60 protein-coding genes and 2 tRNA genes (2 of these 62 only partly in view) are annotated in these 57,159 nt (G+C 37.0%); 35 read left to right on the top strand and 27 right to left on the bottom strand.

Annotated features, from left to right (window positions below; translation table 11 throughout):
- The 3 genes from lipA to ABMA72_RS15935 form a co-directional block, all read right to left on the bottom strand.
- Positions 1-653, bottom strand: partial view of a lipoyl synthase gene (lipA, locus tag ABMA72_RS15945; RefSeq protein ID WP_393057895.1) — the 5' portion only. 331 nt of this gene lie to the left of the window's left edge; only the first 653 of its 984 coding nucleotides appear in the window; the start codon lies at positions 651-653; the stop codon falls past the left edge of the window.
- An 83-nt stretch (positions 654-736) separates the two neighbouring features.
- Positions 737-3,040, bottom strand: a complete 2,304-nt coding sequence (locus ABMA72_RS15940) for an RND family transporter (protein ID WP_393057893.1) — start codon at positions 3,038-3,040, stop codon at positions 737-739.
- 186 nt (positions 3,041-3,226) lie between these two features.
- On the bottom strand, positions 3,227-3,784 hold the full coding sequence (locus ABMA72_RS15935) for a pentapeptide repeat-containing protein (protein ID WP_392859892.1): 558 nt from the start codon (positions 3,782-3,784) through the stop codon (positions 3,227-3,229).
- 100 nt (positions 3,785-3,884) lie between these two features.
- Here ABMA72_RS15935 and ABMA72_RS15930 point away from each other — a divergent pair, with 100 nt between their 5' ends.
- The 4 genes from ABMA72_RS15930 to ABMA72_RS15915 are packed head-to-tail and all read left to right on the top strand — an operon-like array spanning position 3,885 to position 7,849.
- Positions 3,885-4,778 (top strand): LysR family transcriptional regulator, encoded by an 894-nt coding sequence (locus ABMA72_RS15930; protein WP_392859894.1) that lies wholly within the window; start codon positions 3,885-3,887, stop codon positions 4,776-4,778.
- Positions 4,779-4,820: 42 nt separating this feature from the next.
- Positions 4,821-6,725, top strand: a complete 1,905-nt coding sequence (locus tag ABMA72_RS15925) for a hypothetical protein (RefSeq protein ID WP_393057891.1) — start codon at positions 4,821-4,823, stop codon at positions 6,723-6,725.
- Between the two features lie 3 nt (positions 6,726-6,728).
- Positions 6,729-7,331 carry a pyridoxamine 5'-phosphate oxidase gene (gene pdxH / locus ABMA72_RS15920; protein ID WP_392859897.1) on the top strand — a complete coding sequence of 201 codons (603 nt, stop codon included), beginning with the start codon at positions 6,729-6,731 and terminating at the stop codon, positions 7,329-7,331.
- Positions 7,304-7,849, top strand: a complete 546-nt coding sequence (locus ABMA72_RS15915) for a hypothetical protein (protein ID WP_392859898.1) — start codon at positions 7,304-7,306, stop codon at positions 7,847-7,849. Before pdxH ends, ABMA72_RS15915 begins: the two co-directional genes overlap by 28 nt.
- On the opposite strand, the gene ABMA72_RS15910 is transcribed toward ABMA72_RS15915, so the two are convergent.
- Entirely contained in the window at positions 7,839-8,231 is a 393-nt protein-coding gene (locus tag ABMA72_RS15910; RefSeq protein ID WP_392859899.1) for a hypothetical protein, read from the bottom strand. The genes ABMA72_RS15915 and ABMA72_RS15910 overlap by 11 nt on opposite strands.
- A 103-nt stretch (positions 8,232-8,334) precedes the next feature.
- Between ABMA72_RS15910 and ABMA72_RS15905 the strand changes: the two genes are divergently transcribed.
- Positions 8,335-8,592, top strand: coding sequence for a hypothetical protein (locus tag ABMA72_RS15905; RefSeq protein ID WP_392859900.1), 258 nt, complete (start codon positions 8,335-8,337; stop codon positions 8,590-8,592).
- Between the two features lie 16 nt (positions 8,593-8,608).
- On the opposite strand, the gene ABMA72_RS15900 is transcribed toward ABMA72_RS15905, so the two are convergent.
- Entirely contained in the window at positions 8,609-9,184 is a 576-nt protein-coding gene (locus tag ABMA72_RS15900; protein WP_021268518.1) for a superoxide dismutase, read from the bottom strand.
- Positions 9,185-9,352: 168 nt separating this feature from the next.
- Here ABMA72_RS15900 and ABMA72_RS15895 point away from each other — a divergent pair, with 168 nt between their 5' ends.
- The 6 genes from ABMA72_RS15895 (at position 9,353) to ABMA72_RS15870 (ending at position 13,981) form a co-directional block, all read left to right on the top strand.
- Positions 9,353-10,309: a hypothetical protein gene (locus ABMA72_RS15895; RefSeq protein ID WP_392859904.1), complete on the top strand. Its 957-nt coding sequence runs from the start codon at positions 9,353-9,355 to the stop codon at positions 10,307-10,309.
- A gap of 162 nt (positions 10,310-10,471) precedes the next feature.
- Entirely contained in the window at positions 10,472-10,954 is a 483-nt protein-coding gene (locus ABMA72_RS15890; protein WP_393057889.1) for an NADH-quinone oxidoreductase subunit B, read from the top strand.
- On the top strand, positions 10,947-11,582 hold the full coding sequence (locus tag ABMA72_RS15885) for an NADH-quinone oxidoreductase subunit C (RefSeq protein WP_393057887.1): 636 nt from the start codon (positions 10,947-10,949) through the stop codon (positions 11,580-11,582). The genes ABMA72_RS15890 and ABMA72_RS15885 overlap by 8 nt, the downstream gene beginning before the upstream one ends.
- Positions 11,583-11,603: 21 nt before the next feature.
- Positions 11,604-12,749, top strand: coding sequence for an NADH-quinone oxidoreductase subunit D (locus ABMA72_RS15880; protein WP_393057885.1), 1,146 nt, complete (start codon positions 11,604-11,606; stop codon positions 12,747-12,749).
- The gene (locus ABMA72_RS15875) at positions 12,746-13,264 is read left to right on the top strand and encodes a 4Fe-4S binding protein (RefSeq protein WP_392859908.1); all 519 of its coding nucleotides are present in this window, start codon (positions 12,746-12,748) and stop codon (positions 13,262-13,264) included. The genes ABMA72_RS15880 and ABMA72_RS15875 overlap by 4 nt, the downstream gene beginning before the upstream one ends.
- Before the next feature lie 195 nt (positions 13,265-13,459).
- Positions 13,460-13,981 (top strand): hypothetical protein, encoded by a 522-nt coding sequence (locus tag ABMA72_RS15870; RefSeq protein WP_393057884.1) that lies wholly within the window; start codon positions 13,460-13,462, stop codon positions 13,979-13,981.
- A gap of 12 nt (positions 13,982-13,993) precedes the next feature.
- On the opposite strand, the gene ABMA72_RS15865 is transcribed toward ABMA72_RS15870, so the two are convergent.
- From ABMA72_RS15865 to ABMA72_RS15850, 4 genes are all read right to left on the bottom strand, one after another.
- Positions 13,994-14,713 carry a lysophospholipid acyltransferase family protein gene (locus tag ABMA72_RS15865; protein ID WP_392859911.1) on the bottom strand — a complete coding sequence of 240 codons (720 nt, stop codon included), beginning with the start codon at positions 14,711-14,713 and terminating at the stop codon, positions 13,994-13,996.
- A 76-nt stretch (positions 14,714-14,789) separates the two neighbouring features.
- On the bottom strand, positions 14,790-15,236 hold the full coding sequence (locus ABMA72_RS15860; RefSeq protein ID WP_392859913.1) for a DMT family transporter: 447 nt from the start codon (positions 15,234-15,236) through the stop codon (positions 14,790-14,792).
- 13 nt (positions 15,237-15,249) lie between these two features.
- Positions 15,250-16,467: a class I SAM-dependent rRNA methyltransferase gene (locus ABMA72_RS15855; RefSeq protein ID WP_392859914.1), complete on the bottom strand. Its 1,218-nt coding sequence runs from the start codon at positions 16,465-16,467 to the stop codon at positions 15,250-15,252.
- Between the two features lie 2 nt (positions 16,468-16,469).
- On the bottom strand, positions 16,470-16,760 hold the full coding sequence (locus ABMA72_RS15850) for a hypothetical protein (RefSeq protein ID WP_392859916.1): 291 nt from the start codon (positions 16,758-16,760) through the stop codon (positions 16,470-16,472).
- A 52-nt stretch (positions 16,761-16,812) separates the two neighbouring features.
- On the opposite strand from ABMA72_RS15850, the gene ABMA72_RS15845 reads away from it, so the two are divergent.
- From ABMA72_RS15845 to ABMA72_RS15835, 3 genes are all read left to right on the top strand, one after another.
- Positions 16,813-17,673, top strand: coding sequence for a hypothetical protein (locus ABMA72_RS15845; RefSeq protein ID WP_392859918.1), 861 nt, complete (start codon positions 16,813-16,815; stop codon positions 17,671-17,673).
- An 81-nt stretch (positions 17,674-17,754) separates the two neighbouring features.
- Positions 17,755-19,440, top strand: coding sequence for an energy-dependent translational throttle protein EttA (gene ettA, locus ABMA72_RS15840; protein WP_393057882.1), 1,686 nt, complete (start codon positions 17,755-17,757; stop codon positions 19,438-19,440).
- Between the two features lie 4 nt (positions 19,441-19,444).
- Positions 19,445-20,485 (top strand): aspartate kinase, encoded by a 1,041-nt coding sequence (locus ABMA72_RS15835; protein ID WP_393057880.1) that lies wholly within the window; start codon positions 19,445-19,447, stop codon positions 20,483-20,485.
- Here the strand turns inward: ABMA72_RS15835 and ABMA72_RS15830 are convergent.
- The 6 genes from ABMA72_RS15830 to ABMA72_RS15805 form a co-directional block, all read right to left on the bottom strand.
- Positions 20,415-21,581 carry an ATPase, T2SS/T4P/T4SS family gene (locus ABMA72_RS15830; RefSeq protein WP_393057878.1) on the bottom strand — a complete coding sequence of 389 codons (1,167 nt, stop codon included), beginning with the start codon at positions 21,579-21,581 and terminating at the stop codon, positions 20,415-20,417. The two genes, ABMA72_RS15835 and ABMA72_RS15830, sit on opposite strands and share 71 nt — an antisense overlap.
- A 9-nt stretch (positions 21,582-21,590) precedes the next feature.
- The gene (locus ABMA72_RS15825; RefSeq protein ID WP_393057876.1) at positions 21,591-22,925 is read right to left on the bottom strand and encodes a hypothetical protein; all 1,335 of its coding nucleotides are present in this window, start codon (positions 22,923-22,925) and stop codon (positions 21,591-21,593) included.
- A gap of 175 nt (positions 22,926-23,100) precedes the next feature.
- Positions 23,101-23,391 (bottom strand): hypothetical protein, encoded by a 291-nt coding sequence (locus tag ABMA72_RS15820; RefSeq protein ID WP_392859926.1) that lies wholly within the window; start codon positions 23,389-23,391, stop codon positions 23,101-23,103.
- Positions 23,375-23,875: a hypothetical protein gene (locus tag ABMA72_RS15815; protein WP_393057874.1), complete on the bottom strand. Its 501-nt coding sequence runs from the start codon at positions 23,873-23,875 to the stop codon at positions 23,375-23,377. The genes ABMA72_RS15820 and ABMA72_RS15815 overlap by 17 nt, the downstream gene beginning before the upstream one ends.
- A 36-nt stretch (positions 23,876-23,911) precedes the next feature.
- The gene (locus ABMA72_RS15810) at positions 23,912-24,547 is read right to left on the bottom strand and encodes a hypothetical protein (RefSeq protein ID WP_392859930.1); all 636 of its coding nucleotides are present in this window, start codon (positions 24,545-24,547) and stop codon (positions 23,912-23,914) included.
- A 298-nt stretch (positions 24,548-24,845) separates the two neighbouring features.
- Entirely contained in the window at positions 24,846-25,016 is a 171-nt protein-coding gene (locus ABMA72_RS15805; protein ID WP_021268293.1) for a Flp family type IVb pilin, read from the bottom strand.
- Positions 25,017-25,194: 178 nt separating this feature from the next.
- Here ABMA72_RS15805 and ABMA72_RS15800 point away from each other — a divergent pair, with 178 nt between their 5' ends.
- The 4 genes from ABMA72_RS15800 to ABMA72_RS15785 all read left to right on the top strand — a co-directional run bounded on the left by ABMA72_RS15800 (position 25,195) and on the right by ABMA72_RS15785 (position 27,609).
- Positions 25,195-25,908 carry an SPOR domain-containing protein gene (locus ABMA72_RS15800; RefSeq protein ID WP_393057872.1) on the top strand — a complete coding sequence of 238 codons (714 nt, stop codon included), beginning with the start codon at positions 25,195-25,197 and terminating at the stop codon, positions 25,906-25,908.
- 67 nt (positions 25,909-25,975) lie between these two features.
- A complete protein-coding gene (locus tag ABMA72_RS15795) occupies positions 25,976-27,040 on the top strand; it encodes a mannose-1-phosphate guanylyltransferase (RefSeq protein WP_392859934.1) in 1,065 nt (354 codons plus the stop codon).
- Between the two features lie 8 nt (positions 27,041-27,048).
- A complete protein-coding gene (locus ABMA72_RS15790; protein ID WP_393057870.1) occupies positions 27,049-27,249 on the top strand; it encodes a hypothetical protein in 201 nt (66 codons plus the stop codon).
- A 75-nt stretch (positions 27,250-27,324) separates the two neighbouring features.
- Entirely contained in the window at positions 27,325-27,609 is a 285-nt protein-coding gene (locus ABMA72_RS15785) for a putative quinol monooxygenase (RefSeq protein ID WP_392859937.1), read from the top strand.
- A gap of 22 nt (positions 27,610-27,631) precedes the next feature.
- On the opposite strand, the gene queC is transcribed toward ABMA72_RS15785, so the two are convergent.
- Together queC and ABMA72_RS15775 are read right to left on the bottom strand one after the other, a co-directional pair.
- Entirely contained in the window at positions 27,632-28,345 is a 714-nt protein-coding gene (gene queC, locus ABMA72_RS15780; RefSeq protein ID WP_393057868.1) for a 7-cyano-7-deazaguanine synthase QueC, read from the bottom strand.
- A gap of 18 nt (positions 28,346-28,363) precedes the next feature.
- On the bottom strand, positions 28,364-30,130 hold the full coding sequence (locus ABMA72_RS15775) for a phospho-sugar mutase (protein WP_393057866.1): 1,767 nt from the start codon (positions 30,128-30,130) through the stop codon (positions 28,364-28,366).
- A 124-nt stretch (positions 30,131-30,254) separates the two neighbouring features.
- Between ABMA72_RS15775 and ABMA72_RS15770 the strand changes: the two genes are divergently transcribed.
- On the top strand, positions 30,255-30,503 hold the full coding sequence (locus ABMA72_RS15770) for a ferredoxin (protein WP_021267936.1): 249 nt from the start codon (positions 30,255-30,257) through the stop codon (positions 30,501-30,503).
- A 9-nt stretch (positions 30,504-30,512) separates the two neighbouring features.
- On the opposite strand, the gene ABMA72_RS15765 is transcribed toward ABMA72_RS15770, so the two are convergent.
- A complete protein-coding gene (locus ABMA72_RS15765) occupies positions 30,513-31,973 on the bottom strand; it encodes a hypothetical protein (protein ID WP_393057864.1) in 1,461 nt (486 codons plus the stop codon).
- Positions 31,974-32,109: 136 nt separating this feature from the next.
- Between ABMA72_RS15765 and ABMA72_RS15760 the strand changes: the two genes are divergently transcribed.
- Positions 32,110-33,429, top strand: a complete 1,320-nt coding sequence (locus ABMA72_RS15760; RefSeq protein ID WP_392859944.1) for a putative Na+/H+ antiporter — start codon at positions 32,110-32,112, stop codon at positions 33,427-33,429.
- A gap of 45 nt (positions 33,430-33,474) precedes the next feature.
- Here ABMA72_RS15760 and ABMA72_RS15755 read toward each other — a convergent pair whose 3' ends face one another.
- Complete coding sequence (locus ABMA72_RS15755) at positions 33,475-34,527, bottom strand: branched-chain amino acid aminotransferase (RefSeq protein ID WP_393057862.1); 1,053 nt, start codon at positions 34,525-34,527, stop codon at positions 33,475-33,477.
- 15 nt (positions 34,528-34,542) lie between these two features.
- On the bottom strand, positions 34,543-34,830 hold the full coding sequence (locus ABMA72_RS15750; protein ID WP_392909344.1) for a hypothetical protein: 288 nt from the start codon (positions 34,828-34,830) through the stop codon (positions 34,543-34,545).
- Between the two features lie 126 nt (positions 34,831-34,956).
- Between ABMA72_RS15750 and ABMA72_RS15745 the strand changes: the two genes are divergently transcribed.
- Positions 34,957-35,033: transfer RNA gene (locus tag ABMA72_RS15745), tRNA-Val, on the top strand.
- A 45-nt stretch (positions 35,034-35,078) separates the two neighbouring features.
- On the opposite strand, the gene ABMA72_RS15740 is transcribed toward ABMA72_RS15745, so the two are convergent.
- Positions 35,079-35,963, bottom strand: a complete 885-nt coding sequence (locus ABMA72_RS15740; protein ID WP_392859949.1) for a sensor histidine kinase — start codon at positions 35,961-35,963, stop codon at positions 35,079-35,081.
- Positions 35,964-36,164: 201 nt separating this feature from the next.
- Here ABMA72_RS15740 and ABMA72_RS15735 point away from each other — a divergent pair, with 201 nt between their 5' ends.
- The 6 genes from ABMA72_RS15735 to queG all read left to right on the top strand — a co-directional run bounded on the left by ABMA72_RS15735 (position 36,165) and on the right by queG (position 45,513).
- On the top strand, positions 36,165-37,820 hold the full coding sequence (locus ABMA72_RS15735) for an ABC transporter transmembrane domain-containing protein (RefSeq protein WP_392859950.1): 1,656 nt from the start codon (positions 36,165-36,167) through the stop codon (positions 37,818-37,820).
- Entirely contained in the window at positions 37,792-39,552 is a 1,761-nt protein-coding gene (locus ABMA72_RS15730) for an ATP-binding cassette domain-containing protein (RefSeq protein ID WP_393057860.1), read from the top strand. Before ABMA72_RS15735 ends, ABMA72_RS15730 begins: the two co-directional genes overlap by 29 nt.
- A gap of 79 nt (positions 39,553-39,631) precedes the next feature.
- Positions 39,632-40,678: a DsbA family protein gene (locus ABMA72_RS15725; protein WP_392859951.1), complete on the top strand. Its 1,047-nt coding sequence runs from the start codon at positions 39,632-39,634 to the stop codon at positions 40,676-40,678.
- Positions 40,679-40,821: 143 nt separating this feature from the next.
- Entirely contained in the window at positions 40,822-42,792 is a 1,971-nt protein-coding gene (locus tag ABMA72_RS15720; protein ID WP_393057859.1) for a hypothetical protein, read from the top strand.
- A 37-nt stretch (positions 42,793-42,829) separates the two neighbouring features.
- Positions 42,830-44,524: a pyruvate kinase gene (gene pyk, locus ABMA72_RS15715; RefSeq protein WP_392859955.1), complete on the top strand. Its 1,695-nt coding sequence runs from the start codon at positions 42,830-42,832 to the stop codon at positions 44,522-44,524.
- Positions 44,521-45,513: a tRNA epoxyqueuosine(34) reductase QueG gene (gene queG, locus ABMA72_RS15710; RefSeq protein ID WP_392859957.1), complete on the top strand. Its 993-nt coding sequence runs from the start codon at positions 44,521-44,523 to the stop codon at positions 45,511-45,513. Before pyk ends, queG begins: the two co-directional genes overlap by 4 nt.
- Here queG and ABMA72_RS15705 read toward each other — a convergent pair.
- A complete protein-coding gene (locus ABMA72_RS15705; protein WP_393057857.1) occupies positions 45,505-46,287 on the bottom strand; it encodes an alpha/beta hydrolase in 783 nt (260 codons plus the stop codon). The two genes, queG and ABMA72_RS15705, sit on opposite strands and share 9 nt — an antisense overlap.
- Before the next feature lie 108 nt (positions 46,288-46,395).
- Between ABMA72_RS15705 and ABMA72_RS15700 the strand changes: the two genes are divergently transcribed.
- Positions 46,396-46,471 (top strand) — tRNA-Phe (locus ABMA72_RS15700).
- Positions 46,472-46,537: 66 nt separating this feature from the next.
- On the opposite strand, the gene ABMA72_RS15695 is transcribed toward ABMA72_RS15700, so the two are convergent.
- Together ABMA72_RS15695 and ABMA72_RS15690 are read right to left on the bottom strand one after the other, a co-directional pair.
- On the bottom strand, positions 46,538-47,515 hold the full coding sequence (locus tag ABMA72_RS15695; RefSeq protein WP_392859961.1) for a hypothetical protein: 978 nt from the start codon (positions 47,513-47,515) through the stop codon (positions 46,538-46,540).
- Between the two features lie 6 nt (positions 47,516-47,521).
- A complete protein-coding gene (locus ABMA72_RS15690; RefSeq protein ID WP_393057855.1) occupies positions 47,522-49,669 on the bottom strand; it encodes an ankyrin repeat domain-containing protein in 2,148 nt (715 codons plus the stop codon).
- A 505-nt stretch (positions 49,670-50,174) separates the two neighbouring features.
- Here ABMA72_RS15690 and ABMA72_RS15685 point away from each other — a divergent pair.
- Both ABMA72_RS15685 and ABMA72_RS15680 read left to right on the top strand, forming a co-directional pair.
- Complete coding sequence (locus ABMA72_RS15685) at positions 50,175-50,591, top strand: hypothetical protein (protein WP_392859967.1); 417 nt, start codon at positions 50,175-50,177, stop codon at positions 50,589-50,591.
- Between the two features lies 1 nt (position 50,592).
- The gene (locus ABMA72_RS15680) at positions 50,593-51,078 is read left to right on the top strand and encodes a GrpB family protein (protein WP_392859969.1); all 486 of its coding nucleotides are present in this window, start codon (positions 50,593-50,595) and stop codon (positions 51,076-51,078) included.
- 89 nt (positions 51,079-51,167) lie between these two features.
- On the opposite strand, the gene ABMA72_RS15675 is transcribed toward ABMA72_RS15680, so the two are convergent.
- Positions 51,168-53,159, bottom strand: coding sequence for a DEAD/DEAH box helicase (locus ABMA72_RS15675; RefSeq protein WP_393057853.1), 1,992 nt, complete (start codon positions 53,157-53,159; stop codon positions 51,168-51,170).
- 121 nt (positions 53,160-53,280) lie between these two features.
- Between ABMA72_RS15675 and ABMA72_RS15670 the strand changes: the two genes are divergently transcribed.
- The 5 genes from ABMA72_RS15670 to ABMA72_RS15650 are packed head-to-tail and all read left to right on the top strand — an operon-like array spanning position 53,281 to position 56,615.
- The gene (locus ABMA72_RS15670) at positions 53,281-54,000 is read left to right on the top strand and encodes a hypothetical protein (protein WP_393057851.1); all 720 of its coding nucleotides are present in this window, start codon (positions 53,281-53,283) and stop codon (positions 53,998-54,000) included.
- Positions 54,001-54,033: 33 nt separating this feature from the next.
- Entirely contained in the window at positions 54,034-54,471 is a 438-nt protein-coding gene (locus ABMA72_RS15665; RefSeq protein WP_393057849.1) for a GNAT family N-acetyltransferase, read from the top strand.
- A gap of 11 nt (positions 54,472-54,482) precedes the next feature.
- Positions 54,483-55,508 (top strand): lipoate--protein ligase, encoded by a 1,026-nt coding sequence (locus tag ABMA72_RS15660; RefSeq protein ID WP_393057847.1) that lies wholly within the window; start codon positions 54,483-54,485, stop codon positions 55,506-55,508.
- 21 nt (positions 55,509-55,529) lie between these two features.
- Entirely contained in the window at positions 55,530-56,369 is an 840-nt protein-coding gene (locus ABMA72_RS15655; RefSeq protein WP_393057846.1) for an alpha/beta fold hydrolase, read from the top strand.
- A gap of 3 nt (positions 56,370-56,372) precedes the next feature.
- Complete coding sequence (locus ABMA72_RS15650) at positions 56,373-56,615, top strand: hypothetical protein (RefSeq protein WP_393057844.1); 243 nt, start codon at positions 56,373-56,375, stop codon at positions 56,613-56,615.
- Between the two features lie 28 nt (positions 56,616-56,643).
- Here ABMA72_RS15650 and ABMA72_RS15645 read toward each other — a convergent pair whose 3' ends face one another.
- A complete protein-coding gene (locus ABMA72_RS15645; RefSeq protein ID WP_392859981.1) occupies positions 56,644-57,012 on the bottom strand; it encodes a hypothetical protein in 369 nt (122 codons plus the stop codon).
- 121 nt (positions 57,013-57,133) lie between these two features.
- Positions 57,134-57,159: the end of a LysR family transcriptional regulator gene (locus tag ABMA72_RS15640; protein ID WP_393057842.1), read on the bottom strand. Its footprint extends 838 nt past the window's final position; the window shows 26 of its 864 coding nt (coding positions 839-864); its start codon lies beyond the right edge, outside the window — the gene reads right to left on this strand; it ends in the stop codon at positions 57,134-57,136.

Raw genomic sequence — 57,159 nt, 5'->3', positions numbered from 1 at the left:
TTTAAAGTCTTTTCATAGCCTGCACGACGATCACGGACATCGTGAGTGAGCCTTCTAACTGTTTCAACATTTTGAGCAATAACAAATGGATTACTCTTTGCAAGAGTGTGCATATGTTCTTGGGCAGCATTGAAGTCTGGAATAAGAACTTCAACAAGTGTGTCAGGATAGTCCTTATTAATTCTTTTTACGACGTTGGCAAAGTGGCCAGCGCCAAAGTCCGGGAGGTCGTCACGGTCAACACTTGTTACAACAAGATACTTAAGAGACATTGTCTCAACCATCTTGGCAGCATTCTCGATCTCATTGAAATCGACAATTCCCTTTGGGTTTCCAGTATCAACGTGACAGAATTTACAAGCACGGGTGCAAGTACCACCTAGAATCATCATTGTTGCTGTCTTTGCAGACCAACACTCTGACATATTTGGACAACTTGCTTCTTCGCAAACTGTAAAAAGTTGCTTTTCTCTTAATTCTTTTCTGACTTCTTTGAAGTTATCACCAGTTGGGATTTTATTTCTCAACCACTCTGGCTTTCTTTCTAGGTTGCGTGCCTCTTGTTTCTTTCCAACATTAAGGCGTGCTTTCTTTTCTTGAATTTTCTTACGAGATTCTTCGTAATCCATTTGATTTACTTGGTTATCAGTCATTTATTTAATCCTCAAAATATGTCCATGCTTATAGCAATTTTAAGCTCGTAAGTTAAGACATATGATGAGGACCTACGTATTTTCTATACTTTAGCAGTATCAGTCTCAACTTTTGAACTCTTTAAACTCAGTAATGCAGCAGGTAAAATCACTAAGTCTGCAACTAGGGCAAGAGTTAGGATCACTGAACAGTAAACTCCAAATTTCTGGTTTGGCACAAAGTCACCGAGGTAAAAGAGTCCAAAGGCAATTGTTAGCATTGTTGTTGTTAATGCTAGGGCCTTTCCAGTTTGGTGCATTGTCGAAGCAAGTGCATCATGACCGCTCATTCCTTGGAGTACCTTGAGTTTGTAATTTGAGATAAAGTGGATCGTATCATCAACTGCAATACCTAAGCAGACAGCAAAGACGATAACGTTACCAATATTTAACTCATCTCCTGCAAAGTACATAATTCCCGCGGCAACTGAAAGCGGGAAAACATTCGGGATTAGAGAAAGCATCGCTAGCTTAAGGTCCTTAAAAACAAATAAGATAATGAGAAAGATAATAGGCAGTGAAATACTCATCGAAGTTAGAAGAGTATTTACAACTAGGTCATTAACTCGGTTATAGATCGGTGATTGCCCGGCCTCATAGATCTTAATCCCAATTTCATCGGCCTTCTTTAAGATTTTATCTGTTTTAGCTATGGCCGCTGTTGAGTCATTTACATCCCACATAACGAGGACTCGGAAGCGACGATTATCAAGTGATAGCTGATTTTTTAGATCAAGACCTTGCGGTAGCCCAAGAGTGTAGAGGAAGAGTTGGTCTGCCACTGCACGGCGTGTCTCAGGGATTGCATAGAATTCCTCATTATCACTATGAAGGGTTTTATTCATTTGCTTCACAATGTCTAAGATTGAACTTACACGAATAATCTTTTCATCTTTAAGCATCCACTGAACTAGCTCTTCCGACTTCTTTAAGAATGCTGGGTCTTTTACACCTTCAGGCTTTTCTGAGTCAAAAACAAGTTCGATCATTCTCGATCCACCAAATTCCTTTCTAACCATATTGAAGGCCTTCTTAACTGGAGTTCCTTCGTCAAAGTACTCAATAGGGTCAGCATTAATATAATTTTGCATCCCAAAGTAAATTGAAGCAATTGTGATTATTGGAGTTATGATATTAATGATAACTTTGTACTTTTCTGCAAACATGAAGATACCATCGAATGCGTGGAATTTATCGTCACGATCTCCAACTTTAAAATGAACCTTTGTAAGAAGTGCTCCTAGGAAGAAGTAAGTGTAGAACCATGCTATACAAGTTCCGATTCCCGAAAGAATCCCTAGGTTATAAATTGGCTTAATATCAGTAGAAGTAAGAGAGAAGAATCCAATCGCTGTTGTTAGTGTTGTCAGTAGCGTTGGAATAAAGTTCTTCTTTAGAGCTGCAATAGCTGCATCGTGCTCATTCATGCGATCAAAAATATAGAAGTGCCTATAGGTGATTAAGATGTGAATTGAGTCAGCAAGACCAATGGCGATTAAGATCGCTGGGAGTGCTGCAATGATACTTGAAAGCTCAATTCCTAAATGCCCTTCAATTCCAAATGTCGTAATAATGGCAAGACCTACGAGGGAGAATGGTAGAACAATCCCTAAAATATTTCTAAAGAATAAGAAGAGGATAAGAGAAAGAACCCCAACAACGATTGGGAAGACAACCATCATGTCTCGATCTGATGCTCTTTGTAGTGATTCGTTGATAAAAGAAATCCCACCAAGGTAGAACTTCACTCCTTCAGTTTTATTGTACTTTTCAAGTAGTGCTTCAGTATCAACTACAACCTGGTCATAAGGAGGTGTTCCCTCAAAGGTATCAAGAAAGGCCCTAATATATGTAAAGCGCCCTGATTTAGAAATGATTGAGTTTACAAGCATGCGATCGTTTGTTGCGTGCTCTTTTTTAAATTTTAAATTCTCTGGTGTTAACTCAACTTCCTCATCTAAGAAAGGTGTAATGAAAATATCATCATCTTCTGATTCAATTGAGTTGTGATTCGTTAAACTTTCAACGCGAACAATATGTTTGATTTGCCACAAATCTTGAGTGATATCTTGAATTGTTTTAATGGTGTTTTCATCAAAGAGGCCATCTTCTTTATAGACCATGATGTCGATGGTATCTGAACTACCAAAAATTCCCTCGTGCTCCTTAAGGTCTAGTAAGCGTTGATCATGATCCATTAGCCAACCCTTAACAGAGTAGTTTGCATGGATTTTCGGTAGACCTGAGCTTATAGCGATAAAGAAGATAAATGAAATTAGAAGACAAGTTTTAGTGTGGTCGACGATATACTTCGCGACTCTTTCTGCAAGTGAGTGAACACGTTTCATATAATTCATTTCCTTTGAAGTTTTCACTAACACTATATTAAGTTTTGTAAAGAAAGGCTAAGAATTTTGGGGAGAGATGATAAGAAATACTTGGTTGATGTAGACGCTCTAGCAAAATAGTGTCGATACTCTCAACGTGTTCGAGAGTGAACATTGTAAGCTAGAGCGTTTGTCTAAAGTTAGGCCTTATTGGATTCCAACGAAATCCATTCCTAACTTAGAAATGGCATTCTCTTTTAAGAATGGCATTTTTGTATTGATATTAAATTTAGCACCTTTAAGGTTACAGTTGATAAAGATTGTTCCCGTTAAATCAACATTAGAGAAGTCACATCCGTTAAGGTTACAACTTTTAAAAGTAACACCTCTTAGGTTTGCCCATCTTAAACTTGTCGCCGCAAGATCACACTCATCAAATGTGCTATCTTCTAAGTTTGTACACTCTAAGCTCACGTCTTTCAGATTGATTCTCTTAAAACGATTCTTTGCAAGGTTTGACCAAGTGAAGTCAACACCCTCGTAATTTGAGTTGTTGTGCTTTGCATATTTGATATTACATTTTCTAAGGTCACTCTCATTTAAGTCTGAGTGGCGAATATTGATTTTATCTAGCATTGAGTTATCAAAAGAACTTTTCTCAAGCTTAGAGGCACTGATTAATCGTAAGTTATCAACATTCCTAAGATTGATACGATTCTCATTTTGTTTTTTGATTGCTGTAAACATCGTGTTTTGCGTCGTCATTTTCATCCTCTTTGTAAAACTAGTAAGATAGTAGCGATTTTATTTAGCTATATTAAGTCAATTGTTTGTAAATTCGGAATTTCCGAACTATTGTGTTCTCATGAATTGGAATCATCTCTATTGTTTTTATGAAGCTGCAAAGCACAAATCTGTTAAGAAGGCCGCTGAAAAAATGGGCCTTGCTTCATCAACTGTAAGTGAGCAGATCAAAAAGCTTGAACAAAATTACGGTGTGCAACTTTTCGAAAGAAAGGTTAGGGAGATCGTTTTAACAAAAAAAGGTGAGGAGGTTTATTCACATGCTAAGGGTGTTTTCTCAAATGGGATGCGCCTTGTTGATAATTTAACACCTCATGATGACGGTGGTTATGATGTGACTTTCTCAATTGAGTCACATCTCGAGTCTCCAAATATTGCAGCGGTATTAGCGGATTATTACTCTGCCTATAGTGACTTCGGCCATACCATCACAAAGCGCTCAAAAAACTTCTCTCAAACAATGTACTATCTTGAAAATGATACAGTCGATGTCGCCATTAGCGATAAGAAGCTCTCTAACGAATTATATGAGAATTACCTTGTTGCCCAAAACCAGCTTCGCTTCTACGTAAACACAGCTGTTGCTGCTAAATATCGCGATTTACCATTTGAGAAACTAGTAAAAAAGCTACCTATTGGCTTTCTTTCATCTGATGAGAAAATGATTGTTAATGCGAAGCAAGTTCTCAAAGAACAGAAGGTTTACCTAAAGGAAGCATTCTTCAGTGAGCACCTTTATTACTTGTCGACTTTGGCACAGAGAGGGGAGATCGTTCTTGCTGCAATTGGTAATGATTCAATCTTTCAGGAGTTATATTGCCTTGGGCCTCAACATGATATTAGCGTTCCAACATACGCAATTCTTAAAAAGCAAAATGAGAACCTACTCTTTGCTAGGAAATTAAAAGATTTATTGATGGTTGATATCGACGCTAATCAACTAAATCTGCATTAAATTCTATTTGCCGACCTGTTTAAAACTAGTTAGCATTTATCGATGAAAAAATATTCCCTTATCAAATCCATTGCAATGACAATACTTGTCTCTATGTCTCTTCATATGCCTCTTGAGACTAGAGCAGAAGATATTGGTTTTCTTAAAGATGGAAAGATTAAAGATATTATCGTTAGAGAGATTGCTAACCTTAACTTGTCGACAACAGTAAAATTACTAGACTGGGACAAGATCAAAGGTGTTGGTGTCGGATTAAAATACGGCTATGAGATGACTCCTTCATATTTGAAGGGGAAGTTTGCTCGTGTTGATGAGTGGAGTTTCAATCGTCACGTAAACCCAGGCTCGTATATTGATGCCGTGACGCCAATTAATTTAACATTCTCTAAAAATGACCGCGTAACTTTTATTCGCCACTTCGATGATCAAAAGAAGGCTATTCTTGCGATTCCATATTCAATAAATAAGCTTCCTTATAATGCTGAAAGTACACTCAAGAGATTGGCCATTGGAGACTTCGTTAGTATTCCTGCTCAGATGACTCTAAATTTTGGAATTAGTGCAGCGTACGGTTACGGGGATATTATTGATGCCGGCGCTTTTGCCAATGTTATTACAAGTGGTAATTACAATATTAATATTTATCGTATGGACGAAAGTAAGGTTCGCCTAAAGATTGTGACAAGAACATCGACGGAGGCCAAAACTGGCGCCAAGGTAAAGAGTGATTTCTTTGTTGCTCTTGTCGAAAAAGTAAATGCACCAGATTTTGTCTCTAAAAACTTTCAACTAAAGTTACTAGAATATAACCTAGGTCGAGGAATCGGTGAGCAGTATGTTCTGGATTATATCTTTGATCTAAGCCTTCCTCACGCAAGAGAGGCCTTTGATCGAATCATTAAGCCTAAGTACAAATTAGATACTGATAAGATGATCGGCCAATATACAGGTCGTAAGTATATTGAAGAGAAACTTATTTCTGACTTTAGTCTAGCAAATGAAATCGCTACATTTGGAACTGGTGTAAAACTGCTCTTTCAAGGTTTCAATGAATATAAATTCAAGCGCAGAGGTTTTAAGTTAGGAGTCTTCATCAGTGACGTTGATTATGATTGGACATATTACAAGAACCATATCTCGATCTTAAACGGCCCTGATGTTGGAGAGTACTTCTTTCCAAATAAGGTTTATAAGTACAGTGAAGAGTTCAATATCCTAATTCACAAAAGAAGAGATAAGATTGAAGAGTCGTACTTTTCTTTTATTCCAAAAGATAGAGTAACTGAAACTTCTGTTGATTTTGGAACAAATTATATTAGAAAGGATCGATACTTTACACGTGGTGAGTGGAAATCGACAAAGAAGAAGATTAAGGCATTGGTTCCCCAATTCATCTTCTCAAAGATCGACTTTCAAGAGCTTGATACAGTAAAGACGAATATCACGACTGAGGTTAAGTACCGTCTTGTCTTAAGAAAAGAGATCTTTGAATATATTAAGGATGTTCCTCTAGATCGTATTATTGATGAAGTGAATAAGATTAAAAAGGATCGTGGTTACCGTGTTGTTTCGCAAAATGGAAAGGGAAGGCACTTTATTAGTAAGATCTTTTTCTGGCAAAGGGCCCATACGCGCCATGTTGCTAAGAGAATTCAGAGAATTCTTAATTCTGAAGTCGATAATATCTATACAAAACTCGAAAAGGTGATCGATAACATCGACAAGAATAACTTTCGTAAGTATTTTTATCGTGTTGTGCAAAGTCTTGTTCCAATTGATGATCTACCAAACTTAATGTTTTTTAAGTTGGATATTTTAGGAAACCGTACTCAGCCTGTTCATTTTAATTATGGTGAGCATGAGTTCCCTAAGATTTATTATGAAATCCTCGATATTAACCGCGACTTTCACGACTCAAAGAGAGACTTTCAAATTATTACGGAGTAGGGTGTGAGTGATTACAAAGAATTTTTAGGTGACTATAAAGAATCTCCTGTTGAGATTTTTGAGACATGGTTTAAAGAAGCAGTGGCCAAGGAAGAAAATGGGCCTGCATTTATTCTTTCTACAGTCGATGAGTCAGGACAACCAAATGCTAGAACACTTCTCTTAAAGGAAGTTGTCGATAATAGGCCACTATTTTTTACGAATTATAATTCAGTAAAGGCCCAGGAAATTACTGCAAATCCTAATGTGGCCATGACCTTCTATTGGCATCGCCTTGGAAGACAGGTCAGAATTAGGGGCTCAATTTCAAAATGCGATGTTGAAGTATCAAAGAATTATTTTCAATCTCGTGCTCATGAGAGTCAGGTTGCTAGCTCTATTTCTAATCAGTCTTCACCAATTGAAGATCGTCAGAAGTTAGTACAAGAGTACAATGAAGGGCTTGAGCGCTATAAAGAAGAAGTCCCGTATCCAGAGAATTGGGGTGGTTACTTAGTCGATATTAAAGAAATAACATTCTTCATTTACGGAGAGTTCCGCTTAAATGATCGCTTTCAATTTGTTAAAAAAGGTAATGAGTGGCAATCTCTAAGACTTTATCCATAATTATATTTTCAATTTTACTCTTTACCTCTAAGGCAAATGCCTCTGAGTTATATGCAGGTGGTGGTGCCTCATTAAGTGGTGTTATCTCAGAAACTGATTATTACAATGGAGCAACGGCGATCTTTCCTTCTGCAAATTTTGGAATGAAGTTTGGTGCCCTTGCTCTTGAAGGCTTCTTTAGAACAGGAACTCTTTCTAATGATCATGAAGGCTTTAAGATTGATCTAGAAACAAATCAATTCGGCGTTATGCTTCGTCTCTCTCCTGAAGAGTGGCTTGATATGAATCTTGGTGGACATTGGACAATGGTTGAGGGGAGCTCTTCTGTTTATAACGGACAAGTGCTCACAGGCCTTGTGAATCGAACATATAGTTCTGTTATTTTTGGTATGGGTTTCAATATTCCATTTTCAAATCAATTAAGAGTTCGCACAGATATGAATTACTACGCAGGAAAAGAGATCTTTTCGATTTTTCAATTTGATATTTCTATCGTTTATAGCTTTCTTACTTTTTAGAATCCTTACTTGCTGGAAGTCTTCCACTTTCTCTCGTGATGTACTTGGCAAGCTCAGGTGTAACGAGACCATTCTTATCGAGTGCTTTTGCTAGTTTGTCGTTACCTGTTTTAAGAGTGTAGATATGTTGCTTGGCCTGCTGGTTTGCAGAGACAAGGCTTTGCATATTATTGAGTGCCGCTTGGTACTCATCTTTTATACCTTTAATTTTTTCTTTCTGATACGCAACTTGTTGTCTTAAGTTAGCGATCTCCACTGCCTGACTAATTTGAGCATTTAGATTCTTTTCATATTGAATTGCATCTTGGTCCTTATATTCACGTCCAGCTTTAATTGTGAAAGCGATTAGAACAAGTAAGTTAGCGACAATAATTCTTTTCATAAATATCTCCATTATTCTATGTACCTATCGACATAATAAAAAAAATCATTAATATTTTTCGAAAACATCCGAAATAATAAGTACTTATACTTTGGGGAAGAGAATGTTTTTGATTGATGTAAATTTATTTGAAGATGAGTTCTACCTTTTACCTGTTGAGCAGAGGAAAGGGGACCAATATAAAATCCAGTGCCATTCAATTGAATCGGCAAAATTATTGCAGGAAACGCTAGGGCAGATCAAGCATCTGCATCCTACTAAAGATAAGTCTCGTTTCAAACTCTTGAGAAGAGAGAAGCAATTTGGTTTTGAAGTGAAAGTTTTAGGTTATATCGAAGAAGAAGAAAAAAAGGCCTCATAAGAGGCCTTTCGTTTTATTAAAGATTTGAGTTAACGAAATCCCAGTTAACTAGCTTCCAGAAAGCTTCGATATATGAAGGACGAGCATTTCTGTAATCAACGTAGTAAGCGTGTTCCCATACGTCAATTGTCATTAGAGCAGTGTGACCATCTGTCATTGGAGTTTGAGCATCGTCAGTGTTAACGATCTCTAGCTCTCCACCTTTAGTCTTAACTAGCCAAGTCCAACCTGAAGCAAAGTTAGTTGCTGCTGAGTTTGAGAATTCTTCTTTGAACTTATCAAATGATCCCCATTTTGCGTTGATAGCGTCAGCTACTGCACCAGTTGCTTCACCACCTGCGTTTGGAGCAAGACAGTTCCAGTAAAAAGTGTGGTTCCATACTTGAGCAGCATTGTTAAATAGGCCACCAGTTGACTTCATGATGATTTCTTCAAGAGTCATATTTTCGAATTCAGTACCTGGAATCGCAGCGTTTAGCTTTGTTACGTATGCATTGTGGTGCTTTCCGTAGTGGTACTCAATTGTTTCAGCTGAGATATGAGGTGCTAGAGCATCCTTTGCCCATGGTAGTTCTGGAAGTTTATGTTCCATTCTTTTCTCCTTAATTCTAGATTCTTATAATGTTTTTTGAACAGCTCCATTCTAATGCGTTTGTTCTTTAAGTGCAAAACGCATTAAGTTATAGAAATTATTTTTGCCTTTTTGAAATTCTCCTCAAATTTTACTCAAGAATTTGGCCCAGATGTCGATTTTAAGTTAATGCATTTTCGACGTCATCTACCTACATTTACTCTGTCAATTTTAACTGTTTACCTAGTGGCATTTAGTGCAAATGCGAGCAGCTGGGGACAACGTGGTGGAGTAATTCACTCGGCCACTGACAAGTATAGTGGAAATTGGCGCAAGCTTAGTTCGACCCAAGAGGGTAGCATTGAGCAATTAATTGAAATCGTCTCAACCTCAAAGCTTGGGATTCAGTTAATTGATAAGGCACGTTTAAGGGCCGCTAAGGATCGTAAGCGCCTCGAAGAAGTTATTGATAGTGGTGATGCTTCTGTGACGGATACGACCCTCGTAAGAAAGTTCAATCCAAGCTCACCTGAAAGCGTGCGCTTTGAGACAAGATCCAAGGTTTATATTGATAAGTCTCATTCAACAAAGAATGCCGTCTTAGACCTTATTCACGAGTTAACTCACTATATCTATAAGAAGCCATTTAATCCTTATTTAAGTGATTTCTCTGTTTCCACTTTCTTAAGTGATACGATTCAGGGAAAGGGTGGAGAGGTTGATGCCTTTTTGGTTGAGTGTCGAATCGGGCGCGAAATTTATGGGCTTAAAGCGATCTCACCACAATGCCTAAATATTTTAGATGGAGAGGAGTTCTCAAGAGAGCTTGCTGTAAAGGAATTTTATAAACTGGGGGCACATTATGACCAGTTTAAGCATGCAGTAAACAAATTAGGTATCTCTCATGAAGTGGTTGAGCATAGCTCGAGCGAAGACTCTAGCCTCATCTCATCGGCCTGGTCTAAGCCATATCCAGTAGCTGTTATTGAGGAGTTTGAGACTATCATGACCAAGGTCTGTCAAAATGACCTTAAGCGTATGACCTATCTAAAAGAGAGCCAGGGCCGCTCAATAGCGAGCGCCAATAAGAACGTCGGTCAGGCAGAATCTAAGTTTAATGCTAGATGTCGTTCATATTTAGACTAAATTTTATTGACGACTGAACTCAATAATGTCTCTATGCACCAACGTTTCCATACAAAAAACTCTCTTTTTTCCTCGGCTTTAATTGACTACAAAGCTAAGCATTGGTAATTTATAACCTAAGAATTTCATAATTTTATACATCTATAAAAAGGATTGCTGGCAATGCAAGATAGTGTTGTTTTATTAAAACTTGATGACTTCCTTAACTGGGGAAGAAAGAACTCTCTATGGCCAATGACGTTTGGTCTTGCTTGTTGTGCTATTGAAATGATGGCAACTGGTGGATCTAAGTATGACTTAGAAAGATTTGGTTGTGGTGCTTTCATGGCGACACCAAGACGTGCGGACTTAATGATTGTTGCAGGTACTGTAACTCTTAAAATGGCCCCAAGAATTAAGCTTCTTTATGAACAAATGGCCGAGCCGAAATATGTTATTTCGATGGGGTCATGTGCTAACAAAGGTGGGCCTTACTGGCAACACGGTTACCACGTTCTAAAAGGTGTTGATGAGATCGTACCTGTTGACGTTTACGTACCAGGTTGTCCTCCAAGACCAGAGGCCCTAATCGAAGGTTTAATGACACTTCAAAAGAAAGTTGCCAACGAAAGACTTCTTAAAGATAAGTGGGTGAAGCATGCTTAATGAATTAGTAACTTTTATTAATGATAAAGTTAGTGGTGCAAATGCTTCTTTAATTGAAAATGAAGCAGGTGATAAGCCAATCTTAGTTGATGCTTCAAAAATTAAAGACGTTTGTTATGCACTAAGAGATAGCTCTGAATACCAATTCAACGTACTTCAAGTTGTATCAGGCGTTGATTACGAAAATGAAATCGAAGTTAACTATATGCTGGCTTCATTCATTACAAACTCTGATGATGTAATAATCAAAGTTAAACTTCCAAAAGCAAATAAAGATGATGTTCCTAAGATTGATTCTGTTTGCGACGTTTGGAAGGCCGCTAACTTCTTAGAGAGAGAAGTTTACGATATGAACGGTGTTGAATTTGTTGGACACCCTGATCATAGAAGAATTCTTTGCCCTGAAGACTGGGAAGGTTTCCCACTTCGTAAAGATTACGAAGTTCAAAAAGCTTGGCATGGTTTCGAAATTAATCCAGAACACAAAATGAATATTGCAGATCACGAGTTCTTCGCTAAGGCGAGAATTGATGCTGCTGAACCAAAGAAAATCTCTGGTTCATGGGATGGAAAGATTTCGACTGATTTAGAGGCCGCTCTAAATAAGAAGATGGAAGAAGCTAAATAATTAATTTTAAGGATATTTTTAATGGAAGATAATACATTAAAACAAGAACAAGAAGCCTTACATACTGATCTATTGACAGTAAATATGGGGCCTCAACACCCTGCCACTCACGGGGTTTTACGTGTTGAGATTAAAACAGATTCTGAAATCGTTGTTGAAGCAACTCCATACCTAGGTTACCTACACCGTTGTATGGAAAAGCACAGCGAAAACTTAGACTATCGTGGAATCATTCCTTTCACTGACCGTATGGACTACCTTGGTGCCATGGGGATGGAATGGGGTTATGTTCACGGTATTGAGAAAATGCTTGGAACAGAAGTTCCTGAAAGAGCAGAGTACATCAGAATTATCGTTGCGGAACTTCAAAGAATCGCATCTCACTTAATGTACTTTGGTACTTATGCAATTGACCTTGGGGCCTTCACTCCATTCTTATATGCTTTCCAAGATAGAGAGCAAGTTCTAAGAATCTTCGAAGAGCTTTCAGGTGCCAGACTACTATACAATTACATTTGGATTGGTGGTGTTTGGAACGATATTAATGATGATCAACTTCGTCGTATCGACCAATTTTGTACTATGATGGAAGAAAATATGAAGAAGTACCACGACCTAGTTGGTATGAACGCTATCTTCCGTAACAGAACTGCTAATGTTGGTATCGTTACTCCTGAGATGGCCTACGAGTATGGTGCAACAGGTGCTGTTCTTCGTGGTTCAGGTGTTGAATGGGATCTTCGTAAGAAGAAGCCATATGGTTACTACGATAAATTCGATTTTGATGTTGTTACTGGTAAAGGTGAAATGGGAACTGTTGGTGACTGTTGGGATCGTTACTATGTACGTGTATTCGAAATCTTTGAATCAATTAAAATCCTTCGTCAAGCTCTTGATGGAATTGAAGCTGGACCTGTTATGGGGAAAGTTCCAAAGATCATTAAGCTGCCAAAAGGTGAGATTTATACAAAAACTGAGTGTCCACGTGGAGAGCTTGGTTACCACATCGTTTCAGATGGTGGAAAAACTCCTTACAGAGTTAAAGTTAAGTCTTCATGTTTTACACACACTTCAATGCTACCTGAGCTTGGAAAAGGTCAGATGATCGCAGACTTCGTTGCTACGATCGGAAGTATTGATATTGTACTAGGAGAGGTTGACCGATGAGCACTCAAGCAACTTACCAAGCAGGTGAGCAACTAACATTAGGAAAATGGTTTAAGAATATCTGGACTGGAATTAGAACAGTTACTAAAGGTCTAGGGATTACTTTTAAATATGTGTACGGTGTAAAGCCTGTAACAATTGAATATCCAGAAGTAAGAGAAGAGCTTCCAAAGAACTCTCGTTCACGTCTATTTAACGACGTTGAAAACTGTATTTCTTGTTACCAGTGTGCAACTGCTTGTCCAGTTGACTGTATCTACATTACAGCTGTTAGAAGAGAAAAAGATGCTCCAGCACTTAAGACAAGTGGTGGAACGCCAATCAAGTTAGATCTTCTTCAATACACTATCGACACAGCTCTATGCTGTTACTGTGGTCTTTGTACTACTGTTTGTCCAACTGAGTGTCTAACTCACACGACAGACTACGAATTCTCTCAATATACTCTTGATGAGATGAAGTACGATTACCTTGCACCAGATATCAAAAAATGGCGTGAAAGAATAGTAAAGTAGAAATAATAAAAGGCTCCTAACGGAGCCTTTTTTTATGTCTGCGAAGGCAGGGGCCGAGAGCAGGCTCATATCCAGAAAGGACGCTATGTCGTCACTTCAATAGACACTGTTTAAGATATTTACAACCTAACTGCTTAATATCTCGTAAGATTCTTGGCACATAAAGTGCATCTATATATGTATCTGGAGGGAATGATGAAAACAGTTCTTAAAGTTACAATTGCACTATTTATTGCTCTTAATGCTTTTTCATATCAGCAAATTTTTGCAACTTCAGGTGATTTAAAAATTAGAAGCCAGTATCACGGCGATCAAGATATTAGATCAATTAGAGTTTTTGGTGATACAGTAAGTGCTTACTCAAAGGATACAAACGGTAGAGATTACAATGATGTTCTTTTTAAGGTCACAAAGGAATATGCACAGTACAAGGAATTCCTATTTGATATTCTAGAAAAAGGTGACTTCGTTATCCTTCCAAATCAAACAGGAAAGATTGAAGATTTAAAAATAATTTATAAAGGTAAGCAGTACAGCTTTATTGAAGCAGCACTTTTCTTAAATAGAAAAGATCTTTGTGGCCTGGGGATGGAATGTCCGACAAGTAATGCCGCTATAAATGATGGAAGAAGAACAACTGCACCAGGTACACAAGGCCCATTAAGAAGAGCAGATGCTAGAAAAGTTGATTACATGACAAGAGTAAATATCTTCTAATAAGAGGAAAGATTAAGATAATTCTTCAGCTAATTTATTAATATGGGCAAGCATTCTTTCACGAGTCTTGTCCATAAGGTCTCCAATATCATCCATCGTCATTCCCTCCGTCGAAATTGGCTCAAGAGCTTCAATGATAACTTTTCCAGGCCTAAGCTTTCTAAGATCAAAAGATTTCTCATATTCAGAAAAAACGACAGGGTAAATTGGGAGTTGTCCCTGGATGGCAACAACAAATGGACCTTTCTTAAATGGTAGAAGTCCACGTCCTTTAGAGCGAGTTCCTTCCGGCATAATCCATACATTGCAATTATCTTCTTTAATTGTTCGTGCAACTTCGGCCATTGCTCGCCAGGCCTTTTTGCGATTTGTACGATTAATTAAAATATTACCTGCTAGATAATACATTTGCCCAAAGATAGGAATCCAAACGAGAGATTGTTTTCCTAGTGATACTGTTCGTCTCGGTAGTGCCGGCCCAACAAAGAAGATATCGAGGTTGGATTGGTGGTTAGAGATAATGACTGAATTTCTAACGTCTTTGTGGTCTTTCTTCACTCTTGCATCAATTTTAATATGTAAGAATAGACGAGTTAGCCACGAGTAATAGTTTGCAATAAGGTATGTATTTCCTCGATTCGCTGGGCGAAACATACAGATTGGAATCCAGATTAGTGTTCCAATAACTAAAAATAGTCCAGCGATGAATAGACGAAAATACATTAAAAGCATTTTTACTTTATAGCATAGGATTTATCTGTGTCAGACTACAAAATGAAAGTGTGTTAACGCTATTTATAAGTAACTGTTAAAACAGTGTAATTAATAGCACTGAGCCAATTGCCATCAAGATTCCTAGTCCTTTTGGCACAGTTAGAGAGATGTTTTCAACGAACACATCCCATAGAACACTTGTCACCATTTGTGCTGCAATAAGCCCAACTGTTGTTTTAACAGCGCCAACTTCATAGATTCCAATTGGAAGACCAACAACAAAGAGAAAACCAAAGAAGCCAGGAATGACATACCACCACTTAAACTGGAACTCTTTCAAGCGAACGAATTCTGGAAAAAACTCTGGATTATGTTTAACGAAAAAGAAGAAACAAATACAAACAACTAGAGTAACAAAATTTCCTAGGAGGGCCATCCATGTAAGGCCAATATCATTTGTCATTAATCGGTTGAGGGCACCTTGAAGAATTCCAATGCAACCAATAAATAGGGGAACGATTATTGCTAGGTTATTTGTCATCTACTCTTATCCTTTATTTCTTTAGAAGTGTTAATCCCTTAAGGTAGTCGCCTTCAATAAAGCCCTTGAGAGATGGACAATCACCAGTAAGCTTAAGTGATCCAGTGATACTAATCTTACGGTTGCCAATATATTCTTTGATTTTATTTTCAAATTTCTTGCGTGTAATAGAATGTGTATTTAAAAAGATATGTGCCTTTCCACCCTTATTTAAAATCATATCAAATAGAGGAATCATATCCTTGTATGCATCAATAGCTTTTGAAACTTTCTTTCCATCACTTGATGCACTTGGAGGGTCACAAATGATTAAATCAAACTTACGACCTTCGGCCTTAAACTTTTCAAGGGCCTTAATTGTTGGCATACAAAGTGACTCATGATTTTCACTCATTTCGTTAAGCACTAAATTTTCTTGAAGCCAATCAAGGTACTTTTGCGAGAGGTCTACACTTGTTACATCTGTTGCGCCTTGCTTAAGAGCAAAGAGAGAGTAGGCACCTGTATAGCTATAAAGGTTAAGAACACTCTTTCCATCAAAGTCATCTTTCACACGATCTCTAATGGCCGCCATATCTGTATAGATACCAATATCATAGAATTGGTTAAGCTTAATTTGGTACTTAACACCAAACTCTTCTATAAGAAAGTTATCTTCTTTAAGTTGTTTATTAGTCGCACAGTAGAATTCTTTCTTGCGCTTAAGGTTTCTCTTTTGAACCCAAACCGTATCTTTAGGGTAGAAGTCTTTTACAATTTTTAGAACATCATTTTCAAAGTGGTTCCAAAAGTTTGCATAGAATTGAATTAAGATTCTATCCTTTAAACGTATAATGAATAGTCCTGGGAGGTAATCTGACTCACCAAAAGCTAGGTAGTAATTTTCTCGGTTGTCGATATTACCACGTGCCTCAAAACTTGCTTGCATACGCTCACGTAATTCAAAGTAGAATTCCTTTGGGCCTAGGTGAGAAGAGCCTTCTCCAATCCTCCAAATTCTAGCGAGAACACTGTCATGAGTAGGATCATTAAGCATAACAACAAATTTCGCATCGTCATTCTTAACTTCATCAAGCTTTGCTGTAATAAAAGGAGATCCCTTTGGAAACTTCAGAGAATATTTATCTTTTGTAATCCAAGGATGACCTTTGAAGATATATTTAACACTGGCAGGGTGTAGTTCTACCCTAGGTGTGCGAATGCGTGGACGACCTGCGGTTTTCTTGTTCATTGTTACTTTTCTTTTTCTAACTTTATACGGTATTGAAGGTTATTCTCTAATAAGAGAAGAAGTTTATTCGTAATCTCAAAGGGATTTGAGAGTTCAAGAACACCAAATTCTTGTAAACGAAATTTTGTTTCAAGATCCATATCACGGTACGGATCAAAATTTTGGCAAAAGAGTTGTAGCTCTTCTAATAGCTCATCATTGAGATAGAAATCAGGATGATCAATATCTTCTGATTGCTGTTCAAAAGCATGCTTTTCATTTCGAATGTGAAATAACTCTTCTTTATTTTCCATGGGATATTGTTATTTCAGATACATAGCGTTACGTCAAGATAGGAGGTCTATTTTGGCAATTTTATCTTTTCTATCTATTTCACTTATCGCTCTTTTCATCCCCGCAGAAAGTCTAATCGAAAGGTTTAACTTATTGAAATTTCGAATGCGCTCAGAGTATCAAAGAGGTAAGGACTTATTAATTGAAGTGTCGCAACTTAATCTGATGGGAGATCTAACGCAACTATCAAATTATAAGTTCTACGACTCACTAGTATGTGAAATAGCTCAGATTGCAAAAGAATTTGGCGCTGCAACAAGTCGTACTCTCGCAAAAATGCGCCACGCCCTTTCTAATGACCTGCAAATTGAGAAAAAGGTCTCAGGTACAATCAACGAAACCCTCTTTCAATTTCTTATGGCCATGGGCCTTACATTTGCTCTCAATATCTTCGCAACCAATATACTTGGGTTAAAGACTGATTACTTTTTTCTGGCCTTGGCCTTCCTCTATAATATGATGGGTGTCGTTAGCTTCATTTTATTGATTAAAAAATTAAAGCATAAATTCCTCGCACCAATAAGCAAGATTTTAAATTCCTATCTTATCTTTAAACTAATGTACGACGTAGGGACTCCCATAAATCAACTTGTCCATCGTTCAGCAATCAACTCAATTGTTGAGATGAAGCAAGACTTGGCAAAGGACTTATTTCGAAGGCTGTCGGCCCTTATTGAAATGAAAAAGCACCAAGGAGCAGATATTTGCGAAGACCTTGAATCAATTGAAATTAATCTGTGGGATGACTATCGAAGTGAAAATGAAGTTTTTTTACAACGATTAAAGATATTCAAGTTTGCATGGCTTGTGGTCTTCTTCTTTGTGCCTTATGTCGCAAACTTTTTCCGCCTAATAAGTCATTTAAATCTTTAAGCTTGTGAGCAGTTATAATTGATATTCTATCGTTTTGTAGGTACTTTATTTAGGTAATAAAAAAACAAATGGAGTCAGCTAATGGCCTATCAAAATGATAAGCAAATTATTTATTCAATGAATCGTGTTGGGAAAGTTTATAAACAAAAGCACGTTCTAAAAAATATCTCACTTTCTTATTTCTATGGAGCTAAGATCGGTGTTCTAGGTCTTAACGGTGCTGGTAAATCAACACTTCTTAAGATCATGGCAGGGCTTGATCAAGACCACTTAGGTGAAACTCACTTAGCAAAGAATTATTCAGTTGGATACCTTGAGCAGGAGCCAAAGTTAGATCCAGAGTTAACTGTTAGAGAAGTTGTACAACAGGGTTGCCAGGAGACAGTTGATCTTCTCGCAAAGTTTGATGAGATTTCTGCAAAGTTTGCAGAACCTATGTCAGATGACGAAATGAATGACTTATTAGATAAGCAGGCCAAGCTTCAGGATAAACTTGATGCAGCTGATGCTTGGACACTTGATAACCAACTTGACCTTGCAATGGAAGCACTAAATTGTCCTCCATCAGAAGCTAAGTGTGGAAACCTTTCAGGTGGAGAAAAGAGAAGGGTAGCACTATGTCGCTTACTTCTTCAAAAACCAGATATTCTATTACTAGATGAGCCGACAAACCACCTTGATGCAGAAACTGTTTGGTGGTTAGAAAGACACCTTCAACAATATAAAGGAACTGTAATTGCCGTAACACACGACCGTTACTTCCTAGATAATGTTGCTGGATGGATTCTAGAACTTGACCGTGGACAAGGGATTCCTTTTGAAGGGAATTACACTGGTTGGCTAGAAACAAAAGCAAAACGTCTTGCTCAAGAAGAAAAGACTGAGTCTAAGAGACAAAAGGCCATGAAGGAAGAGCTTGAGTGGATTCGCTCTAACCCTAAGGCACGTCAGGCGAAGTCAAAAGCTCGTATCAAAAATTATGAGGAAAGAGCAAAGATTTCAAGTGAGAAGAGAAATGAAACAAATGATCTCTTCATTCCTGCAGGACCTCGTCTTGGTAATAAGGTAATTGAAGCACATGGTGTTTCAAAAGCATTTGATGATAAATTACTTTATGAAAACTTAGAGTTCTCTCTTCCTCCTGGTGGGATCGTTGGTATTATCGGTCCAAACGGTGCTGGTAAGACAACATTATTTAAAATGATTGCTGGTCAAGAACAACCAACTTCAGGAACTTTTGATGTTGGTGATACTGTTAAGCTTGCTTACGTTGATCAAGGGCGTGATCTGGATCCAGAGAAAACAATCTATGATGTTGTTGCTGATGGAACTGAATTCATCAATGTTGGTGGCCAAGAAGTAAACTCTCGTGCCTATATCGCTAAATTCAACTTCTCTGGTGAAGACCAGAAGAAGAAAGTTTCTGAACTTTCAGGTGGTGAGAGAAACCGTGTTCACCTTGCAAAAGTTCTTAAAGAAGGTGGAAATGTTCTCCTTCTAGATGAGCCAACAAACGACCTTGATGTAAATACACTACAGGCCCTAGAAAAGGCCCTGGTTGATTATGCTGGTTGTGCGGTTATCATTTCCCACGACCGTTTCTTCCTAGACCGTCTTGCTACACATATCCTTGCCTTTGAAGGTGATGGTAAAGTTGTGTGGTTTGAAGGTAACTTTGATGAGTACGAAGAAGATAAGAGAAAGCGTCTTGGCGATGCTGCTCTTAATCCTAAACGTTATACATATAAGAAGTTAACAAGAGACTAAAAACTTGAGAAGTGTATATAAATTTGGTGGCAGCTCTATTAAAAGTGCTGCTGCCATTAAGCAGATTGCAGACTTAATCCTAGCATGTCCAAATGATGCACTAGTTGTACTATCTGCAACCTATAATTCAACTAACGAACTTGAATCAATTTATTTTAAGGAAGACTCCGCTTCATTAATTGAAGCTTTTTTCCAAAAACATAAAGTGATCGTTGATGAACTAGAGCTTTCCGTTGATCTCTCTAATTTTAAAAAAGAATTACTAGGTTATCTTACACTTCCTAAATCGAGTGCCACTCTTGACTCTATCTACAGTATTGGAGAACGAATTTCGACTTCGATTCTTGCAAGCTATCTTGAGCAACAGGGCAGAGAGGTCTTTCATGCTGATGCTCGTGATTATATTGTCACAAATCAAAATTTTAATGAGGCCAAGGTACTCTTTAAGAATACGAAGGCAAATTGCAATGAATTAAATAAGTACCCGCTAGTTATCACTCAGGGCTTTATTGCTCGAACAACTGATGGCCAGACGTCAACTCTAGGCCGTGAAGGCTCTGACTATTCTGCTGCAATCTTTGCTTGGGCACTTGATGATGTACAAGAACTTGTGATTTGGAAGGATGTAAAAGGTGTCTATGGACATGACCCTAAAGTTCTGACTAATGCTCCACTCATTCACAATCTCAGTTATCGCCAAACAAAACTTCTAACAAATAAAGGAGCTAAGATTCTTTTTCACAGAACGATGAATCCTTTGATTGAAGCTAATCTTCCTCTTATCGTTAAAAGTGTATTTTACCCAAACGAGGCCGGAAGCTGTATTAGCGATGCCAAAGAAGATCACTTCTGTGCAATCTCAACGGAAAAAGACGAAGCCTCTCGAAACTTTATCACTGTTTTTGGGCTTGCTCTTGAAGAGGCCAAGCTACTTAATAAGTCTTTCCAGCTAGACGAGAATAATGACGATTACTTTACGCTAGAAGTTGATGGCCAAGATCTTCGTGAGTGGATAGACCTTTTTGGTGATCAGCTATTTTCTTAGTTTTTGAATAAAGCGTTGAATAAATTGGACGATCTGCTTCACTACCGTGAACTTCGATAATTTCTTTTACTTCTTTATTTTCAATAAAAACGACATGATCAACGCTTTGACAAATAAGCCTTAGGATTTGATCAAAGTCGATCCCATTTTTACTCTCTGAAAAAATCGAAAATAATGTAGTTAATCTTAGGAGAGTATCTTTTGCATTATTGGCGTGAATGGTACTCATCATTCCTTTGTGTCCAGTATTCATGGCCAATAGGAATGGAATAACTTCACTCGATCTAATCTCTCCCAGAATGATCCTCTTGGGTGACATCCTAAGAGCATAGCTACAATAGTCCTTTAGACTTTTTCCTTCACTTGGGTGTGAAAGTAGGTGAGTTGAGTGTGAGATATCACCATCTATTTCAGCGACATCTTCAATGATGACGTGATGTTCACCTTCTTGGCATAATGATTTACAGGCCCTTAAAAAACTAGTTTTCCCACTGGCCGTGGAGCCAGCAATAACAATATTTTTGTAATTGGAAATAAGCTCTGTCATGAGATTCTGTGCATCCTTATCTTCTGTGAAATTTGAAACTTTAAAATTCTTTTGTGAGTGAACTCGTAGAAATGCCTTTGCTTGTGACTTAGGTGAAAGGCATGGGTGGGTAAGACTGACACGAAGATCAATTTCATTGCCACTTATTACTCGCGTATCTTTAAATGAGGCAAATGGTGTATTGAAGCTCCAGTCAATACTAAGTTTCTGAGTAAGAAAGACGAGACTTAGAACAAAGTCCTCATTACTTAGAAATTCCACTTTTAGATTTAGGTTATCTTGCTTGTGAACTTCGATATCACTAGGAGAGTGAATGATAAACTCATTTGCATCATAAAGGTTTAAAAGGTCATCAATATAGCTTTGATGGTAAACCTTATTAAACCAATCCTTGATGTCTTCTAGGTTTGAGATGTCTTTTTCTTGCAGATTATTTCTTTCTAAGGTCTCTAAAATAATTTCTTCAAAGTTTAAGTGAATCGTCTTTTTCGACTTTTCTGTGAGAAGCATTTTGAATTCACTGAAGAAGTATTGGTTAATTTGTGACATGTATTTTTCCTATTTTAATTTTGCGATAGCAATAATTCTTTTATACGTTTTAAATTTTGCGGATGAAGAAAAAAGTTTCCCAAGAATGGGAATTTGACCAAGAATGGGAAGTCTTCGTCCGGCGTTGTCATCAGTTGTTAAATCGATTTCAAACATCTGAATCGGAATTCCTTTTTCGATTAGAAAACTCGACTCTTGGGCACTCCCGTTTATATAAGTATCACCATTTGTTTGCCCCATTGGCCTCGTTAGCTTTGTGCTATATTTAACTTTGTATCTGTTGTTTATCTTTTCAAGTAGCATCTCAATTTTAAGTCCAGCAAATCGCCATTGAGTATTATTGCCATTGTTATTTGTTGTCGTGGTAAAAGGGATATCAGAACCCATTTGAACGGTAGACTTGTTATTTGTACGTAAAAGAATTTTTTGAGTGGCCAATGTCGACACATTATAATCAGTATCTCTAAAGACAATGCTCTGACTTTTGGCCAATGCTGATGCTCCCTCATCGAGTAAGTCGGAAAGGCCGACGTCGACTTGGTCGAGTCCAAAATTGATCTCTTTTCCATCCATTCTTTCAATTTGTATGATTCTCATTTCGAGCTTATGGTTGACGAGATTATCAAATCTTTGAGATAGGAAGAACTTAACCATTAGCTTTTTTTGGAGTGGCCCTAGGAACTTCTTATCTTTTAAGATCTCTTCGTTTGTAAAGCAGTGGATATCAATCTTGGATTTTTCACAGCGAATATCATCGTAATAGTTTTGAAAAAACTTGTGATGAATTTCGCCAATGATTTTCTTAGCGACTTTATCCTTAAGTTCACCCTTGAAGATAATACTCTTATTCTTATTGAGAAGTGGCCTAAGAACTAGGTACTGATCAAGTGTCGTAATATCTTGGGAAATGATTAACTTATCGCCTTTAATATCGCCATTAATACCAAAGTGACGGAGGTTGTTTAAGACCTCAAGTACCTTAAATTGACCTGATTTTGAGAGGACATAAACTTCATGTATCTTCTTCTTGCCTGAGTTAGTCCAAAGTGTAACAATCGATTGGCCCTGCATTTTTCCTTTAATAAAGAGCTTATTTTGGGCCTGAATTGCCTTGCTCGATAAAACTTCTTTATTGGAGATACTGAAGTTTGTTATCCCTGATAATGAAATTTCAGTGACTTGGCCTATGGCCAGGGTAATTTGATTTGAGCCAGTTGCGTAAATATTGAAATTTACGATACATATTAAGCTAATGACTTTGACAAAAGGCAGGAAACTTAGTAAAAAGCTATACTCGAAAACTGTTTTTAATTTAGATTTAAATATATTGAGGAGATTTATCATGGTATCAAGAACTCGTATTACAAGAAACAAGCGTAATGCTAAAAAAACAAAAATGGGTGCTAAAAGAAAAGCGCATAACAGAAACAAGGGAACTACTCCTAAGTTTAAAATTCATCTAGATTAATATTTAATTATTTTTCAGATATAGAAAGAGGGCCAAGACGTTGGCCCTTTTTTATTGCCCAAATGTATTTTGAAGCACTCGCTTATCTTGTCTAACAACTAAAGGTTCAGCTTCTTCACCCTTAAAGCAAATGTGAAGTAGGGCATTTTTATAGATATCTTCACATGGGTTCTTCTTCTTTATAAATCGAAAATCTTCTTTCTTAATTCCATTCTTTGCCATTAATTCGCTAAGTACTTCAAACATGTGGTTTTTGTCAGAATCGTATGTATAAACAATCACTTCACGTGCTTGAATGCTTGTACATAATAGGATTGTAATAAGGCTAAATTTCAATTTCATAAGCTCCTCCTTTGGATTTTGGTAGATCTGTAACTGGATAGGAATCTAGCTCTAAAGCCTTATAAGGAGCAATTCTATTCAAATCTGAAATAGAAATTTTTACGAGATAAATAGGGACTTCTTCATCGTTTAGTTTTTTCACGATCTTGGCCTTATTTGTGATGTGTGTAGGGCCTGCATATAAAGATACATACTCTTCACTTCCCACTAGATTGGTCATTTCATTTATTTTAAGCTTAAGAAGTCTTTCATCTTTTGCCACTGTAATATGCTCCTCAGGTAGGCTTTGTGGGGAAGGGACTGAAAGGATATAAGTGAAGATATTAGTCAGTACGAGGGCCACCCAAAATCTAAGATAGAGGGCCTTCTTCATCTTTTCTTCCTTCTCCTTATTAAAGAGAAGTGGTGATGAAGGGGTGTCGCTATTTGATTGAGTTCCAGGTTTTGATGAAGTTTTTGATTTCTCGTTGTTTAGAATTTTCAATTTTAACCTCCAGGTTAATCATAAGAATTAATGTACTTACAAAAATTGAAGTCCATAGTAGTCCTTCAATTGTTGAATACCCTTGGGTGCCATGTGTTTTGAGGTGAGAGCGAAATCGTCTAAAATTCTTCCCTCTTTGAGTTTGAATTTTAAGGTAATAACGAATGAGTGATTTTCTGATAGGTTACTCCCTGGGTAGTGAAAGGGCATAAAGGCCTTCCATTTCTTTTCAAAGACAGCTGAAGTATCGAGTCTTCTTTTGATTTTCCAAATTCTTCTTCCTAATGGGTCAGATTTTAAAAGACCTAGAATATTTGCCGTATCACACTCCGCTATGGTTAAGAGCTTGTAGCGTAGGAAGTAGCGAAGCGCACTTTGTAGGTACATAAGTCCTTTGGCCCCATACTTCATAAATGGCTTTAGCCACGCTGCTAGGGGAAAGAATTGAGCGTAAAACAGGCTTTTTAGGCCGACATTGATATAAGAAATTCTTTTGTAGAAGGACTTGTACTCAACAATTGCCTTCTTTGAACAGATATATGATTTATTGTAATACTTTATAATTTGGAGTTCTTCATAGGAGCGGGCCATATTTGAAAAGATGATGGCGATGAAGGCCATAAAAAATAAGACCGCTACTAGGGAAGTACTACCTCTTTCATCTAAGGCCATTTGAAAATCCTAAATGATGCTTCTCTTTTCGATACTTCAGGTATTTTCCATTTTTATTTTTTACAAACTTAATCCGTGTTTTTGAATCAAACCACCTCTCAAATGAGAGGAGGCTTTTACAAGAGAATGTTTTTGATGATTTTTTATTATTATGTGATTTTGACAATGAGTGCACATAAGCTTGAAAGACAATACTATTTTTACATCGATACTTTTCGCTAACAGCTGAGCTTGCGAGGAAGACAAAGACAATTAGAGTAATAGATAGAGCGTAAGAAAGTATTTTCATAATTGTGTATTAATTTACTTTGATACTCTTAGTGATCTTGTCAGATGCGTCTTCTAGTCTTTTTTGGACTCTTGTTCCAAGTGTTTTTACGGCCGTAATACAAATGATACCGACAAGGCTTGTGATGATCATATATTCCATAACACCTTGTCCTTTATTATTCTTTAAAATCTTTTTCATTTTCTTTCTCCCGGTTTGGCAAAGTTCATAAGACTTCACGGGTTATAAAATAGAAAGATGGGAGAGTCTTTATTCTGAGTCAGAATGTCGGGATATATTTCAAATATGAAATAAAGGATTATTTTTCCTAGTATTTTCAGCAAGTTGCTAATAATTGTGGAGAGATTAAAATATCCTTATGAACGATAAAAGTAACTTCTACGTATTTGAGAAAAAAGAAATCTTATTGGTTGTCATCTTTGTCATCCTGGTTGCCATTACATCATTCTTCTTTGGCCTAAAGATTGGATCTAATTATGCTTTTGAAAAAGCTGGGCTTAGTAATAAAGAGGAAAAAGCGATTGTTGAGCCAATGGATGAGAAGCAAAAGATTGAGCTAACATCTCCAGAAGAGGAGAAGGTTAAAGAAATAGTTCAAGATAAAGAGACAAAGAAAGTTTCAAAAGAAGAATTAAATAAGAGAATTGAAGAATCATTAAAGCAGAAGATGGTTAATGAGTTTTCAAATGAAAATAAAGACTTCAATGATGTCGGCGTTCAGGATTCACCAGTAGATGAAGCTGTTGAGGAAAGGGCCGCAGAACCAGTTCAGCAACAAGTTGTCGAAAGTAATGCTGCTGAGGAATCTGTTTCAAAAACTGATGAGTACACTGGTAAGTACACAATCGTGGTTGGTTCATTTGAGTCGATTGATGATGCTAAGGAATTCGCTGAAGGTTTTAGAGTTCTAGGCTTTAGCCCAATCGTTAATGAGAAAGATGTACCTGGGAAGGGGAACCGTTTCCGCGTAAGTCTTGGGGCATTTGAGAGAAGTATTGAAGCAAAGCAATATGTTAAGAAGCACCCTTCTCTTTTTGCAGGGCGTGATTATTTCTTTACAAAATTCGACTAATTCACCATTTAGAACATTTACATTTTTTATGATACGATGCCCTTATACAATTTAAGGGCATTTTTTTATGAATATTTACACACTTATTATGGCCGGTGGGAAGGGAACACGCCTATGGCCAGAGTCGACAGAATCAAAACCAAAGCAGTACCTTTCTCTCGTTGGAAATGAAACTCTACTAGGTCAAACTCTTGATCGCTTTGAAGAAAGTGTCGACTTGAAGAATCGCTTTATCATTACAACTCGTGACCAATCTGAGTTAGCAATTTCTTGCTCAAAAGATCAAATTCTTGAAGAACATATTATTTATGAACCAGCTGGGCGAAATACAGCTCCTTGTATTCTCCTGTCTCTTGCTGCCATTGAGGCTGCGGGGGCCAAATCGGATGATATTATCGCTGTTATGCCTTCGGATCACGTCATCTTGAATAAGTCTGGCTTTAAGGCGAGCTTTGAGAAGGCCGTAAAGCTTTCAAGTGATACGCAAACGATTACAACGATAGGGATTCCTCCTCACTTCCCACACACTGGTTATGGTTATATCAAAACAAGTGAAGCAGTAGGTGATGGATTCAAGGTTGATGAATTTGTTGAAAAACCAAATTTTGAGAAGGCCAAGGAATACTTATCAACAGGTAAGTATGTTTGGAATGCCGGGATGTTTATGGCGCCACTTGGTGTTTTTAAAGAAGAGTTTGCGGCGCACTCACCGGAAATGTTTTCTTTCTATGAAGAATTGAAGGCAAGCCTTGACGACGAGGCGAAGCTTGAAGAAGTATATAATAAGATTCCAAAAGACTCGATTGACTACGCTATTATGGAGAAATCAAGTCGTATCAGCTTAGTTAAGGCCGAATTTGATTGGAATGACCTTGGATCGTGGGAGGCACTTGAACAAGTGGTTGACCGTGTGGAGGGAAACACTATAATTGATAGTAACGGAACTTTTTTAAAGGATGCGACAGGGAATATTATCTATGCTCCTGATAAGCATGTTTCTTTAATTAATGTCCAAGATCTTGTTGTTGTTTCAAATGATAAGGCCGTTATGATTGTGCCTAAAGATGATTCACAACGAGTAAAAGAAATTGTTCAACACTTAAAAGATAACAAACGCAAAGAATTATTATAGGAGAATTCATGGAAGTTGTTAAAAAAGTAGGCGAGTACACAATTGTTAAGAAAAGATCTGGTCGTTTTGCTGTTAAAGCTGCAAACGGAAAATTTGTAAACAAAGAAGAAAAAGTAAAAATTCTAACTGATGCAGGACTTATTACTGCTCCTGTTGCAAAAGTAGAAGCACCAGCTGTTGAAGAAGAAACAGAAGTTGCTGCTGAATAACTAATTTAAAAACTAATAATAGAAATGGCCCCTAATAGGGGTCTTTTCTTATAACTTTAAAATAGGGAGTACTTTATGCTAGTTCTTATCGTTAATATTAAGGCTAAGTCTGATAAAACTGAATTGATTAAAACAGAGTTACTAAAACTAGTAGAAGAAACTTATAAAGAAGTTGGTTGTACCAAATTCGACCCACATCAGGAAGAAGAAGATCCGTCGAGTTTTTGGTTATATGAAATATGGGAAACAGAAGCACATTGGAAGGCCCATATGGAAACAGAGCATGTTAAACATTTCTTGGCATACTTTGATGAAAATGTTGAAAAATTTGATGTTAGAAGAGCAGAAAAATTAATATAGCTCCCAAAAAGGGAGCTTTTTTTTATTTCTTTGTTGTTTCTGAAAGATAGTTTGGTCTTTGATCGTACTCAATTGGATCTTCAATCCCTGCCTTTTGAAAGCCTCTAAGTCTTAGAGCGCAAGAGTCACAAACACCACAAGCTTTATCTCCACGAGCGTAACATGAATAAGAAAACTTAAGTGGAGCACCTAGGTCTACCGCTTTTTGTACAATCTCATTCTTTGCCATATCAATTACTGGAGTGATGATTTCGATATCACCATCTTTTGTTCCTTGCTTGATTAGCTCGTTGTAAGCTGCGTAGTAACTTGGACGACAGTCAGGGTATCCTGATGAGTCTTCATTAACTGCACCGATATAGATATTTTTTGCACCAACAACTTCTGACCAAGATACGGCCATCGCGATGATGTGAGTGTTTCTAAAAGGTACGTAGCTATCAGGGATTTCTTCTGATTCACCCTTGTATTGTTTTACATCAATTCCGTCGTCAGTTAGTGAGCTTCCACCAATCTGTTTAAGAAAAGATACATCAATTACTTTACGAAGTGATTTGTCGACTCCGTAATAATCTGCGATTTTTTGGAAGCAATCTAATTCACGTTCTTCAGTTTTTTGTCCGTAGTTAAGATGAAGAAACGCAAGATTCTCATGCTTCTCATTTGCAATTGCAGCACAAACCAACGAATCCATACCACCACTAACTAATACAACTGCAAGTTTATCACTTTTCAAAATTTATACTCCTTAACCTTATAGTCCTTCAGCTGTTTCATTAATGAATGCTAGGAACTCATCAGTTACTTTTGAAGCCTTTGCTTTCTTCTCAGAAAGTTCGCCTTCTTTTTCTTGAATCATAATGTAGAACTTAATTTTTGGTTCAGTTCCTGATGGGCGAAGATACAGGCGGTTTCCATTTTTGAAGTGGTAACCAATAACATTACTTACTGGGTAATCCAGTTTTGACTCATCACCTGATTCAAGGTCTTTTACAATACCTGTTTGATAATCTTCTATAACGCGAATCTCCTGTCCGCACAAGCTTGTCGGAGCTAAGTCTCTAAAATGACTCATGATTCGTGTAATTTTTTCGGCCCCTTCTTTACCCTGGTAAACAAGATTTAGGAGAGACTCTTGGCTAAATCCAAATTCTTCGTAAATTTTATCGAGAGCTTGAATTAGGTTCATTCCTTGTTTCTTAAAATAGAGCGTGACTTCAGACATGAAAGTGATTGAAGCAACACCGTCTTTGTCACGAACAAAGTCGTGTGGAAGGTAACCGAAAGACTCTTCTGTTCCAAAGAGGAAGTTTGCCGAAGGATCTTCTTTTTCGATCTTATTCATTAGTCCACAGATCCACTTAAATCCTGTTAGAGTAGAGTAAGACTTAACTCCGTACTTATCAGCGATAAGTTCTTGAAGAGGAGTCGTTACAACCGTTTTCACAAAGTATGGGTTAGCTGGCATCTTGCCATTTTCTTTAAGGTTGTGAAGCATGTAGTACAGCATCAGGATTCCGATTTGGTTTCCGTTGATGTATTGAGTTTCACCTTCGTGTTGGAAAGCAACACCAAGCCTATCTGTATCAGGGTCTGAACCAAATGCGATATCGGCACCTGTCTCTTTCATAAGATCAACGGCCATTTTCATTGCTGATGCATTCTCTGGGTTTGGAGAGCTTACAGTAGGGAAGCTTGAGTCAGGTTGAGCTTGTTCTTTCACAACTTCTACATTTGTAAATCCAAGTTGGGCAAGTGCTGTTGTACATGGAATAAGCCCTGTACCGTGAATTGGTGTATAAACGATCTTAAGGTCTTTTCCATCTTGCTTACACATTTCAGGATTTACTGTTTTAGATAGGATGTCGTTATAGAAGCTTTGTTCTACATCTTCACCAACCCAACTAATGAATCCATCTTTTTCAGCTTGAGCGAAGTCCATGAATTTAACTGCATCATACGAAGTAATATCGTAGTAACGATTGATAATATTTTTGTCATTTGGTGGAGTAACTTGTGCACCATCATTCCAGTATACTTTGTAACCATTATACTCAGGAGGATTGTGAGAAGCTGTCACCATTACTCCGGCCTGGGCCTTGTGGTATCTTACTGAGTAAGAAAGCATTGGCACTGGATTTAGTCTCTTGTAGATATAAGACTTAATTCCATTGGCGGCCATGACGCTACAAACTTCTTTAGCGAATTCAAAAGAGAATTTACGAGAATCATAACTTACTGCAATTGATGGGGCAGTGATTCCAGTTTTTACGCTATGGTCGAGAACTTCACCAGCAAGGGCCTGCGTTGCTCGACGAACTGTATACTTGTTAATACGATTATTTCCAGCACCAAGGATAGAGCGAAGTCCACCAGTACCAAACTCGATATCTTTATAAAATCTTTCTTCGATCTCTTTCATGTCATCTGCGTCAATTAATCCTTGGATTTCAGCGCGTGACTCTTCATCAAAATATGGGTTATTGGCCCAAGCATTAGCTTTTTCAAGGCTCGTCGTCATTTTAAAAATCTCCTGTGAAATTTATGATTGAGTATCTTGTGCTATATTCTCAAATCTAGTAGACTTAGGCAAAATATAATCAATGAAATATTGTGTTGTGTGTTAATAAAATCAAGGAGTTAACATGGCAAATAAAGAAATGAAGCACAAAGATAATGTTGCTGGAAAGTGGTACTGTACTGACCCAGATGATGATAACGGAGAAGGATGCATTGCATGTAACGTTTGTTACACGGGTGCCCCTGAATTCTTCGCTGAAGATGAAGATGGAAATGCTTATATTGCTAAGCAACCTTCAACACCAGAAGAAGAAGAGTTATGCCAAGAGCAAATGGATGCTTGTCCTGTTGCTTCAATTGGTAATGACGGTTAATTCATTTAATTAGAATTTCATATCAAAAGAAATGAAGGCAGAGGTACGATCAACATTGATGCCTCTGTCTTTCGTCGAGTGCTGTACTTCCATTGTGATATTAGCATCATCAAATACTTCAAATGACCTTTGTGCTCTGAAGTCAACTTCCCCCTGAGAGTTAATCACTGTCCCTGTTTTAATAATAGTCGTTCCTTGAAACCTGAAATCATTGGCAATTGTCGCTGTCTGATTTGTGTCGTAGCTCATATCTGTTTCAATATCAAAATTTTGAAACTCCGGTGTGGCCACTGTAACTCCAGCAAGAAAGTAACCATCTGCTCTTGCTACGGCCCTTGCTGTGGATTTCCCTTGGTGCACTAGGTTTAAGTCAAGTTGCTGCTTATCTGTAGAGATATCTGCATTGCTATCAATTGTGATATCGTCACTATAACGATTAGATAGTTTGAGATTTAAGTTTTGTTTATTTGGTTTGATATCAAGATGGCCATCTAGGGTCGTATCCTCAGTAAGCTTACTATTGAGGTTTACATTAATTCTTTGTTTTCTGTCATTGATCTCTACCTTACTTGTAAGCTTTGTGTCCTCTCCAAGACTACTCTCAGTTTCCATCTCTAATAATGTTAGGGAAGTAGGGACGTAGTAGCTTTGCTCTAGTAGAAGTGCCTTGTTGATTTTAACCTTACCAATGAAAGTGTCATATTCTTGATCCCTCACGAGGGCCATTTCTGATTCATTATTTGTCTCAAGAGTTACACCTTCTGGAATATTTCTTTCAACATCTGTTGGCTTTATTGGGTCAACATAAGTGTCATGTGGATAGTAGATCTGAAAATATGGTTCTTGGTCTTTTATAAAAACAACCTTAATAAAGATATCTTCGCCAACTTCATCTGTAGAGCGAAACCAAGTAATTCTAGTTTTCGTTTGTGTTCTAGGGGCGAGGCTTAGAGATGAGAACTCACTTAGTGCGATATCAGAAGTGAAAACTAATTCGAAGTCATCAAAATCTCTTGTATTGTAGCGTTCTTTGCCGCTATCAAAGTCACTCTCGAGACAAGAAACTTCGCCTAATTTATCAACCGTTTCAATATAGGTGGCAATGGCCTTAAGCTTTAAGGCCTTTTGCTTGACCTTAATACTTGGTTTTGGATTGTCTTCATTTGCCTTAGCGACAATGTCTGAGATATTTGAAGCTAGTTCGGCCATGTCTCGACATTGAATACAAATCTCTGCGCTAGCGCTATTGTGCCTTGGAATGTCGTCAGAAACTGCATTTTCACGCCTAATTGGAATATATTTAGGTGACTTTGATTTTGTGATTCTAACAATATCTTTGACTAGGTCTTTGGCCTTTATCTGCCTTCCATTAACATCAATCTCTTCTTTAAAGAAACTAGGCTCAATGGCCAGAGCATTGACTACAACTGAAAATGCGAGAATGGAGATAGAGACTCTTTTTAATAGCACGACTTCTTATCGGAGTTGGTTTAGAAAAAGTTTACAAAAATAGTAAATTATTTTAGGTGTTTGGAAATTTCAGTACTTGCGCACCTTTGCCGACAAGAATAAAATAAAGAGGATCACAATTTACAAAGGAAGTTTCATGAATCCAACAAATCTACAGCTCGTAGGGACGATTCTATTCGCATGTGCAATTTTGCACACATTTCTAGTTTCAAAAATTCAACACTTAGCTCACAAGTATCCGGAAGGATCAATGATGGAAAACCTTCTTCACTTCTTAGGTGAAGTCGAAGCAGTATTCGGTATGTGGGCCGCGGCCTTTATTGTTTACTATAGCGCCACTCAAGGTTTTGCAGTTTATGATAATGCACACCAGGTTATTGGTGGGGCACTTAAATATCTTGAGCAAGATGTAAACTACACAGAAGCGGCATTCGTTTTCGTTATTATGTGTATGGCAGGGACGAGGCCAATCATTATGCTTGCTGAAAAAATTATTGGGATGATTGCAAAGCTTATTCCAATGCCTGGTAAGATGGCCTTCTATGTTTCAGCTCTTATCATTGGGCCAATTCTAGGGTCTTTTATTACTGAGCCAGCTGCTATGACAGTTACTGCTTTAATCCTTTTAGATTACTTCTTCTCTGATGAGAAAATGAGTCTTAAGTTTAAGTATGCAACGATTGGTCTACTTTTTGTAAACGTATCAATCGGTGGAACACTTTCTCACTTTGCTGCACCTCCTGTACTAATGGTTGCTTCAAAATGGCACTGGGGATTTGTTCACATGATTACAAACTTTGGTTACAAGGCAACAATTTCAATTATCATTGGAACTCTAATTATTGCATTCATGTTTAAAAATGAACTTCAAGGAAAGCTTGAAATTAAACAAAAGCATGAGAATTGGATGGCACCAACTTGGTGGATGACTCTAATTCATATTATCTTTATGGGGCTAGTTGTTTTCTCTGCTCACCACATGGTTTTCTTCCTAGGTCTATTCCTATTCTTCCTAGGTTTCACAACTGTTACAAAAGAGTACCAAGACGAAATCAAGCTAAAAGAATCACTTCTTGTTGGTTTCTTCCTTGCTGGTCTAGTAACTCTAGGTGGACAACAAGGTTGGTGGCTACAACCAATTCTAACTAAGCTAGGTGACTTTGTTCTTTTCGTAGGTGCAACTTCACTTACTGCTATTACAGATAACGCAGCTCTTACTTATCTAGGGACTCTAGTTGATCTAACAGATTCAGCTAAGTACAACCTAGTTGCTGGTGCTGTTGCCGGTGGTGGTTTAACTGTTATTGCTAACGCGCCAAACCCAGCTGGTTTTGGTATCCTTAAAGGGACATTTGGAAAAGATGGGATTAACCCAGGTAAGCTTCTTCTTGGAGCACTTTTCCCAACAATCCTTGCAATGGTTATGTTTCAAATCCTTCCAAATTTAGCGAAGTAGAAATACAAAGGCCCTCAGATGAGGGCCTTTTTTATTTCATAACTTTTAAAGGTCAACGACCCAGTTAAATGGATCTTCAATTGTTTTTTCTTGGATTCCCAGGAGAGTCTCACGAAGCTCTTTTGAAACCGGTCCAAACTCTTCTTGAATATTATAGAACTCACCAGACTCTTCGTGTAAAGAGCAGATCGGCGTGATGATAGCGGCAGTTCCGCATGAGAAGCACTCAGTACATTTCTTCGACTTAATATCTTCAATTAATTCATCAATGCTAATCTTTCGCTCAACAACTTTGTAACCCTTGTGACGAGCAATATCGATGAGTGAACGACGAGTGATTCCATCAAGGATTGTCTCTGTTAGTTCAGGAGTATGAATTTCACCGTCAATGACAGCAAAGAAGTTCATTCCACTTAATTCCTCAATCGATTTACGGTCACTGGCCGATAGCCATAGAGTTTGGTGCAGACCAAGTTTAAGAGTTCTTACACCAGCGTTTAGGGCACCAGCATAATTACCACCTGTTTTGGCCGTTCCCATTCCTCCTGCACATGCACGGATCATATTTCTTTCAATAAGAAGCTTGTAGCTTCCACCTGAAAAGTATGATTCAACAGGTGAGGCAATTACCATGAAAAGAAATTCTTCACTTGGTTTAATCCCAAGGTTATTTTCTGTGGCAATCATAAATGGCCTAATATAAAGAGACTCACCACCACGTTTTGGAATATAGTTTTCACCCATTTTAGTGATTGTATTTACAGCAGCAGTAAAGATTTCTTTTGGAACTTCTGGCATTGCCATTCGTTTTGCCGAGTGATTGAAACGCTTGTAATTTTCAAGGGGCCTAAAAAGATTCGGTCCATTGCCTTTAAAATTATAGGCCTTCATTCCTTCAAAGATCTCTTGTCCATAATGAAGAACTTTACATGTTGGATCTAGCTCCAGCTTGCCATAAGGCTTAACTTCAAGCTCGCCCCATTCTCCACGTTTGTATTCACATGTTGCCATGATTGGAAGTAGTACTTTTCCAAACCCTACATGATCAGGCATTGAAAAGTTTTCGATTGCTTTTTTTGCACTATCTAAAATTATCATTAAAAATCCTTATTCTTATTTACAGTGGTAGCCAAGTCCAAAAACCTTCCACACATTTCCTTCGTTCACAGATTCTTTAATCCAGATTGTGTCTCCACCTTCATCTGCAACTAGATTAATGGCATGGTTTACGGCAAGGTCTTTAATTCCATTTTCATTCTCACCAACAACATTTGTAAAAGGCTTACAGTTTTTATGGCGTGGCTTTTGATATGTTACTTTTACTTTTTCTCCAGCAGGAGTTAGCTTTGTTTTTGAAACAGCACAACTAGATAGAATTAATATCATAATAATATTTTTCATTATTCCTCCATGATTTTTAGTTATACTAGCAAAATTGCAACGATGTTGCTTAGGTGTGTGCGTCAATTTTATCTTTTGACGTGTTTGGTGAATTAGAATATTATTTCTCTACTTTAAGACACTTGTAGGACTATAGCTCAGTTGGTTAGAGCGCTACCTTGACATGGTAGAGGTCTGCAGTTCGAATCTGCATAGTCCTACCATCTTTGACCTTATCAAGTACAATTCGCTTTTTATCTCCAGCACATTTATTGATTTACTTCGCGCAAAGGCTTTCTCTTTTGTTTAGGTTCTGTTTTTGATTTTTCAATGTTGTCTTGGTTATTCGTTGCAGCGTTAACGAATGTCATGGTGAAAGTAGAGCCGATGCCATCAATATTATTAAATGCCTTGATATTTCCCCCATAGAATTTCATATATTTTTTAACAACGGGTAGACCAAAGCCTGAGCCTTCTTCTCCGTGAGTACCTTCACGGTGGGTCTCATTAGTAAAAGAGAAGAGACTATTTATCATTGTTTCAGGGATGCCGATTCCTTGGTCAGTTATATCAACACGTATAACAGAGTTTCGTTGAGTAACCCTTACCAAGACTTCTGAGCCTTCAGGGGAAAACTTTGAGGCATTAGTGAGAAGGTTGCTAAAGACGCTATGACAAAGTGATGATGGTTCTGCCATGGCCTGGATATCTTGTTCCTCAAACTCGACACGGATATGTTGACTCTTTTTTTCAAGTCTTTTTCTAATGAGTTGTATTGAATTTTCAATGGATTCTTTTAATGGGACTGGTTCTAATTTGATATTTGATTTACCGGATTCAATTGATTGGATTTTACGAATATGTTGAATAAGCTCGGCCATATTCTCAATGACGCCACTTACGCGACCTAAGTTTTGTAATATTCCATCCTTATCTTTCATTGCCAGTAGTGAGGAGTCGCTAAGTAGTGAAAGGAGGGTCGTGGAATTGGATAAGTCGTGAAATAAAACGGAGAGTAGGTGTTGCTTTTCTTCGAGCCTTCGCGAGAGGTCACGGCCTTCAACTTCAAGCTGTTTAATTTTGATGGCCTGATGAGTGATGACCATAATTGAACAGAGAATTAAAATCGTTAGTAAGCTTACGAGATAGATCACTTTCTTTCCTTAAACATAGTTTTTGAAACTTAGTATTTTATGAAACCAATTAATTTTGTAGGATTTTAGCTAGCTTTATTCTTATAACCAAGTTTGAGAAGGTAAATTTAACTTAAATTAAGAATGTATTTTCACATTTCATTTCTGCGAGCAAGAAACAGAAAGGTGACTGATGGGTGTAATTCAAGTAGACTTGCTGGAATGAAAGACTATCTTAATAAAAAGTTAACATCACTGGTGGTGACGCAGTTTGTCCAATACTGGTACTTCTATATTGGGGCCTTTATTTGCCTCTACCTTACTCACAATATCCAAAGTGAACTTCCTTTTATAGCGAAGGACTTGGCCGAGAAAATTTCAAAAGGTATCTCTATTCCTGTAGGGCATTTATTCTTATTGGCCTTGGGAATTATTGTTTTTAGAACTTCATCGAGGCTATTATTCTTTTATCCTGCAAGGGTTCTACAAAAGATTCTACGTTTTGATTTGATGAAGAAATTAGAGAAGGTAAGCCCTTCTCGTTATAAAGACTATCCAAAGGGACAAATCTTTCAAATTATTGGTGGTGACCTTGAGCACGTAAGAGCATTGATTGGTTTTGCTCTCCTGCAGATTGCAAATATTATCATCGCTCTTTCAATACTAGTTCCAAAACTTTTGAGTTTTAATAAAGAGCTTTTTATTGCTCTACTTCCGATGTTTGTAGCATTTATTATCTTCAGTGCCATCGTTTCAACAAATCGAAAGTTTTACCGCAAAACTCAAGACCTTCAAGGTGAGGTTCAAAATATCATTATTGAAACTTACGCAGGAAAGAAGACGATTAAAAACTTTCACGCGGAGAAGGCCTTTATGGACCTCTTTGCAAAGAAGTCCTTGGAAGAACTTGATAACTTTTATGAAGCAGGTAAGCGTGTAGGGATTTCGATTCCTCTTATGCCTACAGGTGTTGGACTATCGCTAATCTGGGGTGCCTATATTATCTTTACTGAGCAACTAGGAGCATCCTCGCTAATTCTATTCTCTGGTTTTGTTTACTTATTCCTAGAGCCAATTATGTTTCTTGCTTGGATTGGAGTTGTCTTTACTCGTTCGGCAGGAGCGTGGGCACGAGTAAGGGAATTAGTTGCTGTCCTAGATAAAGAAAGTGAACTTGAAACAATGCTTAAAAGAGAATTCTCTTTTAAAGAGAAGAGTGAATCATTTGAGTTACAACTTCCATTTTGGGATAACGATATTAATCTAAAGATTTGGAAAGATGAAAAGAATGCAATCGTTGGAAAAACTGGTTGTGGAAAGTCTGAGTTACTCGTTAAGATTTCAGAAGTTTTAAAGATGCAAGGTCGCAGTACGAGCTACGTTGCTCAAGATCCGTATCTTTATAATGGAACTATTTTAGAAAACTTAGCGCTAGGAAGAGACTTTAATGAAGAGCAACTTTCTAAGGCGTATGAGCTCTTAAAAATCTTTGGCCTGGATTACTTAGCATCTGATCGCAAGAGCTTGTTTAACCTAGTTGTAGGGGAAAACGGCAAGAGGCTCTCTGGTGGTCAGATTAAACGTGTCTCTTTAATAAAGTCACTACTTTTTGAGAGTGAGTTTATTGTTTGGGATGATCCTTTTTCTTCGGTTGATGTTGTTCTAGAAAGAGAGATCTTAAGTCAACTAAATGCTATGAAAATATTTGAAGGCCGTACTCTTATTATGTCGACTCACAGATATACAACAGCAGTACAGTGCGATCACTTAAGTTTGATCTGCGAAAGTGAAGGGCTAAGAGAAGAGTCAAAAGTTGTCGACTTTACACAAAAACAAGAAGGAGGAATTTATGAGCACTTTAGAAAACAACTCATCTAAATTCCTATTATATAAAGGTAGTGGGAAGTATTTAATAAGCATGGTGGTATGCCTTATTATTTCAAGTGCGCTTGGTGCTGCACTTCCACAATTAATTACAAAATTAACTGCAAATTATGAAGTTGAAGAAGTTTATCGTCAGACTCTTGGGATCATGACGTTTATCTTTTTGGCAACAGCTCTAAATCGTGCTGTTTATAACTTAATTATCAATCGCTATGTTGTAGGCCTAGTTCAATTTGTTAGAACTCATTGTTATGGAAAGTGGCTTTCAAGTGTTGAGCTTCAAACATCAAAAGAGAATCGTAATGATCGCTACCCTCAAGGAGAGGTTTTAGCTCGTATTATGAGTGATACGGAGAGTTTGAGAGAGCTTGTGACTTCAGGTACTTTTGGAATCATTATTGATATCTTCTTTGTGGTTGCTTCACTCATTAGTTTTGTGAGCCTTAATGCTGTTGCTGGCGTATATCTTGCAGCAATTCAATTTGGGGCCTGCTTTGTTTTAATTTGGTGTTCTAAGTATATGCGTGCCGTTTTCTTAAGTGTTAGAAATTCACGCGCTAAACTTTACCGCGTTGTTGCAGACCTGATTGGTGGTGTGAGAGAAAATTACTATAATCCGGCAGATCAATATACGTCGAAGAAGTCTTTATTTGTTTTTGATGAATTTCTTAAGAAGATCCTTTCTTCAAATGTTTGGGATGCTTCGTACTACTCATTTGCAGAGTCTCTCTTTCCTGTATTCTTGGCCTGTGCCATCTTCATCATACCAAATAGCGGGATTACTCAAGTTGCATTAATCTTTGCTCTTATCGATTTAATTCAGCGCTCAATTAATCCTATTAAAGATGTTTCATCAAAAGTTGCCAATATTCAAAGAGCAGCGACTGGGGTTGGACGCATCAACGAATTCCTTGTTGATTTAGGTAAGGAGAAGTCTTCCGATATTAATGCAAAGAGACGCCAATATGATGTTGAAAAAATGCATATTGAAATTCAAAAATTTACTTATCCTGCAAAAGGGGAGAATTCCACACCTTTTACATTAGAAGATATTTCTTTTGATTGTCGCCAAGGTGATCTCATCGGTATCGTTGGGCTTTCTGGAAGTGGGAAGTCGACTCTTCTAAATATCATGGCGGCAAATATAATTCCTGATGAAGGAAAGGTATTTGTTGAAAATCACAGTGGAGTTAAGAAAGAATATAACTTTGATTATATTGATGACTTTAATGAATACCGTGAACTAATTGGAATTGTATCGCAAGACTCACATATCTTTTCTGAAACTGTTGAGTTTAATATCACAATGGGACAAGCAGGCTTTGGAAATTTTGATGCCTTCTGGAGTGAAGTTTGTGAGCAGATCTCTTATCTTTCGAGATGGGGCATTAGGCCAGATACTGTGCTTGATCAAAATGAGATCTCACTTGGCCAAAAGCAGCTTATATCGGCGATTCGCTCGTGTTATTTAAAGAAGCCAATTGTTCTTTTTGATGAAATTTCTTCTTCTTTAGATAGTGATCTAGAAGAGGCGCTTCGTAAAATGATTCTCTTTGTTCAAAAGCAGGCCGTTACAATTATCGTGGCCCATCGAGTAGAAACAATACTTGATGCTCAGCAGATACTTGTTATGGAAGGTGGAAAAATAATTGCTAAAGGCGTCCATGAAGAACTTAAAAATACTTCGCCGCAATATGATCTATTTGTGAAGCAATTATCGAATTGACAAAAAAATGACGTGAACACTAATGCATTATTTCTCTTTTTTACATATAATTAGTTTAAATTGATGTAAGGAGATCATTATGTTTAAAAAATCCAAGCTAGCTCTTGGCCTAGTTGCTATTTCTGCAATTGGAATGATTGCGTGTACGAGCGAAGTAAATTCAAAACCAAATTTCTTATTTAAAAAGGCACCAAATGCCACTGCAGTGATTAAATTCAATGGAAAAGAAGTTAGTCATGATGAACTTTTTAAAGGTTCTGAAGCAGAATTATATGAGGCCCAATTAAAAGTTTATGAAATGAAACTGGGAAAGGTTAAGGCCTATCTTTTAGAGAACTTTAAAAATGAAGATCCAGCAAGAAGTTCAATGTCGATGGAGCAATTCATTGATGTAGTTGTTGCTAAAGATGTAAAGGTTTCTGATAAAGAAATTAATGAGTTTGCTAAGGAAAGAAATATTCCTGATGTAAACCCTCAGTTAAAGGCAAGAATTGTTGATTTCTTAAAGAACACAAAAAAGCGTGATGCGATTGAAGCATACCTAGCGCAAAAAACTAAGAATAGTCCGGTTGAAATCTACCTAGAAAGACCAAAGAGACCTCGTTTTGAAATTCCTGTAACAGGTAAAGAGCCGATGTTTGGTGGAAAAGATGCGGCCGTTGTTATTACTGAATACTCTGACTTTCAGTGTCCATACTGTGCAAAGGGTGTTGAGATCATGAATGAGATCAAGAAAACTTATGGAAATAAAGTTAAGATCGTTTTCAAAAACTTCCCACTAAACTTCCATAAAGACGCTGCAAAAGCTGCGGAAGCTGCACTTTGTGCAAATGAGCAGGCGAGTGAAAAATTTTGGAAGCTTCACGATTCAATGTTTGCTGACCAAGCAGGACTATCAGTATCTGGACTTAAGGCAAAAGCGAAAGCTGTTGGCCTAGATCAGAAGAAATTTGATGAATGTCTTGATTCTGGACGTATGAAAGCAGAAGTTGATGCTACTGTTAAAGAAGGTGTTGATGTAGGTGTTAAATCAACTCCAACATTCTATGTGAACGGTATGCTAATTAATGGTGCACAACCATTTGAAGTATTCAAAGAGCTTATCGATTCTGAATTAGGAAAATAATTTAGAAATACATTACTAAATTAGTCTGAAAGACTGAAAATACTAAGGCCGGGGCATTTATTCCCGGCCTTTTTATATTGGGCATAATTGATAGAATAGAAGGGGTATATAATATCTTATTGCATCTAAATCGGAAGAAAAATATGGACGTTAGAGATTATTCAAAGAGACTTTCACAACACCGCGAAAATTTTCAGCACACTATTGATGAGCAACGAAAGAACCATAATCGTGAGGTTGGTGAATTAAAAGATACTCAAGAATATCGTTTAAATAAACAGCGTCAAGCCTATGATAACTCTCTTGGTAAAATTGAAGAGAGGCAAGACCAATTTAGAGAAACAGCTAGTGCTGATACAAAGAGAAGAATTGAAGAGCAGCAAAAAGATTATCTAAGTAAAATAGATGGTAATAAGCGTGAGTTTGAACGTGATCGTAAGGATATTAAGGATCAGTTTGATACACGTTTTAAAAATATTCGTGAAGCTTATGAGACAAAGGGGATGGCCGATCGCTCTAATATGGATCACCGTCTTTCTTCTCAACAGAGAAGATTTGACTCGACAATGGGAAAGATGAACGACCACTTCAATGAAACGATTGATAAGGTTTACCGCGATTCGCGTGATAAGGCCCATTCTCATGAGTTAGAAACAAAGCAAGATCGCCGTGAACTTATTTCAAACTATGAAAATGAAATGAGAGATCAACTAAAAGAAAGCGGTGAAAAACGTGCTCGTTTATATGAGAAGTTTACTGATGATGTTGATGGCCTAAGAAAGACCCACAAGGGTAGAGAAGAGTCTCTTAAGGATTATCAAGAGCAACGAATTTCAGATATGACTGCTCAAAAGGATAAGCAACTTTCTGAAAATCAAAAGAGCTTTAAGAATTCAATTGAAGAAATCAATGATAGAAACTCAAGAAAGAGACAGGTTGAGCAAAGAGACTTCTCTCAAAATGCAAAAGACCTTGAGAATCGTCATGCAAAAGAGTTATATCGTGCAAGACGTGAGATGAATCAGAAGTTAGCTGGTGGTAGTCGTGAAGATGTTTTCAATGATAAACTCGACCAGACGCAAAGAGGGTATGAGACGCGAATTAAAAATATTCGTGATCAAATTGATACGGACCGTTTCAATGCCGATATCCAGGAAAGACGTCGTGCCCAGTCAACGAAAGAAGCGCTACGTTCACAAAAACAAAAGTCATCAGAGTATATTGCTGAACTTGAAAAGGATATGGCCAAGTTTAAGAGCAATACATTGAGCGATATTAATATTGAGCTTAATAAAGATGTGGAAGAGCTACAAGGAAACTTTAAACGTCAGGTTAAGGAAAAAGAACTTGAAGCCTATAATGATAAAGAACAATCAAAGAAGATTCTTGAAAGACAGAGAGCTCAATTTGGGGAAACTGTCCAAAAAATGAGTGATCGTAACACTGAAGCTGTCTCTCAGATGCAAGCTGATTTTGCGGATGAGTCAAAGAAGTTTATTCAAGATACACATATGAAACACTCTCAAGAAATGCAAGAAGCTAAAGAGCATTTTATTGAGAGTAAGGATAAGCTTGCTAAGTCGCTAACTCAAAAAATAGAACAATTAGAAGAGACTAATGAGAAGTTAATTTCTTCTTATGAATCAAAGTTAAGCCGACTTAAAAAGGCCAATGCTAAGGAAATTGAAAGAATTCGAATGACTCAAAGCCTTGAGTCAAATCAGCTTAAAGAAGAAACGAGAAATGCAATTGCATTGAAAGATCGTGAAAATCACAGTAACGTATCTAACTTACGTGGTGAGTTCGACAAGAGACTTTCTCAGGTTAAACAAAGAGCAGACATTCAAGTTAAAAGAATGGTAGAGTATTATGAAGATATGATTGCTCGAGAAAGAGATGAGTCACAAAGAAAGTATGTTTCAAAAGTTACTGAACTTGAGAATCAATACAACACTCTTTATGAGAACTCAAAACTTGAAAGATCAAATCTAATTAATCAGTATGAAAATCGCATGGAAGAAATTCGCGCGGCAAATGCTGAGGCATTAGAAGAGAGATCTAGTGAGATCAGAAGTGGAATGTTCTCTGATCAACAAGAATCTCGAAAAGCATAAAAAAAAGACATAGCATATAAGAATTCAGGGAGAGATAATGGGAATGGGCAAAGTCCGTCGCGCTAAAATTGTTGCGACTTTAGGGCCATCTTCTAATACAGTTGAAATGATTGAGAAACTCATCATGGCCGGTGTTAATGTAACACGTGTTAATATGAGTCACGGAACTCATGAGTCACACGCCCAGCTCATCTCTAATATTCGCCAAGCTTCAAAAAATATCGGTAGAGAAGTTGCCATTCTTATTGACCTACAAGGTCCAAAGATTCGTACAGATAAATTACCAAATGGTCTACAGCTAAAAAATGGAGACACTTGGGTTATTGGTCCATCTTCTAAGCAAGCAGATTATCCTGAATATAAAGATTGTTATATTCCAACGATTTATGAAAAATTAGTTGATGACTGTCATGATGGTGCAAGAATCCTATTTGACGATGGAAAGTTAATTGCAAAGGCAATAACTAGAGATCGTGATGTCTATAAAATCGAAGTATTGATTGGAGGAGAGCTTAAGTCTAATAAGGGAATTAACCTTCCGGACTGTGAAGTTTCAGCACCAGCATTTACTGATAAAGATGAAGCAGATTTAATGTTTGCTCTTAAACATAATATTGATTATATCGCTCTTTCTTTTGTTCGTAAGAAAGAAGATATTATGTCGGTAAAGGCCCTTCTTCATAAACTAAAAGTTAGGGTTCCAATTATCTCTAAAATTGAAAAGCCACAGGCCCTTGATAATATCGAAGAAATTTTAGATGTAACTGACGTTATCATGGTTGCACGTGGGGATATGGGAGTTGAAGTTGGAAACCACTTGGTTCCTTCAATACAAAAAGATCTTATTCAAAAGTGTAATGACCGTATGATTCCGGTTATTACAGCGACTCAGATGCTAGAGAGTATGACTGATGCTCCAACACCAACGAGAGCAGAGGCGAGTGATGTTGCCAATGCTATTTGGGATGGAACTGATGCCGTTATGCTATCTGGTGAATCGGCTTCAGGAGCATATCCTGTTGAGGCCGTTCAAATGATGAATGATATTATTTATGAAGCGGAGAAGACCCCAAAAGAGCGTCCACTTCTTAGAAATATTGACCTTTCTTCTGTCAACTCATCAGTTATGGTTGCAGCATCAATGATTGCTGAAAAAGTTGAGGCCAAAAGAATTCTTGCGGTAACTGAGGGTGGAAACTCTTGTCGTAAGGTTTCAATGTTTAGACCTCAAACTCCAGTTGCTGGAGTCACTCATAATCTTCGTACAGCAAGACGTATCTGTCTTTACTGGGGCGTCTATCCTTATCTTGTTGATGAGGAAGTTCAAGATACTGGCTCTTACGTTAAGTATATTGTTTCTCATGCTAAAGAGAAGATGGGCCTATACAACGGTGATAAAATTGTTGTGACATTAGGAGATGGGAAGATCTTTTCTAAAGGTTACTCTAACTCTGTTAAGGTTGAGATTATTAAGGAAGCTCGTCACCACGAGGAAGCTGGGGAAGAGACTTTTGAAGTAGGGGAAGATAAAAAAAAAAGAATCCTACTAGACCATAATATTTGTTCGACTTGTCAGAATTGTGTTTCTATTTGCCCACATGAAATTTGGGTTGCAGATAAGAAGACAAAACTTACTAAACTCAACAAGGATCAAATTAAGCATTGTACTCTAGACTACGAGTGTATTCGAGTTTGTCCAACTGGTGCGATTGAGATTATCGACAAATCATGATCAAAAAAGACGACATCCAAAATATTTTAAGTACTCAAGGTCTTGAAGTTTGGGGTGTCGTCACTGAATCTAAACCTAAGTCCTTAGAACGTTTTAAAAGCTGGATTAAAGATGGCCTTCATGGGGCCTTGGGCTACCTTGCGGATGATCGCGCTATTAAAAGAGAAGATCTAAAAAACTATTATCCCGATATTAAATCCACACTTGTCATTGCATTTGATTATTCTCACATTGCTCGTAGTGCAAAGAAATTCTATGAGAGTGGTGAAAGCAATGGACTAAAAATAGCCAATTACGTCGTTGGTTTCAAGGGGCGTGATTATCACTTCGAGGTAAGAGATAAGCTTCAAGCAATTGGAGAAGAGTTACAAAAACTTGACCCTGAATTAGACTTTAAATTTTCACTTGATACACAACCAATTCTTGAGCGTGATTTTGCTTATCAGTCAGGACTTGGTTGGTATGGAAAAAACTCAATGCTTATTAATCGCCATATTGGGAGTTACTTTATCATTGGCTCACTTCTTTTAAATAAGGAAGTTGAAGCACCTAGTGACAAGTTTGAAACAGATCACTGTGGCCAGTGTACTCGTTGTGGTGATGCTTGCCCAACTGCTGCCATCGATATTGAAAAGAGAACCATCATTGCTGATAAGTGTATTTCAACTTTTACCATCGAACATTTTAAAGAAGTCTTTCCACCAAGTGGAATTGAGAATGCAAATGGTGAAATCTTCGGTTGTGATATTTGCCAAGATGTCTGCCCTTGGAATAAGAGGCTAGAAAGGAAGCTTGATGCGGATTCAAGTGCTTTCAAAGAAAATGGAAAGCAATTCATCGACTTCTTTCTAATGAGACCACTGGAGGATATTTTTTGTGACCTTGAGGAAATGAGTAATCGTGAGTATCGAAGAGTTTTTAAAGGCACCCCGCTTGAGCGCACGGGGCGCGTGGGGATGCTTAAAAATCTTAGGCTTTATTTAAAGTAATCCAATTTTCTTTGCATATTTTTTGATAAAACTACCGGCCATATCTGGAAGGTGGTGGCCTAGCTTCTTTGGTTTATCCATTGTCACAGTATTACCAAGGTTCTCTAAAAGCTTAGCAAAGTTTTCCATACCTTCTTTACCGACAACGACATCGTCTTCACCTGAGATGAGATGAATCTTATGGTTTGATAGAGTTAGGTGATACTTTTGATCCTTGATCCAAGGAAACATTATTTCTGGTGCTAGGTGTTTTGAAACAAGTTCCGCACGGGCCTTAACTGTGGCCTGATAAAATGGCGTATCAAATACGTGTGTCACGCCTTCTGGTGGAACTCCGAAGCCAACACCGCAGTGATGAACATCAAGGCCTTCAAAATAGTTATTTTGGACTGCTAGAATAGAAGTTAGGGCACCGAGAGAGTGTCCACCCACTAAGAGTTTGTCTTGTTGGTTAGGATAAGCTTCTTTTAATTTATTTAGGGCATGGCCAAAAAGCATTGGCGCATCATTTTTAAAGTCTTCAAATGAAGCAACGTCATGAAATGATCCCGTAAAATGACCTGGTTGGTCAAAGATAAGAGTTGGGATTCCATCATCGCAAAGTTTTTGTGCCCACGAGAAGATACTGATCTTATGAGACGTGTAACCATGAGTAAAGATGGCGTATCCGGTGTCTTTGAGCTTTGAGCTAGGTGGCCTAAATAGAAGGGCATTAACCGTCGTTTGCCCTTGAGTTAAAATAATTTTATCGATACTTAAAAACTTTTCATTCATAGCAGACATCATAATTAAAGATATCTCAAATTAAAATTAAAAAACTTTTTAATTTTCTATTGACGAAAGAGAGATAAACCATTAATTTAATGGAACCAAATCATTTATGCCCTGATAGCTCAGTTGGTAGAGCAAAGGACTGAAAATCCTTGTGTCCGTGGTTCGAATCCGCGTCGGGGCACCATAAAAAAGCTACTTCTTTGAAGTAGCTTTTTTTTTGCCTTCTTTCCACCTTCAAGTGTGAAGAGTTCTATTTCTTACAGGCATGCTTAAACTGATCCCATAAAGTTGTTTTAAACGCATCCTGCTTCCAATCAGGGCTTATTTTATCGAGTAAGATGGAAAGGAAAAATCCTGTATCGTAGTAATAATTACTATTCTGATCTAACGGAGTAATCATATATTCAAAAGTCTTCCTACCGTATTTGGCGTAATAGTTCAGAAGTTCCGCATTCATAAGCTTGTTAAGCTTAGGGTTTTTCATTGCTTGTAGGTCAATATGTTTTTCAAAATATCGAGCTGTACCTTCTACGGTTTCATAAAATAGCTCAGAAGCTTTTGTATCATTATTGATCTTAAAATTTTTAAATCTATTTTCTCGATGTTTTATAAGATCTCTACAGGTATTTATCTTGTTACTTGCTTTTTGTAAGTCTAACTTTAATACAGCATTTCTGACTAACTGAACTTCTTGGTTTATCGAGTCAATGTAGCTTTTATTTTTTTTCAAACTTATAAGTGCATCAGTATTCATCTTATTTGGAGATAAGACTAACTGCTGTCCTAGTTTATTATTTTGAAATAAATGAAATACCTCATGTATGTAGATAGTTATCCAGTCATAATCATTCCAATTTTGGCCTTTTTCAGACATCGTCTCCTGTGAATCGATCATAAAAATTGAATTCTCGAGTCCTTTATGCATCTTACTTAAATAAGCAGTATGATAAGGCCTTTTCTTAATTTTTATTCCAAGAGGATGCCTAATAGTATCATTAAAATAATAATACCCATTATTAGGATAAGTATTAGAGTTGAGAAGATATTGAGTGTTATGGTGGTTGATTAGAACGAGTGGCTTATAGTCTTTTAACTCTGGCCAGAATTTAACAGCACCTTGCTCTATAAGATCTTCGGCAACCTTAACATTATTATTTATATCAACAGGTAGTCTTCGATTCGAGCTCGCACAGGAAGTCAGTAGTAAGAATATGAGTATTTTCTTCATTTTAATCTAATACCTTTTTCTCAATGCTCTTTTTAAATATCTCTCAAACTTCTTAAGTTCATTTTTTTGAGCGACTTCAATGGCATACTCAAGTTCCCATTTTGAAAAAATCAGTTTATATTTAGACTTTAATACTAGTTTAAGCATTTTGTAATTTTCTCGATGAACAATTTTGCTTAAAATTCGAACATTATTTCTATTAAGGCGACTATCTTCTAAAATCATCTCCAGAGTATCAATATTGTTACTTTCTACGGCAGCAGATAATGGTGTATTAAATGTTCCATTAAATAATAAGTCCTCACGGTCCATAAAATAGTTAATAAGTCCTTGGTCTCCTGACTTTAAGGCATGGCCAAAAGGGTTTGTTGCTAGTGTAGATGTATACCTACAATCTTCGAGGTAGCATGTGGTTGTGCCATTAATATCAACATCTCGTATAGTCATTAATTCAAAGGCAAGGTCAATATCATTAGCTTTTATTGCCAGGCCTAAAATTGATTCACTATCAATTTCATCTTGACGCTCGTGAATGTCAAATTTATCTGAATTTACGAGTCGTCTTCTAATCTCATCTGATGTTTTAGTAAAGTACTTAAAGCGATCCTGGTTAATCATCTTCCTACTTGCAGAAGTTAATATCGATTCTACATCTTCGATGTTTTCATAGACGATACTTAGAAAGATCCCTTTTCTTGTAGTGAGTTGATTACTATGGTGTAAGAACGCACTTAAATTTTTTCCAATTAATTTCTTATGTTCTTTGTCTATATAGCTAAATTGTTTTTCTGATATTCTATAAATTTGATTCAACAAAGAACGAGCTCGGTTAGAACTTGAATCAACATTAATATCTTTGTGTTTTAATACTTTTTCAAATTTTTCAAAATTATTTTTAAATAGTGACACAGTTAATAAGTGACCGTAAGTCAAAGGGGAATCATAGTCATTGTGTTTAATCCTAAAGTTAAAGTTAGCATTCATGCTTACAAGAGGGGACTGTATAAGGCTTTCAAACTTTGAGTCTAAATCAAGCTTATTTTTTATACTATAATTTAAAGAACTCTGCGCATTTTCTCGTTCTATTTCAGTTCTTATAAATTCAGCAACATCCTGATTATTGTTCGTAAGTGCGATTTCAAGTAACTCTTTCCCTTTATAATCTAAATAAGTTCTTTGTAAGAAGAATTTCGCTACTTCATTATGGTTTTCTTTTATTGCGACTTTGATAGCCTCCCACTTATCTAGTGGATCATTGAAATAATATCTGTCAGCTGCAAAGACCTTTTTTATATCGTCTAATCTATTTTCTTTAGCTAATGAAACCAGATTCTTTCTAAGTTTAGCTGTGCTGAAAATATTTCTTAACAGCGAGACACTTTCACTGTCAGGGAGAGTATTAATTAAATCAACAAGGCTTTTTCCATTTTTATCTTTGCTCCATAAGAAAGGATTTTGCACATCTAAGAGCATTTTTAAAATTTCTGGATAATTCTTTTTTACCGCTAGGGCGATTGGTGAAAACGCTTCATTAAATATATCTTTTGGATTGTTAAAGTTAACGCTCGCTCCTTCGTATTGAAGAAGTAACTTTACCATTGCTTTGTCTCGCAGAATGACAGCGTTGTGGAGAGCTGAGTTAGGACTTCCTGCAACTCGATTATTTTGTCGAAAGTGCTCATTGTCTAGTGCTTCTCTCACAACTTCTAAATTTCCCTTTATTAAGTAATTTAGTAAGTTTTGCTTGATATCAAGCGGCTTTTCGTATCGATATAAGTCTTGTCGTTGTGGGCGATACCAACATAGTGGCCTTACACCCTCCTTATTTTGTAAACTCTTTCTAGTACAAACTCCTTGGCCTTCATTATAAAAGCTCACTTGTGAACTTACGTCTTTCTTGCATAGTGCACCGGCCATGATTGTATCAAGTTTGCATTGTGGTAGAAGGTTTTGCGTATTAGTTAAAAATACAATTTTTTTATCTTTATTTAATATACTAGCGTTACTATTAACATAGTCAGCGCTTATTTTTGCTAGATCAAGTCCGGCCTGTGCTGTTCTTTCACACAGCTGGACGGCTTCATTATCTCTATTCTTATATCCCCAAGTAGCTCTACATTTTTTACGAATCTCTGGATTAGTTGTATCTCCCATATAATTGAAGTCGTTTTCAAATACTTTTCGAAAACACTTAAGAGATGCCCAATAGATTGCTTGTCCATTTACAGCACCAAAGCCTCCTGTAACTCTTTGGTAGGGAGCTCCGCCTATAAGACTCCCTAGTTGTGTACATATAGCGAATGCAATAGCGTCAGATGTGGCACCGGCGAATCTTTGGGCATTACCGCTTATTAATATTCCCGATTCTTTGGTACTTTTACGGAAAGTCTTAAATGAAATATTTGGATTGTATTGGTCTCTTTCAATAGTAAAGCGTCTTCCTTGCACTTCTAATCTAGGTCTAAAGGTATTAATAACTTTATCTATTACTGCTTGAAGATCTGACTCAGTGGTTATCTTATTTCCAATCCAAGTGCAGCATTGAGATATGAAGAGCTTAAAAAATCTTTGGATATACCAAGAAGTGAATACTCAAATGCAAAAACAGAAATTATCTCAGAGCTATTAGAAGAGGCATATAAAGAAAGGAGCACTCTTTATGAAGACAAAAGAATTTTATAACCCATTGGTGGGTTTTCTTATTGGCGAGTGGGATAATATTAGCTTTGAAATTTCAAATGGAAAAGAAGTCAAAAGAGAAGTTTATCCTGAAACGATGGTTGGTAAGAGTGAGCATGTCATTACAATCACGGCGCATGGGTTTAAAGACGGAAAAGATTTAACTAAGGATATGTGCCTAGAAGTTGAAGGTGAAAAGGTTGTCATGTCACAAGGACCTTTCAGAGCAGAGGGGATTGTTAAGGGTAATGTATATTATCTAGAAGGGAGGCATGAGGAGATGATCTTTAAGTTTAGACTTTATACTATGGGAGATAAGTATGTTTTTCATAGGGAAACATGGACAAATGGAAATATTCAACAAATGGATATGTCTTATCTTGTAAGAAAGAAGTAGTATGAAATTTTATGAAGCACAAGACTATCAAGATAAAGTGAATGAAATTTTTAAGGACTTAGAGTTTGAGCTATCTCAACATCTTGTTAATGTTCGAATCATTCATATTGGAGCATCATCAATCCCTGGTGCTATCTCTAAAGGAGATTTAGATGTTTTTGTTGGCGTGGATAAGAAAGACTTCGAATCAAGTTTAATAACAATTAAGAACCTTGGCTACGTTGAGAAAGAGAGCACTTTAAGAACTCCTCAGCTTTGCATGCTGATTACAGAAAAATATAATCATGATGTAGCAATCCAGTTAGTGGAGAATGGAAGTGAATTTGAAGACTTTTTGAAATTTAAAAAATTATTGTCTACCAAACCTTCTCTCGTCGAAGAATATAATGAGCTCAAACGAAGTTCTTCTCATCTTAATGAAGATGAATATAGAAGCAAAAAATCGAAATGGGTTGAAAGTCTATTGAAAAGCCTCATGACGGAATAAAAAGAATCAAAGGCCCTATTTATAGAATATGCATATTCCAGGTGCTTTTCTTTCACGTAAGGCAAGCGAAAAGCACCTGGGATAAAAAATTATGCTAAAGTAATTTGAATCTTCTTCATTCGGCCTTCACCGATTGAGACTGTTTTAACTTCCTTGTGCTTATCAAGGTGTTGATGAACAAGCCTGCGATCTGAAGCGTTTAATGCTTTAAGTGTGACTGGTTTACGAGAGTCTAGAACTTTTGCTGTCTCACGCTCAACCATCTTAATAAGACTGTCTTCCTGACTCTTTACACCCTTACACTTGAAATTTAGTCTAACTTCTCGAGGAACTTCAACACTGTTGTAAAGGTGAAGTCTTGTCAGGTATTCAAGAGCTTGGAGTAGTTCATTATTATCTCTTGTTAACATTTTCTCATCTGCTCCAGAAAAGAAGATTTTAATATCCTTTCCATTAAATGAGAACTTGGCGAATAGCTTCAACTTTGCCTTTTTAATAAGATTAATTAGAAATGGCATCACGATTTTTTTATACGTTGGCCTAAGACTATAAGTGAATCTTGTGAGTCTCTTTCCAAATAGGAAGTACTTCTTACGTCCCAGAGTCGATTCATCAAGGTTTAGTTGAGAATCATACTTTATCTTAAAGAATGCAAGAGCGGCTGCCTTCGCACTTTCTTGCGATTCTGCTTGAATCGTAAACGTCGGTGTATTTGGTTTCTTTTCTATCTTCTTAATCGGTTTTGATACTGGCCTATTAGCTACTTCAACTGTCTTTTTAACTCTTTCTTGAGTTCTCTTCTTAGCATTATTTTGGGTCTTTTTGCGCTGAGGTTTCTTACGTTGTTCTTTTTGTTGCTCTGTTAGTGGCTTACCAGTCGTTCTATCGACAACCTTAAAAGTTTTGCGGTCAATAAATGGCTTCTTTGAAAGATTTTTTGAAATATCTTCTGGGACAATTTCTAATTTTGGAATTTTGTCTCCAATGAATTCTTGAATAGGGTCTAGGTATTCACAGTCATCAAATGAGCAAAAGCTTATTGCTTCTCCTTCGCAGCCAGCGCGACCTGTTCGACCGATTCGGTGAACATAGTTTGCAGCATCTTGTGGAAGATCGTAATTGATAACAAGATTAACATCTTTAATGTCGAGACCTCGTGCCGCAACATCTGTACAGACAAGGATTGTCGTTTCTTTAGATCTAAAATCTTTAATTAATTTTGTTCTCTTGCTTTGAGAGAGGCCGCCTGAGATTGCTTTTGCTTTGAAATTCATTGCGATCAGCCATTCAGCAACTAGGTGTGTTTGAAATTTTGTATTACAGAAGACTAGAGCGTATGCATCTTCATGATTGCGGATGGTACTTACAAGAAGGCCCATCTTTTCATTAGCATTAATCATCGCTAGCTTATGATCGATATGATCAACAACCATGTTATCTTCATTCAACTTAAGTTCGATTGGAGTAGAGTTAAACTTATAGGCCGTGTTTAAAACTTCCATATTAGTCGTAGCTGATACCATGATTAATTGTCTATCATCTGGCATTTGTCCAAGAGTGTATTCGATATCTCTTTTAAAGCCCATATCAAATAACCGATCAGCTTCATCAAATACGATTCCGTAAGTGCGATCAATGAGGACGGCCTTTTGCTTTAATAGATCCACTAAGCGGCCAGGTGTTGCAATAATGATATGTGCACCTTTGTTAATTAGTTCTTTTTGCTTTTCGAGGCTTTCACCACCAATAACGCAGACTGTATTAACTCCAGACTCACTACCAAGTTCTTTGAAGACCTTTTCAGTTTGTTGCGCTAGTTCTCTTGTGGGAGATAGGACAACATAGTGAACCTCATTAACTTCCACGAGGTCATCATGAATGATATGTTCGATGATCGGGATGGCGAATGACGCAGTCTTACCAGATCCCGTTTCAGCAAGAGCAAGTATGTCTTTACCTTCTAAGATTGGTTGTATTGTTAGTTCTTGAATGGCGCTTGCTGTTGTAAAACCGCATTTTTTAATGGAGTTAAGAAGGCCGGGGCGTAAATTGAATTCTTCAAATGGGATATTGTTAGTCATAGTAATCAATATACGCTAAACATCACGCTAATCTAAGTAATTTCTTAAATTTCATTGTATTTACTGTATTTGAGTGCTTTTTTGCCTTTTTATAGCGAAGTATATCTAACTATAATGACTTATGAAAAAAATTCTCTTTTTAGGACTTGGACATTTAGGACAGCACTTTCTTTCGCAAAATAAAATACATGAAATTATTGGAACAAGAAGAAAGTCAGATGATTTAGAAACTAACCTCATCGAATACACCTTAGGTGAAAGCTGGAAAGCTTCAAGGGACTTTGATGTTATTATCATATCATTTCCTCCTACAGAAGATTATTCAGCTAAGCTTCAAAAACTATTAAATGATTTAGGGCCTTTAAATAAAGTTATTTTTGTTAGTTCAACTTCGGTTTATGGTTTTGGTCATATTAGTGAAGATAGTATGAAAGTTGGTCAAACAAGAAATGCTAAAGAGCTTATTGAGTGCGAAAAATTGATATCACAGTTGGATGATTATGTGATTGTTAGGCCGGGAGGTTTAATTGATAGTAAACGCCATCCAAAATTTTTTTCTCAGAAAATGACAAAGCTATCAAAGTCACAAACTAATGTTAATTTAGTTCATACTAGTGATGTCGCTGAATTTTTACATCATGTCGTAAATCATAATATTAGTAATCAAGATTTTAATCTAGTTTGTGATGATCATCCTACTAAAGAGGAATTTTATCGTAATTTTAATTCAGCGATATCTTTTGATCCCGAGAACTCAGAATTACGAGTAATTGATAATTCTAAAAGTAAAAATACTGGCTTTACTTATCAGTATAGTAATCTTGCTTGGTCTAAACTATAATAATTAAAACTTTTTAGATATAGTGAGGCCACAATGAATATTAGAACGCCAAGTCTGTCAGACGTAGATAAGTTATTTCAAATCGAAATAGAAAACTATGGTGAACAAGAAGCGACTGAGAAAGAAACCTTTCAGGCCCTAGTTGAATTTCCAGAAGACTATATCGGCTATGAGCTTAAGGTACTAGTAGATACAGAGGTAATCGGATTTTATTGTACCGTGGAAGAGGACGGAAATATCGAGCTTGTTGATATTGCTGTCTCAAAAGATTTCCAAGGAAGGGGTCATGGCTCTACGTTACTTGAAGAATGTTTAAAAAATCATGCCCAAATGCCCTTGTCTTTGACTGTTAGAGAAGATAATTATTCGGCAATTGCTTTATATAAGAAATTTGGTTTTAAACAAACTGAAATCGAGAAAGATTACTACGATGATTGTAATGGCCTGCGATTTGAAAAAACAAATTTATAAATAGGAATAATATGAGTAAGAAAGTAAAAATTTTTGTTGCTGAACAATATGATCCATATTTTAATCTCGCCACAGAGAATTGGATTTTTAACGATATGGACACGGATTCTCATGTTCTCTTTCTTTGGCAAAATGATGAAACTGTTGTCATTGGAAAGCACCAAAATCCGTGGACAGAGTGTATTACAAGTAAGATGGAAGAAGACGGAGTTAAACTTGCGAGACGTCAAAGTGGTGGCGGGGCAGTTTTCCATGATTTGGGGAATACAAATTTCACTTTCATGTCATCTAAAGAATCATACGATAAAGACGCAAATAATAAGATCATTACAAATGCATTAAAAGTATTTGGAGTTGATGCCTTTGCTAATGGAAGAAATGATATTGAAGTTAAGGTAGCTGAAGAAGAAGGATCAAGAAAAATTTCTGGTTCGGCCTTTAAGGTAAAAAGAGATCGAAGCTTTCACCATGGAACACTTCTAATTAATGCTGATCTAAGTAAGCTTGCTAACTACTTAAACCCTAATAAGAAAAAACTAGAGTCTAAGGGGATCAAATCTGCACGTGCACGTGTGATCAATCTTGCGGAGCTTAATTCTGAAATCAATCATGAGAGTCTCTCAAGTGCGATTATTGAAGAATTTTGTCGTTTCTACGATGCTCAGGGCCAAGTAGAGGTCTTAAACTACGACTTCCTAAAGTCTGTTCCTAAAGTTAATGAATACTATGATGAATTAAAGGATTGGGATTGGCTTTATGGAAAAACGCCAAAGTTTAACCATCAATTTGATGAGAGATTTACTTGGGGTAGTGTTGAAGTTCATATCAATTCAAATAAAGGACTAATTGAAGAGATTACGATCTTTAGTGACTGTCTATATCCGCCTTTAATTGAGTCTTTTGCAGAAGAATTAAAAGGCATTGCCTATGATGTTAAGGCTGTTCAAGATACCTTGAATAAACTTAAAGAAGATTTTCAAGCTCATCATAATGAAGTGGATGACTTTTCTATGTGGCTTGTTTCAAATATCAGATAAACTGATCTGGAGTTTTAATAATTGAAAGACATATATATTTTAAAAGATAATTTAAAAACATGTTTCAGGGTATCTGGAGCAGAACTTGGAAAACCTGTCCTTTATATAAATGGTGCAGGGATGAGTGGTAGTTTAAATTTCTATCAAGAAGACCTTATAAATAATAATATCAAGCTTTATTCGATTGATAGGCCTGGCTTTGGTCAGTCGGACTTCAATGAAGATAAGTCTTTTTCTAGTATCACTGAATCAGTAGAATTGTTATTAAGAGAGCTTAAGTTAGATCAGATTGACGCTGTTGCATTTTCTCAAGGAGCGCCTTTTTTGTACCATATGTGCTTACATGGGATTATTAAAGAGGCCGTGGTTGTGTCTGGTCAAGATGATCTACACGATAAAAGTACATTCGAATTACTTGATGAGAATACGAAAAATTTCGTGAATTCTGTAAGTAGTGGTCAATTAACATGTGATGAATTTCAAAAAACTTTTAACCTGGATGGCTTTATCGATTTTGTTATCGGAACATCTTCTGAGGTCGATAAGAAAGTTTATACGCAAGATCCATATAAAAAGATGTATCGTGAATGTCTTCAAGAAGGGATTGGAAGCTCATTTAAATCCTACTTTCAAGACTTATCTATGTGCTTATCTCCTTGGGGCTTCAATCTTGAAGAAGTTACAACAGACGTATTTCATCTATATGGGAAACATGATTATAGCCCAGTTCATTCTCCAGATTTTGGATTGACTCTAGCACGAAGAAATTCAATGTTTACAGCTGAAGTTATTGATAGTGTTGGCGGAGCCTTGATTTGGACTCATGGCAGTTATATCTTGAAAAGGTTATGCTACAATTAGGCCATGAAATATCTCATTACGTTAGCGACACTTATTTTTAGTCTAAGTTGCCAATCGAATTCTGAAGAATACTACGATCAGTACATAAAAAAGTGCAATGGAAATAGTTGCTGTGAAAGCTCTGTACGAAATGCCAAGGCATCTGAATCTAGTATTCTTGAAGACGGTAAAAGTTGTCCCGATGGATATCGTATTGAGATGCAAAAGTGTATTGGTAGCAAACGTTGGTGTGTCGTAAAAAAATGAAAAATAAAAAGGGCCAACTTAATTGGCCCTATATATTCTTAGTAAGCTTTGACTCATCTAATTCTCCAAAACCTTGGTAAGAGTAATCAATGAACTTTTTTCCATCAAAGATTGTGTACTGTTTATCTTGATTTCCATGAGGCAGTCTTAGAGCAAGGTAACTTTGTAGTTCTTCATCATAGACTTTCAGAATGATTGTTGTATTTCCACTTCCAAGTATTTCTTTGAAGATAACACTCTTACCTCTTAAATGGATTGCTTCATTAGCTTTAAGATCTCCCGATAAAATATTCTGTGCAAAGTCGTCATTAAAGCTTTCATCTGTATTAAAGAGATGAAGATCTGCTAACCAGACCGAGAGGTTTAGGATGAATAGAAGAAAGATAGATTTACACATCGTTATTATAACCGCATGTTTTATGCCAGTTTGTTTGTCATGATTTCATTGGTTTACAGGGGCGAAGTGTCTAAGTTATTGACATGTGTACTAGTAACTTATGGCCTTCTAAGGACTAAACCTAACTCGGGGAAATAAGTTCAATGA

The organism is Halobacteriovorax sp. CON-3 (genome assembly GCF_043196995.1).
GTDB lineage: Bacteria > Bdellovibrionota > Bacteriovoracia > Bacteriovoracales > Bacteriovoracaceae > Halobacteriovorax_A.
Note: the sequence above shows the minus strand (reverse complement) of the source record. Positions and strands in the feature narration are given on the sequence as shown.

Bases quoted from the DNA above. Each gene is read 5' to 3' on its own strand.
- ABMA72_RS15940 (WP_393057893.1), bottom strand. From the start codon at position 3,040: ATGAAACGTGTTCACTCACTTGCAGAAAGAGTCGCGAAGTATATCGTC.
- ABMA72_RS15935 (WP_392859892.1), bottom strand. From the start codon at position 3,784: ATGACGACGCAAAACACGATGTTTACAGCAATCAAAAAACAAAATGAG.
- ABMA72_RS15930 (WP_392859894.1), top strand. From the start codon at position 3,885: ATGAATTGGAATCATCTCTATTGTTTTTATGAAGCTGCAAAGCACAAA.
- ABMA72_RS15925 (WP_393057891.1), top strand. From the start codon at position 4,821: ATGAAAAAATATTCCCTTATCAAATCCATTGCAATGACAATACTTGTC.
- ABMA72_RS15910 (WP_392859899.1), bottom strand. From the start codon at position 8,231: ATGAAAAGAATTATTGTCGCTAACTTACTTGTTCTAATCGCTTTCACA.
- ABMA72_RS15905 (WP_392859900.1), top strand. From the start codon at position 8,335: ATGTTTTTGATTGATGTAAATTTATTTGAAGATGAGTTCTACCTTTTA.
- ABMA72_RS15900 (WP_021268518.1), bottom strand. From the start codon at position 9,184: ATGGAACATAAACTTCCAGAACTACCATGGGCAAAGGATGCTCTAGCA.
- ABMA72_RS15895 (WP_392859904.1), top strand. From the start codon at position 9,353: ATGCATTTTCGACGTCATCTACCTACATTTACTCTGTCAATTTTAACT.
- ABMA72_RS15890 (WP_393057889.1), top strand. From the start codon at position 10,472: ATGCAAGATAGTGTTGTTTTATTAAAACTTGATGACTTCCTTAACTGG.
- ABMA72_RS15885 (WP_393057887.1), top strand. From the start codon at position 10,947: ATGCTTAATGAATTAGTAACTTTTATTAATGATAAAGTTAGTGGTGCA.
- ABMA72_RS15880 (WP_393057885.1), top strand. From the start codon at position 11,604: ATGGAAGATAATACATTAAAACAAGAACAAGAAGCCTTACATACTGAT.
- ABMA72_RS15875 (WP_392859908.1), top strand. From the start codon at position 12,746: ATGAGCACTCAAGCAACTTACCAAGCAGGTGAGCAACTAACATTAGGA.
- ABMA72_RS15870 (WP_393057884.1), top strand. From the start codon at position 13,460: ATGAAAACAGTTCTTAAAGTTACAATTGCACTATTTATTGCTCTTAAT.
- ABMA72_RS15865 (WP_392859911.1), bottom strand. From the start codon at position 14,713: ATGCTTTTAATGTATTTTCGTCTATTCATCGCTGGACTATTTTTAGTT.
- ABMA72_RS15860 (WP_392859913.1), bottom strand. From the start codon at position 15,236: ATGACAAATAACCTAGCAATAATCGTTCCCCTATTTATTGGTTGCATT.
- ABMA72_RS15855 (WP_392859914.1), bottom strand. From the start codon at position 16,467: ATGAACAAGAAAACCGCAGGTCGTCCACGCATTCGCACACCTAGGGTA.
- ABMA72_RS15850 (WP_392859916.1), bottom strand. From the start codon at position 16,760: ATGGAAAATAAAGAAGAGTTATTTCACATTCGAAATGAAAAGCATGCT.
- ettA (WP_393057882.1), top strand. From the start codon at position 17,755: ATGGCCTATCAAAATGATAAGCAAATTATTTATTCAATGAATCGTGTT.
- ABMA72_RS15830 (WP_393057878.1), bottom strand. From the start codon at position 21,581: ATGTCACAAATTAACCAATACTTCTTCAGTGAATTCAAAATGCTTCTC.
- ABMA72_RS15825 (WP_393057876.1), bottom strand. From the start codon at position 22,925: ATGATAAATCTCCTCAATATATTTAAATCTAAATTAAAAACAGTTTTC.
- ABMA72_RS15820 (WP_392859926.1), bottom strand. From the start codon at position 23,391: ATGAAATTGAAATTTAGCCTTATTACAATCCTATTATGTACAAGCATT.
- ABMA72_RS15810 (WP_392859930.1), bottom strand. From the start codon at position 24,547: ATGGCCTTAGATGAAAGAGGTAGTACTTCCCTAGTAGCGGTCTTATTT.
- ABMA72_RS15805 (WP_021268293.1), bottom strand. From the start codon at position 25,016: ATGAAAAAGATTTTAAAGAATAATAAAGGACAAGGTGTTATGGAATAT.
- ABMA72_RS15800 (WP_393057872.1), top strand. From the start codon at position 25,195: ATGAACGATAAAAGTAACTTCTACGTATTTGAGAAAAAAGAAATCTTA.
- ABMA72_RS15795 (WP_392859934.1), top strand. From the start codon at position 25,976: ATGAATATTTACACACTTATTATGGCCGGTGGGAAGGGAACACGCCTA.
- ABMA72_RS15790 (WP_393057870.1), top strand. From the start codon at position 27,049: ATGGAAGTTGTTAAAAAAGTAGGCGAGTACACAATTGTTAAGAAAAGA.
- ABMA72_RS15785 (WP_392859937.1), top strand. From the start codon at position 27,325: ATGCTAGTTCTTATCGTTAATATTAAGGCTAAGTCTGATAAAACTGAA.
- ABMA72_RS15775 (WP_393057866.1), bottom strand. From the start codon at position 30,130: ATGACGACGAGCCTTGAAAAAGCTAATGCTTGGGCCAATAACCCATAT.
- ABMA72_RS15770 (WP_021267936.1), top strand. From the start codon at position 30,255: ATGGCAAATAAAGAAATGAAGCACAAAGATAATGTTGCTGGAAAGTGG.
- ABMA72_RS15760 (WP_392859944.1), top strand. From the start codon at position 32,110: ATGAATCCAACAAATCTACAGCTCGTAGGGACGATTCTATTCGCATGT.
- ABMA72_RS15755 (WP_393057862.1), bottom strand. From the start codon at position 34,527: ATGATAATTTTAGATAGTGCAAAAAAAGCAATCGAAAACTTTTCAATG.
- ABMA72_RS15750 (WP_392909344.1), bottom strand. From the start codon at position 34,830: ATGAAAAATATTATTATGATATTAATTCTATCTAGTTGTGCTGTTTCA.
- ABMA72_RS15735 (WP_392859950.1), top strand. From the start codon at position 36,165: ATGAAAGACTATCTTAATAAAAAGTTAACATCACTGGTGGTGACGCAG.
- ABMA72_RS15730 (WP_393057860.1), top strand. From the start codon at position 37,792: ATGAGCACTTTAGAAAACAACTCATCTAAATTCCTATTATATAAAGGT.
- ABMA72_RS15725 (WP_392859951.1), top strand. From the start codon at position 39,632: ATGTTTAAAAAATCCAAGCTAGCTCTTGGCCTAGTTGCTATTTCTGCA.
- ABMA72_RS15720 (WP_393057859.1), top strand. From the start codon at position 40,822: ATGGACGTTAGAGATTATTCAAAGAGACTTTCACAACACCGCGAAAAT.
- pyk (WP_392859955.1), top strand. From the start codon at position 42,830: ATGGGAATGGGCAAAGTCCGTCGCGCTAAAATTGTTGCGACTTTAGGG.
- queG (WP_392859957.1), top strand. From the start codon at position 44,521: ATGATCAAAAAAGACGACATCCAAAATATTTTAAGTACTCAAGGTCTT.
- ABMA72_RS15705 (WP_393057857.1), bottom strand. From the start codon at position 46,287: ATGAATGAAAAGTTTTTAAGTATCGATAAAATTATTTTAACTCAAGGG.
- ABMA72_RS15695 (WP_392859961.1), bottom strand. From the start codon at position 47,515: ATGAAGAAAATACTCATATTCTTACTACTGACTTCCTGTGCGAGCTCG.
- ABMA72_RS15690 (WP_393057855.1), bottom strand. From the start codon at position 49,669: ATGGGAGATACAACTAATCCAGAGATTCGTAAAAAATGTAGAGCTACT.
- ABMA72_RS15685 (WP_392859967.1), top strand. From the start codon at position 50,175: ATGAAGACAAAAGAATTTTATAACCCATTGGTGGGTTTTCTTATTGGC.
- ABMA72_RS15680 (WP_392859969.1), top strand. From the start codon at position 50,593: ATGAAATTTTATGAAGCACAAGACTATCAAGATAAAGTGAATGAAATT.
- ABMA72_RS15675 (WP_393057853.1), bottom strand. From the start codon at position 53,159: ATGACTAACAATATCCCATTTGAAGAATTCAATTTACGCCCCGGCCTT.
- ABMA72_RS15670 (WP_393057851.1), top strand. From the start codon at position 53,281: ATGAAAAAAATTCTCTTTTTAGGACTTGGACATTTAGGACAGCACTTT.
- ABMA72_RS15665 (WP_393057849.1), top strand. From the start codon at position 54,034: ATGAATATTAGAACGCCAAGTCTGTCAGACGTAGATAAGTTATTTCAA.
- ABMA72_RS15660 (WP_393057847.1), top strand. From the start codon at position 54,483: ATGAGTAAGAAAGTAAAAATTTTTGTTGCTGAACAATATGATCCATAT.
- ABMA72_RS15650 (WP_393057844.1), top strand. From the start codon at position 56,373: ATGAAATATCTCATTACGTTAGCGACACTTATTTTTAGTCTAAGTTGC.
- ABMA72_RS15645 (WP_392859981.1), bottom strand. From the start codon at position 57,012: ATGTGTAAATCTATCTTTCTTCTATTCATCCTAAACCTCTCGGTCTGG.